Source organism: Vibrio ichthyoenteri ATCC 700023 (genome assembly GCF_000222605.1).
GTDB classification, from domain to species: domain Bacteria; phylum Pseudomonadota; class Gammaproteobacteria; order Enterobacterales; family Vibrionaceae; genus Vibrio; species Vibrio ichthyoenteri.
Genome location: NZ_AFWF01000178.1, coordinates 1 through 50,085, shown reverse-complemented (window position 1 = coordinate 50,085; position 50,085 = coordinate 1). Strand labels below are relative to the sequence as shown.

General features: G+C 44.4%; 45 protein-coding genes, 2 tRNA genes and 1 pseudogene. 26 read left to right on the top strand and 22 right to left on the bottom strand.

All coding sequences use genetic code 11. The features are described 5' to 3' along the window. Positions 1-35: 35 nt before the first annotated feature. From RH85_RS12885 to uvrY, 5 genes are all read right to left on the bottom strand, one after another. Positions 36-111, bottom strand: a tRNA-Gly gene (locus RH85_RS12885). A 35-nt stretch (positions 112-146) separates the two neighbouring features. Next, positions 147-220, bottom strand: a tRNA-Cys gene (locus RH85_RS12880). A 242-nt stretch (positions 221-462) separates the two neighbouring features. Then, positions 463-1,020, bottom strand: a complete 558-nt coding sequence (gene pgsA / locus RH85_RS12875; protein ID WP_006712842.1) for a CDP-diacylglycerol--glycerol-3-phosphate 3-phosphatidyltransferase — start codon at positions 1,018-1,020, stop codon at positions 463-465. A 75-nt stretch (positions 1,021-1,095) separates the two neighbouring features. After that, entirely contained in the window at positions 1,096-2,928 is a 1,833-nt protein-coding gene (gene uvrC / locus RH85_RS12870) for an excinuclease ABC subunit UvrC (protein ID WP_039949015.1), read from the bottom strand. After that, positions 2,928-3,572 (bottom strand): UvrY/SirA/GacA family response regulator transcription factor, encoded by a 645-nt coding sequence (gene uvrY / locus RH85_RS12865; protein ID WP_006712838.1) that lies wholly within the window; start codon positions 3,570-3,572, stop codon positions 2,928-2,930. The genes uvrC and uvrY overlap by 1 nt, the downstream gene beginning before the upstream one ends. 365 nt (positions 3,573-3,937) lie before the next feature. Here uvrY and RH85_RS12860 point away from each other — a divergent pair, with 365 nt between their 5' ends. From RH85_RS12860 to RH85_RS12850, 3 genes are all read left to right on the top strand, one after another. Next, complete coding sequence (locus tag RH85_RS12860; RefSeq protein WP_005599670.1) at positions 3,938-4,423, top strand: DUF3015 domain-containing protein; 486 nt, start codon at positions 3,938-3,940, stop codon at positions 4,421-4,423. A gap of 145 nt (positions 4,424-4,568) precedes the next feature. Further along, complete coding sequence (locus tag RH85_RS12855; protein ID WP_006712836.1) at positions 4,569-6,422, top strand: Lnb N-terminal periplasmic domain-containing protein; 1,854 nt, start codon at positions 4,569-4,571, stop codon at positions 6,420-6,422. A 188-nt stretch (positions 6,423-6,610) separates the two neighbouring features. Continuing rightward, entirely contained in the window at positions 6,611-8,974 is a 2,364-nt protein-coding gene (locus RH85_RS12850) for a DNA polymerase II (RefSeq protein WP_006712833.1), read from the top strand. Here RH85_RS12850 and RH85_RS12845 read toward each other — a convergent pair. Further along, entirely contained in the window at positions 8,960-11,035 is a 2,076-nt protein-coding gene (locus tag RH85_RS12845; RefSeq protein WP_241210396.1) for an EAL domain-containing protein, read from the bottom strand. The two genes, RH85_RS12850 and RH85_RS12845, sit on opposite strands and share 15 nt — an antisense overlap. Before the next feature lie 179 nt (positions 11,036-11,214). Beyond that, on the bottom strand, positions 11,215-11,982 hold the full coding sequence (locus RH85_RS12840; protein WP_006712830.1) for a nucleotidyltransferase domain-containing protein: 768 nt from the start codon (positions 11,980-11,982) through the stop codon (positions 11,215-11,217). Positions 11,983-12,160: 178 nt separating this feature from the next. Here RH85_RS12840 and yeiP point away from each other — a divergent pair, with 178 nt between their 5' ends. Both yeiP and RH85_RS12830 read left to right on the top strand, forming a co-directional pair. Continuing rightward, positions 12,161-12,727, top strand: a complete 567-nt coding sequence (gene yeiP / locus RH85_RS12835; RefSeq protein ID WP_006712828.1) for an elongation factor P-like protein YeiP — start codon at positions 12,161-12,163, stop codon at positions 12,725-12,727. A 2-nt stretch (positions 12,728-12,729) separates the two neighbouring features. Further along, positions 12,730-13,050 (top strand): HI1450 family dsDNA-mimic protein, encoded by a 321-nt coding sequence (locus tag RH85_RS12830; protein ID WP_006712823.1) that lies wholly within the window; start codon positions 12,730-12,732, stop codon positions 13,048-13,050. A 137-nt stretch (positions 13,051-13,187) separates the two neighbouring features. Here the strand turns inward: RH85_RS12830 and ihfA are convergent, their stop codons facing one another. Further along, entirely contained in the window at positions 13,188-13,484 is a 297-nt protein-coding gene (gene ihfA, locus RH85_RS12825) for an integration host factor subunit alpha (protein WP_005599656.1), read from the bottom strand. Between the two features lie 670 nt (positions 13,485-14,154). Between ihfA and RH85_RS12820 the strand changes: the two genes are divergently transcribed. From RH85_RS12820 to RH85_RS12790, 7 genes are all read left to right on the top strand, one after another. Continuing rightward, positions 14,155-16,653 carry an ATP-binding response regulator gene (locus tag RH85_RS12820; RefSeq protein ID WP_006712819.1) on the top strand — a complete coding sequence of 833 codons (2,499 nt, stop codon included), beginning with the start codon at positions 14,155-14,157 and terminating at the stop codon, positions 16,651-16,653. Positions 16,654-16,826: 173 nt separating this feature from the next. Continuing rightward, on the top strand, positions 16,827-17,054 hold the full coding sequence (locus tag RH85_RS12815) for a hypothetical protein (RefSeq protein ID WP_006712817.1): 228 nt from the start codon (positions 16,827-16,829) through the stop codon (positions 17,052-17,054). 117 nt (positions 17,055-17,171) lie between these two features. Beyond that, on the top strand, positions 17,172-17,717 hold the full coding sequence (locus tag RH85_RS12810; protein ID WP_006712815.1) for a septation protein A: 546 nt from the start codon (positions 17,172-17,174) through the stop codon (positions 17,715-17,717). Between the two features lie 157 nt (positions 17,718-17,874). After that, positions 17,875-18,270 carry an acyl-CoA thioester hydrolase YciA gene (gene yciA, locus RH85_RS12805; RefSeq protein ID WP_006712813.1) on the top strand — a complete coding sequence of 132 codons (396 nt, stop codon included), beginning with the start codon at positions 17,875-17,877 and terminating at the stop codon, positions 18,268-18,270. 126 nt (positions 18,271-18,396) lie between these two features. After that, positions 18,397-18,693: a YciI family protein gene (locus tag RH85_RS12800; protein ID WP_006712811.1), complete on the top strand. Its 297-nt coding sequence runs from the start codon at positions 18,397-18,399 to the stop codon at positions 18,691-18,693. A 2-nt stretch (positions 18,694-18,695) separates the two neighbouring features. Next, positions 18,696-19,088, top strand: a complete 393-nt coding sequence (locus RH85_RS12795; protein ID WP_006712809.1) for a GspS/AspS pilotin family protein — start codon at positions 18,696-18,698, stop codon at positions 19,086-19,088. A 454-nt stretch (positions 19,089-19,542) separates the two neighbouring features. Next, positions 19,543-19,764, top strand: a complete 222-nt coding sequence (locus RH85_RS12790) for a hypothetical protein (protein WP_006712805.1) — start codon at positions 19,543-19,545, stop codon at positions 19,762-19,764. Positions 19,765-19,799: 35 nt separating this feature from the next. On the opposite strand, the gene RH85_RS12785 is transcribed toward RH85_RS12790, so the two are convergent. Next, a complete protein-coding gene (locus tag RH85_RS12785; RefSeq protein ID WP_006712802.1) occupies positions 19,800-20,072 on the bottom strand; it encodes a DUF1289 domain-containing protein in 273 nt (90 codons plus the stop codon). A gap of 151 nt (positions 20,073-20,223) precedes the next feature. On the opposite strand from RH85_RS12785, the gene RH85_RS12780 reads away from it, so the two are divergent. The 5 genes from RH85_RS12780 (at position 20,224) to RH85_RS12760 (ending at position 25,104) form a co-directional block, all read left to right on the top strand. Then, complete coding sequence (locus RH85_RS12780; RefSeq protein ID WP_006712800.1) at positions 20,224-20,667, top strand: META domain-containing protein; 444 nt, start codon at positions 20,224-20,226, stop codon at positions 20,665-20,667. A 314-nt stretch (positions 20,668-20,981) separates the two neighbouring features. Further along, positions 20,982-22,124 (top strand): ABC transporter substrate-binding protein, encoded by a 1,143-nt coding sequence (locus tag RH85_RS12775; RefSeq protein WP_006712798.1) that lies wholly within the window; start codon positions 20,982-20,984, stop codon positions 22,122-22,124. A gap of 40 nt (positions 22,125-22,164) precedes the next feature. Next, entirely contained in the window at positions 22,165-23,862 is a 1,698-nt protein-coding gene (locus RH85_RS12770) for an ABC transporter permease (protein ID WP_006712796.1), read from the top strand. After that, positions 23,828-24,490 (top strand): ATP-binding cassette domain-containing protein, encoded by a 663-nt coding sequence (locus tag RH85_RS12765; RefSeq protein WP_006712795.1) that lies wholly within the window; start codon positions 23,828-23,830, stop codon positions 24,488-24,490. Before RH85_RS12770 ends, RH85_RS12765 begins: the two co-directional genes overlap by 35 nt. 8 nt (positions 24,491-24,498) lie before the next feature. Further along, entirely contained in the window at positions 24,499-25,104 is a 606-nt protein-coding gene (locus tag RH85_RS12760) for a CDP-alcohol phosphatidyltransferase family protein (RefSeq protein ID WP_006712792.1), read from the top strand. A 91-nt stretch (positions 25,105-25,195) separates the two neighbouring features. Here the strand turns inward: RH85_RS12760 and RH85_RS12755 are convergent, their stop codons facing one another. The 4 genes from RH85_RS12755 to RH85_RS12740 form a co-directional block, all read right to left on the bottom strand. Then, positions 25,196-26,131, bottom strand: coding sequence for a class I SAM-dependent methyltransferase (locus RH85_RS12755; protein ID WP_006712790.1), 936 nt, complete (start codon positions 26,129-26,131; stop codon positions 25,196-25,198). Between the two features lie 8 nt (positions 26,132-26,139). Then, entirely contained in the window at positions 26,140-26,835 is a 696-nt protein-coding gene (locus tag RH85_RS12750; protein ID WP_006712788.1) for a TIGR01621 family pseudouridine synthase, read from the bottom strand. A gap of 111 nt (positions 26,836-26,946) precedes the next feature. Continuing rightward, on the bottom strand, positions 26,947-28,563 hold the full coding sequence (locus RH85_RS12745; protein ID WP_006712786.1) for a methyl-accepting chemotaxis protein: 1,617 nt from the start codon (positions 28,561-28,563) through the stop codon (positions 26,947-26,949). Between the two features lie 166 nt (positions 28,564-28,729). Further along, the gene (locus tag RH85_RS12740) at positions 28,730-30,073 is read right to left on the bottom strand and encodes a sodium-dependent transporter (RefSeq protein ID WP_006712784.1); all 1,344 of its coding nucleotides are present in this window, start codon (positions 30,071-30,073) and stop codon (positions 28,730-28,732) included. A gap of 374 nt (positions 30,074-30,447) precedes the next feature. Between RH85_RS12740 and cls the strand changes: the two genes are divergently transcribed. Together cls and RH85_RS12730 are read left to right on the top strand one after the other, a co-directional pair. After that, positions 30,448-31,902, top strand: a complete 1,455-nt coding sequence (gene cls / locus RH85_RS12735) for a cardiolipin synthase (protein WP_006712783.1) — start codon at positions 30,448-30,450, stop codon at positions 31,900-31,902. Between the two features lie 133 nt (positions 31,903-32,035). After that, entirely contained in the window at positions 32,036-33,241 is a 1,206-nt protein-coding gene (locus RH85_RS12730) for a cystathionine beta-lyase (protein ID WP_006712781.1), read from the top strand. Between the two features lie 92 nt (positions 33,242-33,333). On the opposite strand, the gene RH85_RS12725 is transcribed toward RH85_RS12730, so the two are convergent. The 7 genes from RH85_RS12725 to pspA all read right to left on the bottom strand — a co-directional run bounded on the left by RH85_RS12725 (position 33,334) and on the right by pspA (position 40,668). Beyond that, positions 33,334-33,909, bottom strand: a complete 576-nt coding sequence (locus RH85_RS12725; protein ID WP_006712778.1) for a DNA-3-methyladenine glycosylase I — start codon at positions 33,907-33,909, stop codon at positions 33,334-33,336. Positions 33,910-33,942: 33 nt separating this feature from the next. Next, on the bottom strand, positions 33,943-37,041 hold the full coding sequence (locus RH85_RS12720; RefSeq protein WP_006712776.1) for an efflux RND transporter permease subunit: 3,099 nt from the start codon (positions 37,039-37,041) through the stop codon (positions 33,943-33,945). Beyond that, positions 37,034-38,119, bottom strand: coding sequence for an efflux RND transporter periplasmic adaptor subunit (locus tag RH85_RS12715; protein WP_006712774.1), 1,086 nt, complete (start codon positions 38,117-38,119; stop codon positions 37,034-37,036). Before RH85_RS12715 ends, RH85_RS12720 begins: the two co-directional genes overlap by 8 nt. Position 38,120: 1 nt before the next feature. Then, positions 38,121-39,152: an efflux RND transporter periplasmic adaptor subunit gene (locus RH85_RS12710; protein ID WP_006712772.1), complete on the bottom strand. Its 1,032-nt coding sequence runs from the start codon at positions 39,150-39,152 to the stop codon at positions 38,121-38,123. A 170-nt stretch (positions 39,153-39,322) separates the two neighbouring features. Next, positions 39,323-39,739, bottom strand: a complete 417-nt coding sequence (gene pspC, locus RH85_RS12705) for an envelope stress response membrane protein PspC (protein ID WP_174269579.1) — start codon at positions 39,737-39,739, stop codon at positions 39,323-39,325. Further along, positions 39,702-39,935, bottom strand: a complete 234-nt coding sequence (gene pspB / locus RH85_RS12700; RefSeq protein WP_006712768.1) for an envelope stress response membrane protein PspB — start codon at positions 39,933-39,935, stop codon at positions 39,702-39,704. Before pspB ends, pspC begins: the two co-directional genes overlap by 38 nt. 64 nt (positions 39,936-39,999) lie before the next feature. After that, entirely contained in the window at positions 40,000-40,668 is a 669-nt protein-coding gene (gene pspA / locus RH85_RS12695) for a phage shock protein PspA (RefSeq protein ID WP_006712767.1), read from the bottom strand. A 220-nt stretch (positions 40,669-40,888) separates the two neighbouring features. Between pspA and pspF the strand changes: the two genes are divergently transcribed. The 6 genes from pspF (at position 40,889) to RH85_RS12665 (ending at position 47,289) form a co-directional block, all read left to right on the top strand. Next, a complete protein-coding gene (pspF, locus tag RH85_RS12690; protein ID WP_006712765.1) occupies positions 40,889-41,878 on the top strand; it encodes a phage shock protein operon transcriptional activator in 990 nt (329 codons plus the stop codon). A 177-nt stretch (positions 41,879-42,055) separates the two neighbouring features. Beyond that, a complete protein-coding gene (locus tag RH85_RS12685) occupies positions 42,056-43,675 on the top strand; it encodes an ABC transporter substrate-binding protein (RefSeq protein WP_006712764.1) in 1,620 nt (539 codons plus the stop codon). Next, positions 43,676-44,638: an ABC transporter permease gene (locus RH85_RS12680; protein ID WP_006712763.1), complete on the top strand. Its 963-nt coding sequence runs from the start codon at positions 43,676-43,678 to the stop codon at positions 44,636-44,638. Then, positions 44,625-45,512 carry a putrescine export ABC transporter permease SapC gene (gene sapC, locus RH85_RS12675; protein ID WP_006712762.1) on the top strand — a complete coding sequence of 296 codons (888 nt, stop codon included), beginning with the start codon at positions 44,625-44,627 and terminating at the stop codon, positions 45,510-45,512. The genes RH85_RS12680 and sapC overlap by 14 nt, the downstream gene beginning before the upstream one ends. After that, positions 45,512-46,507 carry a peptide ABC transporter ATP-binding protein gene (locus tag RH85_RS12670; RefSeq protein ID WP_006712761.1) on the top strand — a complete coding sequence of 332 codons (996 nt, stop codon included), beginning with the start codon at positions 45,512-45,514 and terminating at the stop codon, positions 46,505-46,507. The genes sapC and RH85_RS12670 overlap by 1 nt, the downstream gene beginning before the upstream one ends. Next, positions 46,504-47,289 carry a peptide ABC transporter ATP-binding protein gene (locus RH85_RS12665; protein ID WP_006712760.1) on the top strand — a complete coding sequence of 262 codons (786 nt, stop codon included), beginning with the start codon at positions 46,504-46,506 and terminating at the stop codon, positions 47,287-47,289. The genes RH85_RS12670 and RH85_RS12665 overlap by 4 nt, the downstream gene beginning before the upstream one ends. A gap of 165 nt (positions 47,290-47,454) precedes the next feature. Here the strand turns inward: RH85_RS12665 and RH85_RS12660 are convergent, their stop codons facing one another. Further along, complete coding sequence (locus tag RH85_RS12660; protein ID WP_006712759.1) at positions 47,455-48,360, bottom strand: manganese-dependent inorganic pyrophosphatase; 906 nt, start codon at positions 48,358-48,360, stop codon at positions 47,455-47,457. 234 nt (positions 48,361-48,594) lie between these two features. On the opposite strand from RH85_RS12660, the gene RH85_RS12655 reads away from it, so the two are divergent. Beyond that, a complete protein-coding gene (locus RH85_RS12655; RefSeq protein WP_006712758.1) occupies positions 48,595-49,800 on the top strand; it encodes a putative manganese transporter in 1,206 nt (401 codons plus the stop codon). 55 nt (positions 49,801-49,855) lie between these two features. On the opposite strand, the pseudogene RH85_RS23015 reads toward RH85_RS12655, so the two are convergent. Beyond that, positions 49,856-50,085: pseudogene (locus RH85_RS23015) on the bottom strand (methyl-accepting chemotaxis protein); the annotation flags it as partial.

The following is a 50,085-nucleotide window of genomic DNA, read 5'->3' as shown; positions in this document are numbered from 1 at the left end:
GATATCGATTGTTGGTTAATCGCTATCTAATAATTTGGAGCGACACATCGGGTTCGAACCGATGACCTCAACCTTGGCAAGGTTGCGCTCTACCAACTGAGCTAGTGTCGCATATTCTCTTTTCTTAGAAACAATCTAAGAGAGAATGGAGGCGCCTCCCGGAGTCGAACCGAGGTCCACGGATTTGCAATCCGCTGCATAGCCACTCTGCCAAGGCGCCTTCGTTGTCCCTTCAAGCTCCGCATTACTGCGTTCCTCTTGGGTACGGGATGCATTCTACGGATTCGCACTGATGAGTCAACACTATTTTTTTATTTTTGAATCGTTTGGCTAAATTACCGCCAAACAAGGCTAAAGTGGCTATTTTATTAGCCATTTTAAAGGATAATTTAATGACTTTATTACTAAAAACACTTTCTAGGATTCAAAAAAAACGGACCGAAGTCCGCTTTTTTAAATTCACTATTGATGCTCTTCACTGAGCAGATCATCTTTCGCTGCCATCAGGTATTGCGCCATAGACCAGTACGTCAGGAATGTTGCGATGTACAGCGCGCCATAGCCCAACCAAATCATCCAATCATCGTAGCGCCAAATCAGCACCCACAAGGCAAACATCTGTGCTACCGTCTTAAATTTACCAACCCAAGACACAGCAACGTTTGCTCGTTTACCAATTTCTGCCATCCACTCACGTAGTGCCGAAATGATAATTTCACGGCCAATCATTGTCACCGCTGGTATGGTAATCCAGATATTGTGGTAATGCTCAGTAATCAGTATAAGCGCAGTCGCCACCAATACTTTGTCCGCAACCGGGTCGATAAATGCACCAAAACGAGACGTTTGGCCTAATTTACGTGCCAACATACCATCTAGCCAATCGGTAAAACCAGCAACCCAAAAAACCATAGCTGCAGCAAAAGGCGCCCAACTATAAGGAAGATAAAACACCACGACAAAAACTGGAATTAAGAATAGTCGTAGTAAAGAAAGAATGTTAGGAATGTTGAAACGCATATTTATTGGCTCTTATCGTTTGCGTATAGCGCTGTTTACTGCCTAAAAACAGGCTCATATGGTGCTGGATTTTTGTTATTGTTTCAATGCTTGATAAATGTTTTCTGCTAAAGAATGACTTATGCCGGGTACTTTGGCTATTTCTTCAGCACTGGCTCGTTTCAACTCCTGTAATCCACCCATATATTTGAGTAATGCTTGACGGCGCTTAGGACCAATCCCCTCAATACCTTCTAAGGCACTGGTGCGTCTTGTTTTTCCACGTTTGGCTCGGTGGCCAGCAATGGCGTGATTATGACTTTCGTCGCGAATATGCTGCATCAAGTGAAGCGCTGGGGCATCACTCGGTAAATGTGATTCTTCTCCATCGGTGGTGATCAATGTCTCTAAACCAGGTTTGCGCGTCACGCCTTTCGCAATACCAATCAACCTTGGCCTTTTCGGCCAATCTTGCCAATGCTGACTAATGATTTCATACGCACGATTCAGTTGCCCCTTGCCACCATCAATAAACACAACATCTGGAATTTTTTCAATATCGAGTTGTTTTGAATAGCGTCGCTCTAGCGCCTGCCCCATCGCTGCGTAATCATCGCCACCCGTAATACCAGTGATGTTGTAACGACGATATTCCTGCTTAACAGGGCCTTCTTGATTAAACACAACACAAGATGCAATCGTACTCTCGCCCATGGTGTGCGAGATATCAAAACATTCCATACGTTGAATCGATTCTAGCCCTAGTAAATCTCGTAACTCTTTAAAGCGCTGAGAGATAGTCATCTTATGATTGATTTTACTGGTGAGCGCTGTCAGGGCATTGGTATTCGACAGCTTCAAATAACGCGCGCGAATCCCAGTCGGATTGGCATGAAATTGCACTTTACGTCCTGCGATGTTCGATAACGCTTCTTGTAAGGGAGTGACGTCATCAAGCAAGCCTTGATTGAGAATAATTCGTGTGGGTACAGTTCGAGCTTCATTGTGGCTGAGGTAATACTGGCTAAGGAAGCTGTAAAACACCTCTTGCTGACTGGTGTTGCTCGGAATTTTAGGGAAATGACTGCGACTCCCCAATACCTTGCCTTGGCGAATCATCAAAATATGGATACAAGCGATCCCGCTCTCTTGAGCAAACCCTAGCACATCCATATCATCCATCGAATCATCAGAGACAAACTGCTGTTCTTGTACTCGACGAATGGCTTGGATTTGGTCGCGAAATTTTGCCGCTTGTTCAAATTTAAGCGCTTGGCTGGCCTGCTCCATTTTCCCAATTAATGTTTCCATTACTTGCTTGTCTTTGCCTTGCAAAAACAAACGCACATAGTCCACCAGCTCGGCGTAATCTTCATCAGAAATAATGGTGCTAACACAAGGGCCTGCGCAGCGACCAATTTGATACATTAAACACGGTCTGGTGCGGTTGCTGTAAACCGTATCTTCACACTGACGGACTGGAAATATTTTTTGGATAAGATGTAAGGTTTCTCGCACCGCACCTGAGTCTGGATACGGACCGAAATACTCCCCTTTTTTCTTCTTAGCGCCACGATGCATTGATAAACGAGGGTGCTTATGACCACTAATGAAAATATAAGGATAAGATTTGTCATCACGCAGCAGTACATTGTACTTAGGTAAATACTGCTTGATGTAATTGTGTTCGAGGATCAGCGCTTCCGTCTCGGTATGGGTAACCGTAACATCAATTTTAAAAATATGGCTGACGAGCGCACGGGTTTTCTCACTGTCGATCGTTTTACGAAAGTAGCTTGATAGGCGCTTTTTGAGATCTTTAGCTTTACCGACATAAATAACAACCAACTCGGCGTTATACATTCGATAAACGCCGGGTTGGTTAGTCACTGTCTTTAGAAAAGAGACCGAGTCGAAGGTTGAACTCACTACAATGTCTCGGTATCTAGCATTCCATGGCGAATAGCAAGGTGAGTTAATTCAACATCACCGCTAATATTAAGTTTGGCAAACAATCGATAGCGATAACTATTGACCGTTTTCGGACTCAAGCTTAACTGTTCAGAAATGTCAGTTACTTTTTGCCCTTTGGTAATCATCATCATGATTTGTAATTCGCGCTCAGACAAATCGGCAAACGGGTTTTCCGACGCTGGAGAAAATTGACTTAACGCCATCTGTTGAGCGATTTCTGGTGAAATATAGCGTTGACCGCTATTCACCACTCGAATTGCATTGACCATTTCGTCAGGGCCAGCACCTTTGGTTAAATAACCAGCAGCACCAGCTTGCATCACTTTAGTTGGAAACGGATTTTCCGTATGAACAGTCAAAACGATAATTTTTACATCTGGATTAAAACGCAAGATTTTCTTGGTTGCCTCTAAGCCCCCAATACCTGGCATATTCATATCCATCAATACGACATCAGAATGGTTATTACGACACCATTTTACTGCCTCTTCACCGCTTTCAGCTTCCCCTGCTACGTTCATTCCACGGACGTCTTCAATAATACGTCGTATCCCTGTGCGAACCAGCTCGTGATCATCTACAAGGAAAACACTTATCACACTTGTATCTCCACACTATGTTAATTGGCCTGCACCCACCGAGGACAGTGGATAACAACTTAGTTGCCTATTTTAACTTAAAAAATGAAACTTTTACCACTCCGAAGAATATGTGCTGAAATGTAAGGTTTAGCAAGTACTAATTTTTAGTTCTGACGCCGTAGTAGCAAATATCCTGTTTATCAATGGATTAGCTTCAAGTATTGAGATAGCTAGCATTTTGAGGTTTTAATCGCTTTTATTTTGTAACATTCATTGAAAATGAAACCAATTTCATTTAATTTGCTGCCGTTGATAATTTCGTATTGTCACACACAAAAAGCTAACGAGTAACGTTGGCACGCGATAACGATTAAGGATATTTTATGAAAAAGCTACTAGCAGTGGCGGCTCTAGCTGCAACACTACCTCTTTCTAATGTTGCAATGGCTGATGCTGACATCGGTTGTGGTCTAGGTACTATGGTTTTTGACGGCAAGTCAGGCAAAGTATTTAAAATTCTAGGTGCGACAACTAACGGTACATCTGGTAACCAAACTTTTGGTATCACTTTTGGTACTCTAGGTTGTGACGGTAACGGCACTATCTCTTCTTCTGAGAAGCTAGCTCTTTTCATCGACGGTAACATGGACAACCTTGCTCGTGATATCGCTAAAGGTGAAGGCGAAACTCTAGCAACACTTTCTGAAGTATGGGGCGTTCAAGCTTCTGACAAAGCTGCTTTCAACGAGCTAGCTCAAGAAAACTTCGCAGAAGTATTCAAATCAGAGAACGTAACTTCTCAAGAAGTATTTGCTAACCTAAACACGCTAGTTGCAGCTGACGCAACTCTAGCGGGTTACGCAATCTAATTTCAAACTTCGATAAAAATTGAAGTTTGTAATAGAAGTGTCCTTTTTAGGGCACTTTTTTATGCCCGTCCAAACTTGTCTATATCGCTAAGTGCTTTCAACAGAGCCTTTAGCCATCTACACAATGACCTTTCTACGGATTTGAATGAACTATTCAGTATTATCTAAAGCACTACTCATGGGATGTGGGTTATGTGTGCCTTCATTTGCGTTTTCAGCTGAGACGCTAAACGTTGAACAACTTGCCCAAGATCCGTACTGGTTGAAACTAGGCCATTATTTACCTGCAACTCTCTCTGATCATAAAAGCACTGTCGATAATGACCAATTTTATTTGGCGCAAGATGGTAAACGCTCACCACAAAGTGAGCTGCAAGCGACGATAGACGCACTTTACAACGCAGATACTGCCTTAGCAGAGCAGAGCCGTTGTCAATTCCCTGCGCGATACACATGGCTACAAACTAAGCAGGGCTTACCCGCAGAACTCAATTGCCCTGAGTTGGAGACTTGGCGCGAGGTGCTCGATCCTGAAGGTCTAACGTTGGTTTTTCCGACCGCTTTTATGAATAATCCTTCATCAATGTTTGGTCATACGCTACTTAGAATTGATGCAAAAGATCAGACCCGTCATAAAGAGTTGGTGGCTTTTGCTATTAACTTTGCGGCTGAACCTGAGACCGATGACAATGCGGCACTATATGCCCTGAAAGGTCTAGTAGGCAGTTACCCTGGCCGCTTTACCGTGATGCCCTACTACCGTAAAGTTCGCGAATATAATGACATTGAATCTCGCGATATTTGGGAATATCAACTCAAATTAAGCGAAGCAGAAGTAGAACGTGTTTTACTGCACCTTTGGGAAATGCAGCGCGCTGAGTTTGATTACTATTTTGCCGATGAAAATTGCTCTTATCAATTACTGGCGCTGCTTGAACTCGCGCGGGAAGATTTATTCTTAGTTGAGCAGTTCCCAATGCATGCGATTCCATCTGATACGGTGGAAGCATTGAATCAAGCTGGGTTATTAGACAAACCAAACTACCGTGAGTCTTTCGGCACACGTTTGTTGCATCAAGCCAATGAAATTGACCCTCAACTCTTTGATGCTGCAGTTGCCGCCAAGCAAGGAGATTTTCCTTCGGCTGATGATTACACCGACGCCGAACGTGCGGCCATTTTAGAGTTTTCGTATGAGTGGCTTAACTTTGAATTGTACGACTTAGGCTTAGAGCGCGATCCCACAGCAAAACGTCTGACTGAGCTGCTTTACCAGCGTAGCCGAATTAAAGTCGATTCTCCTTTTACCCAAGCGCCAACGCCAGAAATATCCCCTGAAAAAGGTCACGCCTCTGCCCGTACCGGTTTAAGCTATCAATACCGTGATCATTACGGCCAACAAGCCAAGCTAGAATGGCGCGTGGCGTACCATGATTTATTAGACTCACAACAAGGATTCATTCCTGGAGCGAAAATCAGCTTCTTGGATACTCAAGTCAGTATTGATGAACAAGGTACATCTCGTTTCGACCGCTTCTATTTTATCGATGCCATGGCACTAGCCCCGAGCAATCGTATTTTTGATAGCTTAGCTTGGAACGCCCGCATAGGTTATGACCGTATGCCTAACGACGGCAAACTTGAAGGTCGTTGGTTCGGCCAAGGTGGTTATGGTAAAGCATGGGGAGATGCCAAGCACTTGCACTTCTATAGCTTACTCTCAGCGGAAGTGAGCGGCGGAGAGCTCACCGATTACGACGCCACGTTTGGTGCTGGTATTGAAACAGGTTTGATCTACCAAATGGGTGAGAATCATCGTATTGGCCTGAGTGGACAGTACTTAGCTCTCATTGATAGTGATGCAGACCAAAACGCAAAAGCAACCGCCAGCTGGCATTGGCAGCTTAGCCGCAACACCGCGTTACGTAGCCAAGTCAATTATCTTAATTGGGGTGAAGAAGAGTTAAGTGGAAAACTGACCGCTTATCTCTACTTCTAACCCGCAAGGTGGCCAAGACCGATCTTGGCGATAAACCAGATGCCGCAAGCGCACTGATTTAAACAAAACTATCCCAAGGGGCGTCTACACGCCCCTTAATTTTTGCTTCACATCACATTGTCGTAATACAATCTCCTATTACTCTGCAGATTGCCCAGCACTGAGCAGCCATTGATAGGAATACATCGTTGACGATTCAACAAGGATTTTTACTTACACGCCAAGCTCGCGATCTCAACCACACGACACAAATTGAATTGTGGCTGTCGACCGAGCATGGGCCATATCAATTATTGATTGATGGTGAACGTCCGGTATTCTTTACTGAACTTGTAAACCAGCAGAATGCAGTGCAGATTGCGCACGATCAAAACCTTGTTTGTGATATTAAGCCGCTACCACTTAAGCATTTCAACCAAGCCTCTCTTTGCGCTTGTTATTGTAAAACCATCAAAGACAGCCGCCAGTTTGTTGAAGCGCTAAAGCAACACGATATTGTCGTCTATGAAGATGATATTCGGCTGGCGGACCGTTACCTCATGGAACGATTTATTCAAGGTGGCATTGAATTTACAGGTGTCGCGACCAAACTCTCTCACTACACTAAAGTTACGCAAGCAAAGTGCCGTAAATCCACCTATTCGCCAAACTTAAAAGTCGTTTCTCTCGATATCGAATGTTCTGAAAAAGGCATCTTATATTCCATTGGTTTGGATAGCCCAATGGACAGCAGAGTGATTATGGTTGGTGAGGCGCAGCCATGTGATACGACCGTGCAGTGGGTGAGTAATGAAAAGGCACTTTTGGAAGCGCTCATTGACTGGTTTTACAACTTCGACCCTGATGTCATTATTGGCTGGAACGTCATAGATTTTGACTTTCGCTTACTGCACAAGCGAGCTGAATGGCACAAAATAAGACTGACACTTGGCCGAGCACGTCAAGCCAGTTTCTTTAGAAGCTCAAGTACCACCCAGCAAGGTTTTATTGCCATTCCAGGCCGAGTGGTCATGGATGGTATCGACACGCTAAAAACCGCCACCTATCACTTCCGTCGTTGGTCATTAGAATCGGTAGCGCAAGAGTTGTTGGGCGAAGGTAAGCAAATCCACAACGTGCATGATCGCATGGCTGAAATCAATCATATGTATCGTCATGACAAACCCTCTCTGGCGCGTTACAACCTGCAAGATTGTGTCTTAGTAAACAAGATTTTCTTGCACACCCATTTGCTAGAATTTGCTATTGAGCGCAGTAAATTGACCGGCGTTGAGTTGGATCGGATTGGCGGCTCAGTCGCCGCCTTTACTAACCTCTATTTACCACAACTTCACCGCGCAGGTTACGTCGCACCCAACTTGCAGCCAGAAAACTGGTTGGCGAGCCCTGGCGGTTACGTGATGGACTCACTCCCCAATTTGTATGACTCAGTGCTGGTGTTGGATTTTAAAAGCCTCTACCCCTCTATTATTCGCTCATTTTTGATTGATCCACTTGGACTGATTGAGGGGTTAAAACAGGAAATTGGCCTACTCGACACTCAGGCCGTACCGGGATTTCGCGGCGGTCAATTTCATCGTCGCGACCATTTTTTACCCAAGATGATCGAAAATCTTTGGGCCGCTCGTGATCAAGCAAAACGCAATAATGAGAAAGCCTTTTCGCAAGCGATAAAAATCATTATGAACTCCTTCTACGGCGTATTAGGCTCATCCGGTTGCCGTTTCTTTGATACCCGTCTGGCATCAAGCATTACCATGCGCGGGCACGAAATTATGAAGCAGACTAAATTGCTGATCGAGGCTCAAGGTTATCAAGTCATTTACGGTGATACCGACTCAACATTTGTGTCACTGAATGGACAAGTGACTCAAGCGCAAGCCGATAGCATTGGACACGCATTGGTGGAGCACATCAATCAATGGTGGACTGAGCATCTCCAACAAAAGTACAACCTCGTCTCTATTTTAGAAATAGAGTATGAAACTCACTATAAGAAATTTTTGATGCCGACCATACGTGGCCAAGAAACCGGATCGAAAAAACGCTATGCGGGGTTAATTGGTGAAGGTGAACAAGAGAAAATCATCTTTAAGGGTTTAGAAAGCGCGAGAACCGATTGGACACCGCTTGCGCAATCTTTCCAGCAACGATTGTATGATATGGTTTTCCACGGTGAAGATCCGTCGGCATACGTACGTCAATTTGTTGAGGATACCTTAGCGGGACATTACGACGACAGGTTGGTTTACCAGAAGCGCCTGCGCCGTAAACTCAGCGAGTACCAAAAAAATGTACCGCCACAAGTCAGAGCCGCTCGCATGGCTGATCGCATCAATGAGAAGTTAGGCCGCGCGTTGCAATATCAAAATCGCGGCCAGATTGAATATCTGATCACCATCAATGGCCCAGAGCCTAAAGATTATCTGAGCAGTGCTATTGATTATCAGCACTATATTGATAAGCAGTTAAAACCCGTCGCGGAAGCGATTCTTCCCTTTATTGGCATTGATTTCAAAACGCTCAGCGAACCGCAGTTAGGTCTCTTCTAGTTCATTGATAAGTCGATTCCGCTCTGTGACATAATATCGCAATTCTGTCAGCGCAATCGACTTGCTGTAATACCAGCCTTGAATTGAGAGGTGATTGCGCAATGGAATGCGCTCCAGTTGGTTCTCAGTCTCAACCCCTTCAACCACGACGGCGAGATCAAGATCTTGCGCCACACTAATCAAACCATTAAATACTTTTTGGCCTTTGGTATTTTCAATGGTCTGAACAAAGCTGCGGTCAATCTTAATCGCATCAACATCAAACATAGTGAGATAACTCAAGGATGAAAAACCAGAACCAAAATCATCAATGTAGATTTTAGCCCCGACACTGTGCAATGAATGCAACGAAGCGGACACCAACTCCTGATCAAGTAGCAATGACTGTTCTGTAATTTCCACATGTACGTACTCGCCAACGCGGCTAATGTAAGCGGTCAATTGCGCCATAAGATCAGGGTCAAGAATTGTTTCTGGCGTTAAATTAACGCTGGTCGGCACTGCCCAGCCTTCGGCAATGGCAATTTTTAGATCATGCACTACCTGAATAACCGCCCACCGGTCAATGTCTTTCATTAGACCCGCCTGTTCAAAAGCGGGTAAAAACGCGCCCGGGTACTCTATATTTCCGCGTTTATCGGTCGCCCGAATCAAAGCCTCACACCCTACAACTTGTCCGGTCACCCGACAAATTTGCGGTTGATACTCCATGCAAAATTCTTTTTCTGTAAATGCATGCAGCTGACGCTCCAAATCTTGCTGGCGTTTATGTGCAGTCACTAATTGACTGACGCGATCATCACTCAAGGTATGCGCCTCTTCGGCACGTCGCGAATACGTCGTATCCAATGAAGAGAACTGAATAGTTTTATCACCCATGGTTTTATTGAGCATCAATACGAAAGGCGCATAAATAAGCCCAGACACAAAGATATTAACCAGCTGCAATACACTGGCATTGATATCACCTTGCGTCACGATCCATGCATTAAAAAACACCGGACTGCTAAATGGCATGCCGGTCACGGGAACGCTAACTAAACCAAAACTGACTGCAAAGTATGCCACTATCGTATTGGCCACCGGCGCAATTAAAAAAGGAATAAATAATCTAGGATTAAAAATTATCGGCAAGCCAAACAATAACACTTCATTTATGTTCAAAAGTCCGAGAGGCAAACTGGCCAATGCAATCAAGCGATAAGCTCGATTGGTACTCAGTAGCAGCAGTGCACACGTTAAACCCAGCGTCGCCCCTGCTCCGCCCACAAAGGTAAATACCGCCAAAAATGAATGATTAACAAAATGGTTCGTTACGCCATAGGTGAGCATATCACTCTGTGCAACATCAACCGCTCCTTGAAGCACATCAACCCAAGGTAGCAAACCGTAATAACCATGCACGCCTAGGAACCACAAAAACGAATTCACCATGGCAAAGATCGCGCCGAATTCTAGCGGCGAGTCATCATAGCGAATATCAAATATCGACAGCACACTGCTGGCTTCAATCGCAAAAATAATCGCAGCGTTAATCGCTAATACGCAAATACCGGCCAATATGCAGGGCAAGATGAGGTTAAGTGACTCTTTAACTATTCGTCCAAGGTGATTATTACTGACAAACTTCATCCAACGCAGTTTATAAAGATAGGAAATTAAAGGTACTGCGTATAAAGGCGTGAGCATTGAAATAATAAGCTCAAAAACAACCGTACTACCGGTAAAACTAAAGAGTTGATTAAAAAGAGATAAGTAAACGATCAGCACCAAAGCAATTGGTGGCCTTGGCAAACGCCAACGCATCGCGAGGATGTAAGCCAGCGCAGCCGTCAGTAAAATCGGGAAAAGGTCGTTAACAAAGCTATGGAGTTGAAAGAGCGTAATGACCCACGGTACATCTTTACCAAATAGAAATTCACCAAGCGAGGCGGCAAATAGGATCAGCGAAATAATCATCAGGCAAGGTAATATCCACAGTAACCCTTCGCGTACCGCTTGCAACTGGTCAGTTATTACCTTTTTGACTTTTAACACATTATTGGTAACGACATTCGACAATACAATAGCCCTAATTTAACGTTTTATTATCTTCAATATAATAAAACAAACAATTGCGAAGGGCTGTGAGTCTCATCACCTAACATAGCGCTCATAAAATGACTTAGCTGATATATACCTCAGTTGTGTAAGAATTTGTGACGCATTTCAATACGCCTTATCCCCTACAAAAACCAAGTCTAACCAATTCTAAATTCCGTTTTTTTGTATTGTTTCACTAACCATTCGCCATACGAGTCCAAGACGCCAATCACTGACCGTTTGGCGACGACTCGATTGGAAAGCAGTATTACCAAACGTTCGATTTCAACTTGAAAATCAGGGTAGTAGCGCAAGAAGTGTTTTCCACACTCAATCGGGTCATCATGCCAACCTTTAGCGCGAGGGATGACTAAAGAGTAACTCGCTCTGAGTAGTTTTTTAGCGATGATTTTTTGCGCTTTAAGGTGCTCTGCGTCATCTTTTGCTCGTACAATTCGGTTGCGATAAACAGAGAGCCAATCTTCCACGTCCATGTTCCAGTGCTTAGCAATTTCCCAGCTTGGTTCGTAATCGCCAAAGCACTCAGATAAATCTTCGCCATGCACACACACAGCACAATGACGCAGTAAAAAGCCCCACGAAAAAATGCTGTCTAGCGAGGCAATATCGCTAATCAGAGCCGTTTTGAACGCAATATCGGTAATATGAGGGTGAGTTTTTTGGAAGTGCCATCGTACGGTATTGAAGACCGTGCTGCGCTTCTCTGCAAAACTCTGTTTTGTCACGACGATAACATCAAGGTTTGAACGGTGTGGCACCGCACTCTTACGCGCGACACTGCCAAAAACATAAATGCTATGCAAGTTATCGCCTAGGCCTGAACGTAAGAAACGCACCAAATCTTGTATCGCTTGACTATACTCAGCTTGAAACGGCAAAGCTGGATTAATTGTGGCTAAAATCATCAAAGAATCGTGGAATATGACAGATTATGGAACATGTTCTCTTAGTGTCGCTTTTCGATCAAGATAATCAAGCTGAGAATCGCTGAAAACTAGCAATATCAGTGCGAGTTCAAATAGCATCTTCCAATTAGTTGGGTATATAATGCCGCCCTTACAACTCATATGAAGGAAATTGTTCATGCCTAAGGCGAGTGAGCTAAAGAAAGGTTTTGCTATCGAATCAAACGGTAAAATCCTACTTATTAAAGACATCGAAGTGACGACTCCTGGCGGTCGTGGCGGCGCAAAGATTTACAAACTGCGTTGTGTTGATCTAAACACTGGTGCACGTGCTGACGAGCGTTTTAAGTCTGACGACGTGGTAGAAACGGTTGACATGTTTAAACGTCAAGTTGCTTTCTCTTACGTTGACGGCGATGAGTACATTTTCATGGACAATGAAGATTACACTCAATTTACTTTTAAGAAAGAAGAGATCGAAGAAGAGCTTCTTTTCATCACTGAAGAAATTAAAGGCCTTCAAGTTGTTCTTGTTAACGGTGCAGCAGTTGCGTTGGAGCTTCCAGCAACAGTTGAACTTGTTATCGAAGAAACTGACCCTTCAATCAAAGGTGCTTCTGCAGCTTCTCGTACTAAACCTGCACGTTTTGCAACTGGCCTAACAGTACAAGTACCAGAGTACATTGCAAATGGTGATCGCCTGATCATCAACACTGCAGAACGCAAGTACATGAGCCGCGCATAATTATGGCTGAACTCATTTCTTACGACGATGCAATCGACACCGCTTACGATATCTTCCTCGAGATGGCTCCAGATAATCTCGAAGCTGCTGATGTGATCCTATTCACTGCTCAGTTTGAAGATCGTGGCGCCGCAGAATTGGTTGAGACCGGTGATGATTGGGCTCAGCATGTCGGCTTTGATGTTGATAAAGAAACCTACGCTGAAGTTCGCGTGGGTTTGGTCAACGAAGAAAATGACGTGTTAGACGATGTTTTTGCTCGCTTACTGGTAAGCCGAGATCCTGAACATAAGTTCTGCCATATTCTATGGAAACGTGACTAATTAACCTTTAGTTAATCAGCACTATCCATATAAATAAAAACACCCAAGCATAAGCTTGGGTGTTTTTTTATTACCACTGGCTAGAGAACTCTCTTTTTCAGTGGTAATAACAACGACTTCAATCCATCGATAACGTGTTAGCTGTCGCCCTTGATCGTCTCAACTCGAGCTTTCAATTTTTGACCTGGGCGGAAGGTGACAACACGGCGCGCGCTAATTGGAATATCTTCACCCGTTTTCGGGTTACGTCCTGGACGTTCATTCTTTTCACGTAGGTCAAAGTTACCAAATCCTGAAAGTTTCACTTGCTCGCCATTTTCGAGTGCTTTGCGAACCTCTTCAAAAAATGCCTCAACCGTTTCCTTGGCATCTCGTTTACTGTATCCAAGCTTTTCAAACAGGTTCTCTGCCAAATCGGCTTTAGTGAGCGCCATAGAATTTTCCTCAAAAGCTGTGTTAAACATCACTGTCGATAGACAGCGCCAAAGCATTTCGCCTCGTCAATCAATAACATAGAGACATTACTTGGAAAGTGTATGCCAAGCTTCTGATTTTCGCCAACATTTTTATAGTCAGTTAACACTTTTCTCATAATTATCAGCGAGATAAACCTCACAAACCAAGCAAAAAACTAGAGTTTAAATTCACAAATCTTCAAATTTAAAGCATTAACCACCAACAAATAACAAACTCACAGAATATAGGCTTATTGATGCCATGAGGATTTTTTTTGCACAATACGACTAAACTCATAAAAATCAGTTGCTTATAACCTAGCGACAAACAGAAAAATCATACATATGTAGCAATCATGCTCAGAGACAGATTAATTAACCAAATTCTAACAATGTAAATCGCTTATGATTTGAGCTTAAAGCAACCTGATGCACATCAAATTATAATATTTCGGAAAATTTGTGACCAACAGCGCGTGTGATAAATCCAACGTCTATTTACAAGCGAAGAGTATCTGTGGATTAATGAGAGAGACTACGACAAATAAAATAATGTTGGCTTAGATGAACAGTAACAAACCCTCCAGCGAATGGATGGGCATCAGTTTACCCCTATGGACAGTAAAGCTAGCGTCTAACGGATACTCTTATGTTTGAGTCTTTCGTGCACCCAGTTCTGCTGTTACTGCTCGCCGTTGCTTCATTGGTGTTGGGTTGGACGGCCTATTTCGTCCATTCACTCAGAATGTCGCGTGGCCTATTTGAAACCAAGATCAGTATTCCCTATCTCTTTTATTCAATGTCAGTCTTTGCTTGGATTTTGAGCAATGCGTTTTTTTATTCTCCGTTACTTCTTCGAGTCGACAATAATGTCGTCGTATCAATGGCGCTATTGGCGAACCTCGCTTCCGCATCAGCGTTTACCTTTGCTTATCTTGTAACACGCAAACTGGTTAACACCATTGATTCTGCACTCTCAAAAAACATACAGAACGTCGTATTTGTTATACTAATCTCTGCAGCTATTTATTGGAATCATAATGTAGGGCATACCGTAGATGGGGTGTCTGTTTATGCGATTGGCCGCTTCCATATTGATCTTGGTGAACAGGCTGCTTTATTCTTTCTATCAGCCATAACACTGATCGTTCTATCATTTCGCAATATTTTGCTCTATTCACGGCGCACTAGACCATTACAGCATATAAAATCACTCTATATGCTCTTTGGCATCAGTGTCTTTATGGTTTCGACCATTGTTATCCACGCCCTAATCCCTCTGTTTTGGGCCGATTTTACTATGTCATGGTTGCCACCCGCTTTAGCGATGACCGAAGTCCTGCTGATGGGATACGCGCTCATTACTTCACGCTTTTATAGCAATCGACACATTTTATTTTCACTATTATCTGTTCTGCTATCCTGTGTCGCGATAACGGTTCCGTTAGTATTAGTGCTCAATTCAATCTCTGTGTATGACTTTACCTTTGTCATCGCCTCCTCTTGCCTAGTAACCGGGCTTTTATGGTCAACGGGATATAAATCAGCGCGACGTTTATCAAGTCTACTTGTTTATGGCCAAGCTCTATCGCCAAATCAAAAAATTAACTCGCTAAGTCGTGAATTTCAAAAATCGACCAATTCAGCCATCGAACAGATTGCTCAAACACTTGATATTGACCAGCACGATCTGCAACTTGTTTATAATTTGCAAGATGAGAAGGCCTATACCTCACAGTTATACAATCAAAATAGCGTGCTAATTTTTGAAGAAATTGAAGAGCAAGTTCTGATCCACTCAAGCGTTAGCTCGGTTTTGCAGCAGCTCTATCTTAAAATGAAGCGGGAGAACGTCGCTCTAGTTCTGCCAATTTTTGATCATGACAATCAAATGAGTCATTTACTTATTGCGCGTAAAAAACGCAGTGGTCATCTTTATTTCTGTGAAGAAATTCACGCGCTGCAATACGTACTAAAGAAAGCACAGGGTTACATCAATGCAGACCGAAAAGTACACCAAGCCCAAGCATTAGCAAATTCAATTGCCCATGAAATGCGTAACCCTCTTGCACAAGTGCAACTCCAATTTGAACAGCTGAACGTCAAATTACAACAAAACGCGCCGAGAATTGAGTTAGAAAAAGAACTGCTCAAAGGCAAAGTGGCCATCGACCGAGGCCGCCAACTGATCGACATTATCCTGCGCGAGGTGAACGACGCATCCCTTGAGCAAGAGCCTGCGGTACAAACTTCGATAAAACAAGCCGTTGAACAAGCGGTTGAGCGTTACGCATTCGATTCTGAAGAGATGCGTCAACGTTTAAGCGTCAACATTACACACGATTTTTATGCCAAAATTAACGACACACTGTTTAACTTCGTCATCTTTAATCTCTTACGTAACGCCACTTACTATTTTGATTCCTATCCGAAAAGCAGTATAGATATAAGCACCATTACCGGAAAATATGAGAATTTCGTGGTGATCCGAGATTCCGGGCCCGGTATTCCTAAAAGTCTACAGACTCGCATCTTCGATGATTTTTATTCCCATAATAAAAGCGGTGGTAGTGGCCTTGGGCTTGGATACTGTCGACGAGTTATGAAGGCCTTTGGCGGCTCAATTCAATGCTATTCCAAAGTTGGTTCTTTTACTGAGTTTCATCTATCATTCCCTGTGGATTCTCTGCTGAGAACGGCACAAACTCTCCCAGAGATTGATAACACGAATGACCAAAATCCAAACAAAGAAAGTGGGCAAACTCTGCGCCCTCAGAGCTACACAATATTGGTGGTTGATGATAAAGAAGTGCAACGTCAATTAGTCAAATTGTTGCTCAACCAACTGGGTTACGATGCAATATTGGCCAATAATGGACAAGTTGCATTGGAGATAATTCAAAACAATTCGGTCGATCTGGTCTTTATGGATATTCAAATGCCAGTCATGAATGGTTTTGAAGCCGCAACGATCATAAAGCAAACCTATCCCCATATTCCTGTCTATGCCCTCTCTGGCGAGTCAGGGCAACGAGAGCTGGATAAAATCAGTCAAATTATGGATGGTCATTTAACTAAGCCCACTTCTAAAGAGGCGCTACTTGCGACGATTCAAAAACGCAGACAACGCGAAACAATCGAAGTTTAATCCTTTACGCTTCTCATTTTGCATCCTGTAATGACGGTCAGTTTACGAAAAATCGACCGTTTTTAAGCAAATCATTCCGATAAATCCATCTCTATGTTGGCATCCAATATGCTTATTAAGGTATTAAGCGTATCCGTGGCTAGCGTTGGCCACACCATATATGGAGAGACGTTATGGAAATGAAGCGCCACACCTATTATCACCTGATTCATCATGGTATCAAGTGCCTACTCGTGGATAGAATTGGCCACTTTACTGAACCTGAATATCATCAATACTTAAATGTTATGACGGGTAAATCGAGTTGTTTTTCGATGAGTAATGAAGAATTAATTGGCACTGTCGATGCTTTAAGAGATGAAGGTTATCTTGAAGATTTAAAAACCAGCATTCCTCACTAAATGGCTGCGTTGGACAATAAAGTTAATCTGGTAACAACACATCTAATTTGTGTTCCGGGACGAATTGAGTAGACTGAGCTCTTCTCATACTGATTCCAACACCCATAGATACTCGCGATGAAACAACTGATTGACTTTATTCCACTCATCATCTTTTTTGTCTTATACAAGATGTTTGATATTTACGTTGCCACTGGCGCTCTTATCGTCGCAAGTGCTATCCAAATTGTTGTGACTTTCGCCCTATATAAGAAAGTCGAAAAAATGCAGCTCATCACCTTTCTGATGGTGGCCATTTTTGGTGGTATGACAATTTTTCTACACGATGACAACTTCATAAAATGGAAAGTGACTATCGTCTATGCTCTGTTCGCCATTGGCTTAGCGATCAGCCACCTGATTGGCAAATCAGCCATAAAAGGCATGCTTGGCAAAGAAATTACCTTACCTGAACAGGTATGGACAAAAATCACTTGGGCCTGGGTGGTTTTCTTCCTTGTCTGTTCCGCACTCAATATCTACGTGGCTTTTGAGCTGCCTCTCGATGTGTGGGTCAATTTCAAAGTGTTCGGCCTACTTGTGGCTACCTTTGCTTTCACACTCCTTTCTGGTGTTTATATCTATAAGCACCTACCAAAAGAAGACAAAGAGCAAGGTGAGTAACACCATAAGAGCACTTTGGTTTATCTAATGACCTTAGTAAACCAAAGCAGTATAATCGTCAAAAAGCGGCCCCAGTCTAGGTCGCTTTTTTATAGATAAAACCCATTAATTTCAGTTCAATTATTCGAACTGACATCATTATGTTGTGGATGTCAAAATGAGTCAGGAAAACAGTTCACCGAGGGGGCAACTCCTTCTTCGCACCTTAGCAATGCCTGCCGATACCAATGCCAACGGTGATATTTTTGGTGGTTGGATTATGTCTCAGCTCGATTTGGCGGGCGGTATTCTGGCGAAGGAAATCTCCGGTGGGCGTATTGTCACCGTATCCGTTTCTAGCATTACCTTTAAAAAACCAGTAAAAGTTGGTGACGTTGTGTGCTGTTATGGTGAATGTACCAAAATCGGTCGTACATCCATGAGTATTGATTTAGAAGTATGGGTTAAACCCGTCAAAGAGCATGGTATCGAAGACCGCTTTATGGTGTGTGATGCCACGTTCAACTATGTCGCCATCGACTCAACAGGCAAGCCACGCGCTATTGTTGTCTAGCCTATGGGTGTGTAGCAAAGACGCTACACACAACGAATAAACTCACATTTTCTCTACATGCTGGTTTGAATTTTTTCTCCTTCACGTAGAGTGACACTCTATCCAATTAGCTGACAAGGACACCATATGTGGTATGTAATTTTCTCTCAAGATGTTGATAATTCACTTGAAAAAAGAATGAGCGTTCGCCCTGCCCACCTCGAACGTTTGCAACAACTTCAAGATGAAGGTCGCCTTTTGACGGCAGGACCAATGCCAGCCATTGATTCGGATAACCCTGGAGAAGCTGGATTCACAGGTTCAACCGTGATTGCACAATTTAATTCTCTACAAGATGCGCAAGATTGGGCAGACAATGACCCATACATTGACGCGGGTGTTTACCAATCGGTTGTCGTTAAGCCATTTAAGAAAGTATTTTAGCCATGAAAACGCATTTGACTATTGCTCTCTTGCTTGCCAGCGGATTAATGGGTTGTGCCTCTGATGGTAACCAACAACGCCAGTTAGAACTGCTTGCCTCTAATCGAGCAAGTCTTCTTGCAGCAGAATTACCCTTGGAAGCGGGACCACTGTCAATCATGCGAGCATCGGCAAAAGGGAGCACTATTGAAATAATGATGGTATACAACCAAGAGCAACAAGGAGCGAAGCCTTTGCGACAAGTGCTCAATACCAGTATTACTCGTTATTGCACCAACAAAGAAACCAAAGCAAACCTCGAGGCTGGGTTGAGCTATCGGATTAAAATGCGCAATAGTCGCGGCCAACTTATGGCCGACGAATTTGTTTCACAGCAAACTTGTAGCAACGAATAAACTGCGCTGTTAATAAATTATTCGATTTTAGGGCCCGTCATCACCGCAACGTGAACGGGCCTTATATATTGGCCCTGAATATCCATCAGCCAAAGATCAGTACCATCACAAGCAAACCAACAAACATTGTGGCCATAACTTTCAGTAGCCCACCCAACTGGCGACTTCCACCATTAGGCGCTTTATTACAACAAGACATCCTTCGTTCCTCGCATCAATCGGAAGATCCACAATAACCCTTGCCCCCACGGCAAGGTCAATATGAATCTTTTATTTCAATTTCATGTCACCTTTTCGCAGTTAAATATATGGTTAGCTTGCGCTTTTACTGCTCAATAACACCAAAAATTCGACAAAAAAATCCTCACAAATAGAAAAATTATCTAAAAGTGCATTGACGCTCTTGGTTAGGAGTTCTAACTTTTTTATAGGCCGAACAACAGAGGAATCCGCTATGAAACGTGCTAGTAATTGTTACCGTCTTCAACTCATCAAAGAAGTTGCGACAAGACAGCATCGACTGAAAAGCGGTGACCCAATGGTAGCTCATGTACAACACCTCATCGATGATCAACCGGAGGGTGAGACAAACTTCGAAGCAAATCATCGTTTTTCAGGCTGTCATTTCGATGACCATGCGGGTGGTTGGGTAAGTGACAAGTGGGGAATGAAATAATTACCATTGCAGATTGAAAGCGTCTGAATAGATTATCACTTATCGAATAAATCGCTTTGTGGGTTATTAACTTCAACGCTTTCAGTGTTTTTTGTCGCCTTGCATTCCATCATACTTTCTTGCTGTTTTTTACGGCGATAGCGCTGACGACACAGCTTAATCACATGTAATTTTTGCGCAGCATCCATTGATAGCCAATTGAAGCGCTCTTCACGCTTGCGCATACAACCGTGACAATATCCTTTTTCGTCAACAGAACACACGCCCACACATGGACTAGGGATAGAAAAAAACTCTAACTGCTCCATAATCTCTCCATAAGTGCGTGAAATGCAAAATAAAACATTAAACTATGACCAAAAGCTAACACAAATATTCATCCATCACTTATAATTGTCAGCAATACGGTTTTACTTGGTATATAGACGTATACCTTATTGTTTTTTGGAGTTTATATCTATGAAGCTTAGTTCAAAAAAGCTACTTGCAGCACTTTCTCTACCTATCCTAATGACAGCATGCGCAAGCAACGGTGATGATGTGAAGCAAATCACAACAACTGACCTACAACACCACAACTGGTCACTTGTAAGCGTTGATGGCAAAGCAGTTACCGCTGAAGAAGGTCAGGCACTGCCAAACCTAGAAGTGGGTGAAAAAATGACGGCAAACGGCAACGCTGGCTGCAACAATTTCTTCGGCCAAGCAGAGCTTAAAAACAACCAATTCCGCATTGAAAAAATGGCTCTTACCATGAAAATGTGTATGGGCGAATCAATGGCCGTTGAGCAAGCATTCTCTAAAACGCTTTCAGAGTGGAGCGATATGACACTAACGAACGACAGCCTAGTGTTAAAGAACGATGCACATACATTGACATTCAAACTAAGTGACTGGAAATAATTCCTAAATTTACTGTTATTTGAATGATTAGAAAGCAGCCTTAGGCTGCTTTTTCTTTTTGAGCAAACTCAAATAATGTCACAAATATTATCCGAAACAGCTAGAAGCGCTCTCCATCTCTTATTAATGAATCATATTTCGTTCAAAAATTCATAAAGCGCACACTTTACATACAAACAACTAACAATCTGGCCAAATACCTAAAAAAAAACATCTTTTTTACGTCATAATGAATGCAATTCGTGTTTACTCCGGTCTAGCAGAACAGACTCATTTACTCATGAAGTATTTCACCCATGAAGATAGGAACTATTATGACAAGGCTGTTAACGTTCATTTTTACTCTGTTTATTAGCTTTTCCTCGTTGGCGGCCGATAAATGGCAACAAACAACCGAACAAGCACGAGGCCAAACGGTCTATTTTCATGCTTGGGGTGGAAGCCAAGAGATCAATAATTACCTCCGCTGGGCAGCTCAGCAAGTACAACAACAGTACGGCGTGACACTCAAGCACGTTAAGGTAACGGATATTGCAGAGACAACCTCACGCTTACTCGCGGAGAAAGCCGCAGGTAAAAATAGCGGCGGCAGTGTCGATATGGTTTGGATCAACGGTGAGAATTTCAAATCAATGAAGAATCACAATCTACTATTTGGCCCATTTGTTGATGCATTACCAAGTTGGCAATTAGTGGATAAATCGCTTCCTGTAGACAGTGATTTTTCTGAACCAACTCTTGGGCTTGAGGCGCCTTGGGGCGTTGGGCAATTAGTCTTTATTCATGACAGTGAACGTCTTAATAACCCACCACGTTCTTTTGCTGAATTGCTCAGCTACGCGCAAGCCTTCCCAAATAGGATCAGTTACCCTCGTCCACCTGAATTTCACGGTACCAGCTTTTTAAAAGCCTTATTGATTGAGCTAACCGCAAACGACGCGGCATTAAATCAACCCGTTTCTCAAGTCGATTTTGACCACCTCACTCAGCCACTATGGCAATACTTAGATCGTTTACATAGTGTCGCTTGGCGACAAGGAAAGCAGTTTCCAACTAGCTCTTCGGAAATGACTCAATTATTGGATGATGGGCAAATCGACCTTGCGATTACATTCAATCCCAATGCGGTCTTTTCAGCGCAAGCTACCGGTAAACTTGCTGACACAACAAAAGCTTATGCAATGGAAGCGGGGGCGCTATCAAACATCCACTTTTTAGCTATTCCTTGGAATGCAAACTCCCCTCAAGGAGCTCAAGTGGTGATCAACTTCCTTCTTAGTCCTGAAGCACAGTCACGAAAAGGCGATTTAAATATATGGGGCGATCCCTCTGTACTACAAAATCAGCACTTACAAGGTTCAGCAAAACAGACCAAGTTATTCCCTTCTGTGGCAGAACCGCACCCTAGTTGGCAAATCGCTCTGGAAAAAGAGTGGCAAAAACGCTACGGCAACTAATTTTAGCCAGTAGTTTTGAGTAAAGAATGACGAGAGCCCGATGTTTAGACTATCGTACCTAGTAGTGATTTTGGTTGGGATTCTACCGCTGATTCCCGGCTTAAGTGGCGTATTGCTCTCGTCATTCAATTACATTCCATCTTTGGGTTTTTCCACCCCTTCAGGGCTTGGCTATCAGCAATTATTCGCATGGAGTGGTTGGCAACAATCGCTACTCTTAAGCCTATTTAGCGCTTTAATCAGTACCTACTTAGCCGCGTTGTTTTGTTTTGCCATTTTGCAGCAACTCTGGGGCAGAAAATACTGGCAGAAAGTAGAAACGTTACTCTCTCCTCTTCTAGCGATGCCACACGTTGCTTTTGCCATTGGGTTTGCCTTTTTGTTTGCACCAACCGGTATGCTGGCCAGAATAGCAAACCAGTGGTTTGGCATTGCCGTTAACACTAGCGAGACCGCTTTACTGGTCAATGATCCCTATGCCCTTGGTTTAACCTTGGCGCTAGCATTAAAAGAAATTCCTTTTCTATTGTTAATGAGTATTGCGGTGCTACAACAACTTGATCTTGAGCGTAGCCAACAAGTCGCTCAATCTCTAGGCTACTCAGTACAACAAACATGGCTCAAAGTGATCTTGCCACAGTGGCTAAGCAAAATGCGTTTTCCATTATTTGCTGTCGTGGCTTATGGTGTCGCAGTGGTAGATCTCGCGCTCATTCTTGGCCCAACCAACCCGCCTACCTTCGCAGTATTAGTGTGGCAATGGTTTAACGATCCTGATCTCACTATTATGCCACGCGCGTCAGCTGGTGCGATGATACTGTTTTTACTCGCCAGCGGCTTAATGCTGGTGGTGATATTGATTGAAAGAGGAGTGACGCAATGGTGGAAAACATGGCAGTTTTCCGGTCGATTCGGGTGGCGATTACCGGGCGCAACGATCTTTTCAGTTTCAGCTTTGCTGGCCGCGCTGATCTTTCCACTATTGCTAGTGTGGAGCTTTGCTCATCGCTGGCGCTTTCCAGATATACTGCCCACTCGCTTCAGCGAGCGTTTCTGGCAACTTGAGTGGGCCAATATGGCTCCAACTTTAGTGAGCAGCCTGACATTGGCTATGATTACCGCCAGCGTATCCCTTCTCCTGGGGCTTGTAGCACAGGAATATAAAGTGAGTCATAAGCGACATATCCCTGATTATGTCATCGCTTTACCGATGTTGATTCCACAGCTCTCTTTATTATTTGGTTTACAAATTGCGAGCTTATATCTCTCCAGCGAACTCTACTTTTTCTGGGTAGTATGGTCGCATATTTTCTTTGCCTTTCCGTTTGTGTATTTGGCTTTAGATGGGAGTTGGAAAAGTTATAACCTTAGCTTTTCCAAAACCGCACTAAGTCTTGGCAAGTCACCATTGCAGGTCTTTGTCCAAGTAAAACTGCGGATGCTATTGCCCGCCCTGCTTTACGCTTGGGCAGTGGGCGCCAGTGTCAGCCTTGCACAATATCTACCAACATTGATGCTAGGAGGTGGGCGAATTGTCACCATCACAACAGAAGCTGTTGCACTTTCTAGTGGCTTCGATCGCCGAGTGACCGCAATCTACGCTTTATTGCAGGCACTACTGCCATTTATCTTTTTCTCCATCGCAATTTTTTTTGGTCGGCTAACCCAGCGACGCACAATTTTATCTAAGGGTAATTTGACTCATGACTCTTTCGCTCAAAAACCTCATCATTTATAAGCAAGATGGCCAAGCACTATGCTCGTCCATCGACCTTACTATTGCCAAAGGCGAAGTCACCGCGTTGATGGGCCCTAGTGGATGCGGAAAATCAACCTTGTTTAATCTAATTTCAGGTCACTTATCCGATGAATTTCACTATCAAGGTGAAGTCATGCTCGATAACGATGACATAGCAAAGCGTCCTGCTCATCAAAGAGGGGTTGGCATTCTTTTTCAAGACGATTTACTGTTTCCCCACCTCACTATTTGGCAAAACCTTGCCTTTGCTTTACCAAATTCAGTCCCAAAACCGGCACGCAAAGCACAAGCATTAAGCTGTTTAGAGTCAGTAGACCTGCAGAGCTTAGCCGATTCTTACCCAGATCAAATTTCTGGGGGTCAGCGTGCACGCATTAGTTTGTTGCGCATGATCCTAGCCAAGCCTCAGGTGGCTTTATTGGACGAACCCTTTAGTAAGCTAGATAAGACGCTGCGCCACCAATTTAGAGATTGGGTTGTCGCACAACTTGCTGAAGCAAATATTCCGACCCTACTCGTAACCCATGACATCAATGATGTTCCCAGTCAGGCCACCGTTATTCAATGGCCACAAGCCTCTAGCGACTGTAATAGCACCAAAATTTAAGGTAGACCATGTTAGATAGATTCAGTATTCAATTGATCCGCCAACCGTTGCATTGCGCTGCAAGTAAGCTCGATAATGCCAATATCAAGGCCAATCAAGTGACTTTATTTGGCTTTGCTGTTGGCTGCTTAGCACTACCCGCATTAGTTGAACAACACTACGTGTTGGCCTTGCTATTTATCGTATGCAACCGTATTTGCGATGGTTTAGACGGAGCATTAGCTCGTATTCAGGGTATTACTGATGCGGGTGGATTTCTCGACATCAGCTTAGACTTTTTATTCTACTCTCTTATTCCGTTTGGCTTTGTACTCGCCAATCCGGAGCAGAATGCTGTCGCGGGTGCATTCATTATCTTTGCTTTTATCGGCACCGGTTCGAGCTTTCTCGCTTTTGCTGTCATGGCGGGTAAACGAGGGATTGAGAATCCGGTTTATAAACATAAGTCACTGTACTATATGAGCGGCCTGACGGAAGGCACCGAAACCATTGCGTGCTTCATCCTATTCTGCTTATTACCACAGCACTTTGCTTTGATTGCCTATGTTTATGGTGCGGCATGCTGGTTTACGACTGCAACGCGTATTTATGCTGGCTATAGAACACTTAGCTAACGACGCTCATCGCCTAAAATAAAAAGCCCCTGATGAATGGCATCAAGGGCTTTATCTCTCATTCAATACCGTTGCAACAATATCGATATCATTACTTCTTGAACACCAAGCACTTTAACGATGCTTGTTCATTGATGTCGGCAAATTCTGGCGGGTTTTCCAAGCGCTCAATAAATTTAAGCTCTGGCGCCTCTTGCTGCATACCATCAATAAGAAAGCTGCAATCTACTGCTGGTGAATTCACACACGCCAATACTTCTCCATTATCCGTCAACAGATCTGGCAATCGACGTAAGATTTTTTGATAATCTTTAGTCAAAGCAAAACTGCCTTTTTGGAAAGATGGCGGATCGATAATAATCATGTCGTAAGGGCCTGCTTTCTTAATTTTGCCCCACGATTTGAAGATATCATGGCCAAGAAAGCGCACCTGATTAATATTGTGGTCGTTTAATTTATGGTTATCGCGACCTTTATTTAGCGAAGCGCGCGCCATGTCAACGTTAACCACTTGATCTGCCCCACCAGCAATCGCCGCCAATGAAAAACCACAAGTATAAGCAAAAAGATTAAGTACATTGGCATGCTTCGCATGCTCTCTAACCCAATCACGGCCTAAACGCATGTCTAAGAACAAACCGAAGTTTTGGTTACGACCGATATCAAGCTGATACTTCAAACCAGATTCAACCACCACGGGACGCGGATCAAATTCACCCAACAACACCTCCGACGGAGCACCATCACTATAGCGGTGTTGTAGTAATATTGTACGTCCTTGTTTTTGCTGCCAAACGTCCGATTGGCTCAGAGCTGTCAAACCTTGTTTTAACTGCTGCAAAAATGCGTCATCAACCGGTTTAAACAAGTTAACAATAAGTTGCCCCTGCAGCCAATCACAGGTCAACTGCTCAAGCCCTTGCCAACATTGACCTCGACCATGGAATAGACGGCGAACTTCATCCGGCACGACGATAAGTTGTGCTTCAACATGTTCAAAAAACGTCGCTAATTGATTAATTTGCATAATAATTCTTATTTCTTAATGACTGGCCAGTTAAGTTGCCAAGGAGTTAACCACTGTTCGATACCAGCTTGTACCGTTGCATGTAACCACTTTGTCCCTAATTGAGGGTAGTCACGTGGGTCACAGATAAAATCGTATTGCTCGCCCAGATATTCAAAGCGTAACGCAAACGCATGGAGATAACCGCGATCAGATTGACTGGCAACATTATAAATTGGGTCACCAACAATAGAAGATCCGACCGATTTCAATGCCACGCGGATTTGATGAGTTTTTCCAGTATGGGGCTTACATAAGAAAAGTCGCTCTCCCTCTTCTGCGGCAAGGGAGAAAAACTGAGTCACAGCTGGATTTTCCTGGCTATTGAGCAGCATCCATGCAGAACGACGAGATCTCGCCATATCGCCTCGTACCAAACCCTGTTTCTTTTTAGGTTTTTTACTGCCAATCGCAAGATAGAACTTGCCGACCTGGCGTTGAGCAAACAACGAGGACAAAACACTGGCCGCCTGACTATGCTTAGCTAAAATCAACAAGCCTGAGGTCATTTTATCTAGCCGGTGAACGAGAAAAAGCGACTTATCACCAGAAGACTTAGCGACTTCTTGCAACAACATAGTATCACCATCATCTTTGTGAACGGATACATCAGGATGTTTATTGATGATTAGAAAATCAGGATGGTCAAAGACGATATCAAACATGAAAAAAAGGGCTCCATTTGGGAGCCCAGAGTATATACACTCCTCTTCACCATATAAAGGCTTGAGGAGTGTTGAGTCGCGTTTAAGTGCAACGATTAAGAAGCAATGTTGCTAGGCAATTCGAAACTTACCCACCAGCTCCTCCAGTTGCGACACCTTCTGATTCAATCCAACCACATTGGTTGAACTGCTGTTGGCCAGTTCCAGTGAATGAGCCGAAATATCACTAATAGAGGTAATGTCCGCGGCAATTTCACGCGTTACCGCCGTTTGCTCTTCCGCCGCTGTCGCGATGGAATTGATCATGCTTTGTACATGGCTTGCGCCTGCCACAATCTCTTCCAAGGCATTGACGGCACCTTCGCTCTGACTCACGCCAATTTCAACTAAACGACAGTTATCTTCAGTAAAGGTCACCGCTTCTTGGGTGCCAGATTGAATCGACTGGATAATACCCGCCACTTCTTTAGTTGCATTCGTTGTACGCTCCGCCAATGCTCGCACTTCATCTGCAACCACCGCAAACCCTCGACCAAATTCACCGGCACGCGCCGCTTCAATCGCGGCGTTCAAAGCCAACAAGTTGGTTTGTTCTGCTATATCTTCAATCACTTTGATCACAGAACCGATTTTTTCACCATGACTGCCCAGCTGATTCATCTGAGTCGACATATCACCCATTTGTTGGCTGACCTGTTGAATACTCGCCACCATTTCACGAATCACATCACGACCACCTTCCGCCGTTGATTCTGAGCGCTTCGATTCTTCAAACGTCGCGCTACCTTGCTGAGCCACCTCGGCAATCGTTAAGCTTAATTCTTCAGCTGCCGTAGCAATCAAGCCAGCTTTATCAGCCTGTGCAGATGCACCACTGACTACGTCTTGACTAATCGACTCAAGATCTTTGGTCACAACTTTAACTTCACTTGAAACTGAAGAAATCGAGCCAATCAAAGTAACCAGCGATCCTTGCATTCTGTTAATTGACACCGCCAAATTCGCGAGTTCATCACCCGATTTATCCACAATGGCATCAGCCGTTAGATCGCCTTCAGCAACCGCTTGAGCAACTTCTTCCAGTTTACTGAGCCGTGTGGTAATTGAGTTAGATAGCACGTACGCAATTCCGCACGTAAGAATTAGCGCAATCAAAGAAAGAACCGCAATCGTGTATTCAATTTTTGTAAATGATTCACTCAAGCCCAATAAAGCAACATCGGTATCCGCGATCTCAGTCGTCGCGACTTCATTTAGTATTGTCTCAATTGGGATTAAAAATTCATTGTAATAACGCCCCAATAACGGCATTACGGCTGCAAAGGTATAGTTACCTTCCAACATCGGCGCAATGTTAGTTTCAAAGCTGCCAGTAAACTGAGCCATCAAGTGCTCGATCTCTTCTACACGGCGTAAGTCGCTAGGACTGCTTTGCTCCAATAACTTAATTTTAGCGACGACGTCAGCAAACTCCTGTTTATTGGTATAATAATCGTCGATAGCCCCTTTGAACCCCGTGACAGCCCCGGTTGCATCGCGATAAACATCGCCTGCCTCATCGATCATAATTAGATAGTTGACCACTTCAGGTACATCATCGAGACGAATCTCATCCGCGACCGCATGTGACGACAATACTTCTTTCCAAATTAAGCTCACCATCAAAATCAAGATCGCTAAAATAGCGCCAAAACCCAAATACAGTTTTTTTCTCACTGACAATTTCAAAATACACCTTCCTGATTGTAATAACGTGCTATCGGTTTGCCGTGCCTAGCATCATTTACCGATTATCATATTGTTATCGTCTAATGGTCAGACATCTTTATTGACCTTTGGCTCAATGTAAAAAAAGCTCCTATATTAGGAGCTTTTATGAGACGCATATCACCATTTACAAAATTGAGAATAGAAATACGGCTAAAATTGCTACTGGGCACACAATACGCACATACCAAGGCCAAATTTTCCAAAATAGTCCTTGCGCGATCTCTGGGTTACCTTCTTTAAGTTCGTTGAGCAATTTATTGCGATTCCAAATCCAACCAACCACAATCGCCCAAACCACACCAAGTAGAGGTTGCATATATACTGTCGAAATATCCGCGACTAACCCAAACAGTGACCCAAAATTAAGCGCAATGACAATACTCAATACGAGAATGGCACCGCCAATAGCCCAAGTTGCTTTCCCACGGGTCATATTCAACTCGTCTTGGGCACAAGACACTGGCACTTCCAGAAGTGAAATTGAAGAGGTAAGCGCTGCAATCACCATTAAGACGAAAAACCCGGTACCAACGATAAAGCCCATGCTCCCCATGGTGTCAAACATTGCAGGTAGTACCGCAAATACTAGATCGCCAGAACTGATGAGCTCGCCCGCTTTATCAAATATTTCTACACCGTTGTTTTTGGCAACAAACATCGCCGGCAGAATCAGCAACCCAGCGCTAAATGCGACAGCGGTATCAATCGCAGCAACTTGCGCGGCTGTTTTAGGGATATTTACGTCTTTCTTAAGGTATGAACCGTACACCATCATCGAACCCACACCCAATGACAATGAAAAGAACGCCTGCCCCATTGAGTCTACGAGTAAACTCGGAGTGACATGAGAAATATCGGGGATCAAGTACATCTTCAACCCATCAATTGCTCCGTCTTGGGTAAGGATATAAATAATCATCACACCAAACAGTACAAACAGCATCGGCATTAAACGGGTCGACCACTTTTCGATACCATCGGCCACGCCTTTTTGTACGACGTAAATCGTCAACAGAGAGAAAAGCACTGCAAGAATTACGTTGCGAGCATCACCAAAATTGACCAACCAATCGGCTGCACTTTGTAAACCCACAACCTCTAAAACAGGTGCGGCAGCAAAGCCCATTAACCAGCCGGCGAGAATCGAATAAAAACTCAAAATCATCGAAGCGGCGATCATCGCAATAACACCAAAGACACTGGCTGCGGTACGATTTCTAGTCCAAATAGAACGCAAAGATGCGATTGGATTAGACTGGCCATGGCGACCAATGGTGAGTTCTGCAACCAGCATCGGGAACGCTAAGAGAAATACCATCGCCAAATAGATGACTAAAAACGCAGCGCCGCCATTGCTTGCCGCCTTCGTTGGGAAGCCCCATACGTTACCAAGACCTACAGCGGAACCCGCCGCAGCCATAATGAAACCTAATTTCGTCGAGAAATGGCCTCTTGAATTACTTGCCATAATTGTTTACCGCTTTGTTGTGTGTGCATTGTGAGCGTCAAAACAGGGTGGTGTAAATCAATGTTTACACTTCATTTAAAATTTAGTGACGCACGATGTATGGCAAGTAAAACAGTTTGAGAATAAAATTGGAACCCTATCAGTTGCATTTACCACTCAGCACACACTATTCGTGCTCATTCGCTGCTTTTTTAAACAAACTGAAGATTTTATAACAGTTTCTTAACCTCATTAAACACACATCCCCTATTTCAAATACGTTTTGTGCTCTATTCTGACTTCCTGTTATTAATTGCCTCATTTCGTTCAGCTTTTATTGTTATACCTCACAAAATCGGCCACTATGAAGTTATGATCCTTGTCTAGGAATTTAGATGGAAAAGTTCTATCACTTCGTCACTCTCGCCAGCATCGTACTGTATTGGATATTAGTCGCAGGTGTTACCTTACGTGTCGTACTCAAGCGCCGAGCGGTCAGCGTTTCGCTCGCTTGGTTGATGGTGATCTACATCATTCCGATTGTTGGCGTACTGTGCTATTTCCTATTTGGTGAACTTAATTTAGGCCGCAAGCGTGCCGACCGAGCAAAAGAAATGCTCTCCCCCTTTGTCGACTGGTTTTCGAAACTCAGTGACTGCCAAGCACACTCAACCGAAAATTTTGGTCGCCATATTTCCCGTATTGATGAACTATGTAACAACCGATTAGGTCTGCCAGCGTTAAGTGGCAATGAACTCTCTTTACAAAGTTCACCGCAGGACATCATGCATTCGGTGATTGACGATATCAATCAAGCTAAAACTAGCATTCGAATGGTTTTTTATATTTGGCATCCGGGCGGTATGGCCGATGAGGTGGCCAATGCACTAATTGCTGCTGCAAAGCGCGGAGTCGAGATTAAACTACTGCTTGATTCCGCTGGCAGCCCTCGCTTTTTCCGTAGCGAGTGGCTTAAAAAAATGCAGTTAGCGGGAATTAGTGTTGTGCAAGCACTAGAGGTAAGCCCTTGGCGTATATTCCTGCGCCGCCTTGATCTTCGCCAGCATCGAAAAATCATCGTTGTTGATGAAAAAGTCGCGTACACCGGTTCCATGAACATGGTTGACCCGGCCTTTTTCAAGCAGGATTCTGGGGTCGGCCAATGGATAGATATTATGGTGCGAGTCACAGGGCCAACGGTCAATGTTCTCTCCGCGATCCACAGTTGGGACTGGGAAGTAGAGACCGGCGAGCGTAGCTTCCCCCTTATTCCTGAATGCGAACTTGAGAAAAAGAGCTCTGAGCATCCAATTCAAGTTGTTCCATCAGGACCAGGAATGCCGGAATATCTGATTTATCAGGTATTAACACTGGCTATTAACCAAGCAAATGATTCGGTTAGAATCACAACGCCTTATTTTGTTCCGAGCTCCGATTTACTCGAAACCTTAAAAATGACCGCACAGCGAGGCGTTAAAGTGGAGTTGATCATTCCACATAAAAACGATTCCATGATGGTGCAATGGGCATCAAGAGCGTTTTACAGTGAGTTAATGCAAGCGGGTGTAAAAATTTACGAATTTTACGGTGGTCTGCTGCACACTAAATCGGTGGTAATTGATGAGCAATTTTGCTTAGTTGGTACCGTAAATATGGATATGCGCAGTTTGTGGCTCAATTTTGAAGTGACTTTGGCCATTGATGATCAAGAGTTCACTAAAAAAATGCACCAACTTCAGTCTGGCTATATTGAACAGTCACACACAGTGTCGCTGGAAGATTGGCAACAACGCTCAATCTACTTCCGCTTTTTAGAGCGAGCCTTCTACCTATTCAATCCTCTGTTATAACGCCAAGACCGAGCTGAGCTCGGTCTTTTTTTTCGCCATTTCAAGGTAATCATGCCCACTAGCCTTGCTTTGTCATAATGAGCGTGGTTTAAATATACTCAAATACGTTCACGATTTAAGACAAGGACTTCTTATGTCAGAAGGAAAACAAACCAAGTTCATCACAGCGGGTCGCGATAAAAAGTGGACCAATGGCGTGGTGAACCCTCCCGTTCAACGAGCATCCACTGTCGTTTTTGACACCGTCGCCGAAAAGAATAACGCCATTATCAATCGCGCCAATAAAACCTTGTTTTATGGTCGTCGCGGCACTCAGACACACTTTGCGCTACAAGACGCGATGGTGGAAGTGGAAGGCGGCGCTGGTTGTGCTCTTTATCCCTGCGGTACGGCTGCGATTTCCAATGCGATTCTTTCAGTGGTTGAAAGCGGTGACCATATTTTAATGGTGGATACCTGCTATGAGCCAACTCGTGATTTCTGCGACAAAATCATGAAGAAAATGGGGATTGAAACCACCTACTACGACCCGACAATTGGTGCTGAAATCCGAGATCTGATCCAACCAAATACCAAAGTGCTATTTTTGGAATCTCCCGGGTCCATCACGATGGAAGTCCAAGATGTCCCAACATTGGCTCGCATCGCTCATGAACAAGATATCGTTGTCATGCTCGACAACACTTGGGCTGCTGGCGTTAACTTCTCACCGTTTGATTTCGGCGTTGATATCTCCATTCAAGCCGCAACCAAATACATCGTTGGTCACTCCGATGTTATGCTTGGTACCGCGGTCGCCAATGAAAAATACTGGGACCTACTACGTGAACAAAGCTATCTAATGGGTCAGTGTGTTTCGGCTGACGACGCTTACCTTGGCCTACGAGGCATTCGCACCTTGGATGTGCGCCTGCGTCAACACGCAGAGAATAGCCTGAAGGTTGCTCAATGGCTGCAAAATCGCCCTGAAGTGGATCATGTTCGCCACCCTGCACTGGAAACGTGCCCTGGGCATGAATTTTTCCAACGTGATTTTACTGGCGGTAATGGCCTATTTTCAGTGGTTTTAAAAAGCAGCTACCCAAAAGCAACCACCGTACTGCTGGATGGCATGAAGCATTTTAGTATGGGCTATTCATGGGGCGGCTACGAGAGTCTGATTCTCGCTAATGAACCAAAAAGCTTCAATAGCCTACGCACGGTCGCGCATCCACACTTTGAAGGCACACTTATACGCTTACATATTGGATTGGAAGATGTCAACGACTTGCTGGCCGACCTAGAGCAAGGCTTTGCTCGCTACAACGCATCAATACTAGAAACCGAAGCGTCTTACTAAAGTAAAAGGTGCACTGATGTCTTAGCTGCGACACCAAATAACAAACCAAGCCCGCGATAAACGCGGGCTTGTAATGACAACTCAATGAAGCGTTACGACGCGCTCTTTTTAGGACAAGTTTGCAAATGGTCGTCCACCATGCCTATCGCCTGCATAAACGCATAACAGATCGTTTCTCCAACAAACTTAAAACCGCGCTTTTTGAGAAATTTACTCATCGCTTTTGATTCATCGCTTGAAGCAGGAACCTGTGACAGGTCCTGCCAATGATTGATAATTGGCTTACCATCAACAAATTGCCACAACGCTTTTTCAAGACTGCCATATTCTTCAATCAGAGCCAAAGCCGCTTGAGCATTACTGAACACTGACAAGATCTTGCCTCGATGCTTCACCACATCAAATTGACTGATGATAGCTTCCACTCGCTCATCCCCACGCTCTCCGACATAAGCACTCAATTTCGTCAGATCATAACCTTCAAACGCTTGTCGGTAACCTTCACGTTTTTTTAGTATCGTAATCCAACTCAACCCAGCTTGAGCCCCTTCTAAGGTAATGAACTCAAACAGAGTTTGGTCGTCATAGACGGGCACGCCCCATTCGGCATCGTGATACTCCCGCTCTAATGGATGCTTAAGCGCCCACGCACAAGTTTGATGTTCCATAATCCACTCTTAATTTAGCTGTGTCCCATTAGATTAACTCGGAACCGCAACACGGTGGAAGAGTCGATATAAAACCGGAACCACTATCAGTGTGAGCACGGTGGCAAAACCTAAACCAAACATGATGGTCACCGCCATCGGTTTAAAGAAAATATCCGGCAGCAACGGCACCATACCTAGAATAGTGGTAATCGCCGCCATACACACTGGACGCACTCTACTCAACGCAGCATCGACAACCGCAATGTAAGCATCTTTACCTGATTGGATCTCGATATTGATTTGATCCAATAATACAATGCCGTTTTTCAATACCATTCCCGATAAACTCAAGAACCCAAGTAGAGCCATAAAACCAAATGGGGTATTGAGGGCCAGTAACCCCGTTGTCACCCCTATAATCGCCAGTGGCACCGTACACCAAACAATCAAAGGTTCCTTAACGGTGTTAAACAAAAATACCGTTATCAAGAACATAAATAGATAGCCCATCGGCATCGTCGTAAAGAGCGAAGCTTGCGCATCACCTGATGATTCATATTCTCCCCCCCACTCTAAGCTGTAGCCAGAAGGAAGTTCGATCGCTTCTATTAATGGTTGAATGCGTTTTTGTAACGTCGCCGCGGTCTCTTCTCCTAAGAGATCAGGATCGGCCATTATAGTCAGCATACGTTTACGGTTTTTACGCACAATAATTGGGTCTTCCCAACGTAGGTCATAACCTAATGTCACTTGTTGCAAAGGAATATATTCGCTCAGTGCCGGGCTCCAAATTTTCATCCCTTCAATATTGCGAATATCCACTCGCTCTTCTTCAGGCAAACGAGCCACAATTGGCATCAGGGTGGTACCATCGCGATAAACCCCTACCGATTTACCTGAAAATGACATGGCTAAGTAATCATCAACATCTGATTTTGTGATGCCGTAACGTCGTGCTTGGCTTTCGTTAAACAGCGGTTCCAAAATTTTGGTTCGCTCTCGCCAGTCATGACGAATGTTCGTCGCTCCGGCATCAGCTTGCATGATCGCTTCGATTTGCGCACCAATAGTACGTAACACCGTAGGATCAGAACCAATGACACGCGCTTCTATTTTCGCCCCTCCACCCGGGCCAAGTTCAATTTGTTTGAGCTTGTAGTTTACCTCTGGGAATCCTTGTTCGAGATGCAGTCTAAATTGGCTCATCAAATCGGCCAGCACTTCGTAATTTTTTACTCGGATCGTGATTTCACCGTACGCCGCATAGCTCTTCTCGGGTGCGTAGGTCAACATAAAACGCTGTAAACCTTTACCTGCCGTTGTCGTCACGTGGCTAACACCATCTTGGCTAACCAGCCACTGCTCCATCGCTTTCAGCTTAGTGTTGGTCGCTCGAATATCGGTACCTTCCGGCAACCAAATATCAGCTTGAAATATCGGCGTGGTTGAAGAGGGAAAGAAAGACTGCTTAACATGAGTAAAGCCATAGATACTGGCGACTAAGCCGAGCAACAATACCACAATCGTCAGCCAAGCCCGTTTCATACAAAACTCTAAGAAGTTTTTATAAACCACGAAAATCACCCCGTTATACGGGTCGCTGTTTTCATCACCTTGAGGCGTTTTCATACCACGGAAAAACAGATCTGCAAAAAACGGTGTCAATGAGATAGCGGTAAACCAACTCAACATTAAAGAGATAAGTAGTACCGTAAATAAAGTGCCACAATATTCACCGGTAGAATCCTCAGATAAACCGATGGGAGCAAAAGCGGTGACAGCGATGACCGTCGCACCCAGCAATGGCCATTTCGTTTGCGTGACAATATCGGTTGCGGCCTGTAGCCGAGTCCTCCCTCGTTGTGTACCAATTAATATCCCTTCCACCACCACAATGGCATTATCCACCAGCATCCCGAGCGCGATAACTAAAGCACCAAGGGAGATTCGTTGTAAATCAATCTGAAAGTACTTCATGAAAATGAAGGTACCGAACACGGTCAACAGCAGGATCAGACCAATCAACAAACCTGAACGCAGCCCCATGAAAAACAGTAGAACAATAATCACTATTGCCACCGCTTGTCCCAAACTCACCACAAAACCCTGTACCGATTTATCGACTTCTTTAGGCTGACTGTAAATTTCCGAAATACCGACCCCAACCGGTTGTTGGTACTTCAATTCCGCGAGCCGTCGGTCAAACCGCTCACCGACTTCGACCACGTTTACCCCTTGGGCAAACGAGACCCCTACGTTGAGCGCTAGCCGGCCATTAAAGGTAATTATGTTGCTCGGCACCTCGACATAACCACGGGTAATATCCGCTACATCACGCAGATAAATTAACCCCTGAGCACCGCTTTCTGTGATGATCAAATCACCCAGTTGGTCAACATTTTGAAACTCACCGGTAGGATGAATGCGGATATATTCATCACTAATGCGCACGGCGCCTGCTGAGGAGACCACGTTTTGCGTGGAGAGCAAATCGAACACAGTGTTAGGGGCTAAGCCTAAACTACTCAAACGTTTCATCGATATTTCAATGAATACTTGTTCTTGCTGCTCACCCGTCACTGAAACTTTACTCACCCCATCAATGAGTTCAAGTTCACGCCTGAGGTAATCAACATAATCAAGCAGCTCTTTGTAGCTATAGCCTTCTCCTGTCACGGCCAATAAGATACCGAACACATCACCAAAATCATCAATCACTTGCGGATCATTCACCCCGGGAGGTAGTGTGCCTTGGAGATCATTGACTTTACGACGCAATTCATCCCAAATCTGCGGCAAATCATCTGGGCCATAATTGTTCTTCATCGTCACGGTAATTTGCGACAACCCACGGCTGGAAATCGAATTTATCTCATCGACATAAGTTAATTGCTGAATGGCTTTTTCGAGCGGATAAGTGACTTCTTCTTCCACTTGTTGTGGCGTGGCTCCAGGGTAGGAGGTGACGACCATGGCATCTTTGATGGTAAAAGCCGGATCTTCTAAGCGACCTAAACCGAAAAAGGAAGCGATGCCACCAATCAAAAATATCAGCGCAATCATCCAGCTAATAACGCGATTGCGAATAAAATAGGCAGCTACACCAGTGATTTCACTGTCATCTTGCGCCGTATTCTGAGCGTTATTCATTATCAGCCTCCTTGCCAATCACTTCGACTTTCACCCCATCGGTCAATTTAGCGACACCAGCCACCACGACCTGTTGTTGGGGTTCAAGGCCATCTAACACTTGAATGGTGTTCTGGCTGGCTTTGCCAACCTTAATTTTTTGCTTAGTGACGGTATTATCGGCATTCAACAACCAAACAAATTTGTTACTGGCATCCAGATCATCCCCATCCGCATTGAATATCGCCTCAATTGGGATTTGCACACCACGCTTTAAATCCAATCCCACTTGTTCGCTTCTAGAGGTCACCTCCACCGCCATTCCATCGAGAATGTACTCCTCCTCTGGCATAGGTAATGATAGGGTGACATTAAACGTGCCCGTTTTAGGATCAGGCTCAGTAGTAAATTCTTTGATTGCAGCGTGATATTCATTGCCACTTTGCACTTTTACAATGGCATCAATCCGCGCCAATTTGTCTTGTTGAGGCTGGTTTACATAGATGCGGTCGGGCAGCTGGATTAGGATTTCAACATTATCAATACTGTGGATATTCACCACTTGCTGGCCCACTTGAATATTCTCAAACTGATCGACGGACACCCGAGATATAATGCCATCAACCGGCGCTTTTAATTGAGTAAACGACAAACGCAATTGCGCCAATTGCAGTTCTGCCCACGCGATTTGTCGTTGAGCGGCGATTTCATCAAATTGCGATTTGGCCAACAGTCCTTTATCCACCAAAGGCTTAGAGCGACGATGTTGACTGTTGATCACCGAATAGCGTGCCGAGGCATTATCCACATCCAACTGGTAATCGGTGGGCTCTAATTGAGCAATCATGGCGCCTTTCTTAACTTTGTCGCCTTCTTTCACATAAATTTTATTTATTTCACCCGAGACACGAAAACTCAAATGTGATCGCTCTGCAGCATTAGCAACTGCAGGAAAATAAAGGCTATCGCCTTTGGATTGGCTATCTATGGTCACGACGGACACTTTAGGTAAACCAAAATCAACATATTCAGCTTTATCACCACAGCCCATCAAAGTCAGCATTAAGGTGAAGCAGGCTAAAACCATTATATTTTTCATCCTACAATCCTCGCTCCTTGACCCACTCGCGCACTTTAATGCCCGCTTCTATTCCGCTTACCCCTGAGATCACAATTTTGTCGCCGTTATTTAATCCTGATAGCACCTGCCGGCGATCATTGAGCTCCACCGACACTTTCTCAACAATCCCTTGATCATTGACGCGCCATACACAGGTTTTGCCACTTTCATTAAATAACGCGGAAGCCGGTATTCTTGTCGCGGTTGAGGAAGCCGCGACAATACGCACTGCCCCTGACATGCCGGGTAAAATACCAACATTTGAAGGGCGCTCCATAACCATGGTTACTTTATAAGAACCGGTTTTAGGATCGGCTTCCGTATCGATTTCTTGGAAGGTCAATGAATACTGACTATCCGGAAAAGCATCAAAAACCATACTTGCCTCTGGATCGGCGCCAGTAGAGAAGCGATTGAGTAGATGATCCGGCAGCTGGAAAAATACCTTCATTAATTGATTGGTTTGAATATTCATTACCCCTTGCTTAGCGGCAATATACTCATGATTTTCACCGGGAATGAGCGAAATCGTTCCCTGATAAGGCGCAACTAATTTGGTGTATCTTAAGTTGGCATTCGCTTGGTCTAAACTGGCACGGGCTGAGTTTCGATTTGCCTTCGCTTGATCGAAATCTTGCTCTGAAACCACTTTATCCTGACGCAATTTTTTGTAGCGCTGATACTGAACATCCGCTAAACGAAACTGCGCTTGAGCTTGCTGAGCGAGGAGATCATATTCATCAGGATTTAGCGTGGCGAGAACCGTCCCTTTTTCTACGGATTGACCCGCAACAACATCGATAGTTTGTAATTGCCCAGGAACGCGAAAAGCCAATACCGCGCGATCTCCCGCTTCAGAAGTTGCAGGGAAACTGCGCGTGAAAGCCGAGTTACCAACAGTAACTGAAAACAATTTCGCGGGACGAGAGTCAGGTTCGGGGATGGGGGGGAGATCTTTGCCGCAGCCATAAAGCAAGGTGGCGACAATAAGTAGCAAACAAGTCTTGTGCATAATCAATCATCCCTAATGCTGGCAGATAAAGCCCTAAAGCAAAGATAGATGACCCTTGTACACTCTGCCACTTTGCGTGGCGGTTTTCCTTGTCAGGATTCGCTAATAAAATGAATAGCTTGAGAGGTGAAAACACCCCTCAACACTGGTTACCACTCATATGGTGGTATTTACAACTTACTAAATTCTCGATTTACTTTGAATGTATCTGAAGTTACATACGCTTCCATACCACGTACTTTTCCTTCCAACTGTTCAAAGTCCTTCTCCAGAGTATTTAATAGCTGCTCAGGTGATTGACCCGCTTGCCAAGGCTTATTCTTGAGTTTATGTTCTTGTTGATTTTTCAAACTCTGAACATAATTATCTGGTTGTTTTTCCAACATGAAACTTAACGCAATATACGCCAGCAACACCAGAAATGAACCGCCAAGTAGCGCAGCAGAAATAAATAAGATCCTAACCAACCAGACTTCTGCACCGATATAGTGAGCAAGACCTGCGCACACACCGCTTAATTTGCCATTGCGAGTATCACGGTAAAGTTCTTTACTCATAACGACGCCTCCATGTTGGCGACTCCGCATCCAAAATACGCTCAAGGGTTTCAACGCGCTTTTGCATCGACTCAGCACGCTCAGACAATTTCTCTAAACGCTGAAAGTCTTCTTGCGATAAACCACTGCTGGTTTTGCGCTTACTGCGATAATGGAGAATCAGCCATATTGGAGCCACAAAGATCAAAAACACGACCAGTGGTAATGCAATCCAAAACGAAGACATAAGTCACTCCTAAATTAGTCATATAGGCAGGCTTTTCGCCTGCCCTAGTGGCACGATACGCCGATTATTTTTTTTCTTCCATTTGCTGTTTTAATTTCGCAAGCTCTTGTTCAATCTCATCTTGCGCTTGTAACTCAGCAAATTCTTGATCAAGGGATTTACCTTGACCGGTTTTTGCGTAAATATCCGCTTCCGCTTCTAGCTCATCAATTTTACGCGAGTATTGGTCGAACTTTGCCATCGCTTCATTCGTGCGGGCGGTATGTAAATGACGCTGAACATCGCGGCGATTTGAAGCCGTTTGACTGCGGATCGCCAGTGCTTGCTGCTTTGCTCGCGTTTCCGTGATCTTCGTTTCAAGCTTACCAATTTCACCGGTGAGCTTATCAATCGTTTCTTCTACCAAGGTTTGTTCAGTGTGCAGGCCTTTCAGCACATCTTGCAACTTTTGTTTTTCAATCAAAGCGGCGCGAGCAAGGTCATCACGTTGTTTGGTCAACGCCAAAGTCGCTTTTTGCTGCCACTCTTGCACTTGGTCATCAATCGCTTCCACTTTACGCGCTAGCTCTTTTTTATCCGCAATGGCTTTAGCAGAATTAGTACGAACCTCGACTAAAGTGTCTTCCATCTCTTGGATAATGAGACGAATCATTTTTTCCGGATCTTCGGCTTTATCTAAAAGCGCACTGATATTTGAATTTACGATGTCGGCAAAACGAGAAAAAATACCCATGAATGACTCCTTATCAATTTTCATATCTGCATTTAAACACATTGTTATTGGTTACTATCAAATCGCATGCCAACTTTTAAATTTGAATAAAAACAATTACTTAATAAAAAACGATAAATACACTCTTGTATGAATGATAAATTTAACCAACTATAGTTAAATTTACCAATCATGGCTTGCTCACCTTTTTATCAGCAAGCCACTTAAATCTAGGTGAACGATGAATCAGAATCTTATCGGTGAATCCCCGGCTTTTCTGGCGGTGCTCGACAAAGTCTCTAAGCTGGCCGCGATTGAGCGCCCGATCCTTATTATTGGCGAACGAGGAACCGGTAAGGAATTGATCGCACAGCGCCTACATTATCTTTCGAAGCGTTGGGATCAACCCTTGATCTCATTAAACTGCTCGACCTTAAGTGAAGGCTTGATTGATTCAGAGCTCTTTGGTCACGAATCAGGATCATTTACCGGCTCTAAAGGGCGTCATAAAGGACGTTTTGAACGTGCAGAGAATGGCACGCTATTTTTGGATGAATTAGCGACCGCGCCACTGCTGGTGCAAGAAAAGCTGTTACGGGTAATTGAATATGGCCAATATGAGCGTGTCGGGGGGCATGAATTACTCAATGCGAATGTTCGCCTGGTGTGCGCGACCAACGCCGATTTGCCAGCGATGGCTGATATCGGTACGTTTCGTCCCGATCTGCTTGATCGCCTTGCCTTTGATGTCATCCACCTGCCGCCTTTACGTGAACGTCAAGAAGACATTTTGTTACTCGCGCAGTACTACGCCATAAAAATGTGCCGTGAATTAGGGTTTGAATATTTCGTCGGTTTCAGTGAAATCGCCCAACAGAGCTTATTGAATTACCCTTGGCCCGGTAATGTGCGCGAACTAAAAAATGTGGTTGAGCGTGCCATTTATCAACACGGACAAGCTGAATTTATGATTGAGGAATTAGTCTTTGACCCGTTCCATCGTCCAAGTAAAATCTTGCCAGAAGCAGACAGCACAGCTGAGCCTAGTGCTGCACAGTTTGAATTTCCACTCGATTATAAAGCGTGGCAAGAACAACAAGATCAGCAGCTACTGACTGCGGCACTGGAACAAAGTAAATTTAACCAGCGTAAAGCAGCTGATTTATTGGGCTTGAGCTACCACCAATTACGGGGCATGGTAAGAAAATACGACCTAACACGCGAAGATTAGCGTCCAATCAAAGATTACACAGGTGTTCAGGCTACGGGGCTTCTATATTGATTATATCGGTATAAAATAATCACACCTTTACCGCTTATAAAATCGCCTTAGAAAACAATTAGTAGTCAATGGAGTCTTGAATCGGGCATAATGGGGAGTTCCGTTGTGCTTTAAAAGCCAAATAATATGAAAGCATTCATACAACTGACCCTGAGCTTTGTCGCCGCTGGCCTTCTAGCTGGATGTGGGGAAGAAATCAGTCACGAAAAAATTCGCCAAAACGGTTTTGTTTTTTGTGGGCAAGCTGGCCCTTCAACATTCAACCCCCAACTGGTGGATAGTGGCATTACGTCAGAAACATTAAGCTCTCAGCTTTTCGATACCCTACTGACACTTGATGCAAAAACTTATCAACCTATACCAAGTTTGGCTGAAAGTTGGCAAGTCAACGACGACGGTACCGAGTACATTTTTACTCTTAAACCTAATGTGTCGTTCCAAACTACCGCTTGGTTCACGCCATCACGTACCTTAACGGCTGATGACGTCGTATTTAGCTTTGAGCGTATTATCGATACTAACCACCCTTTCCATTATGTTGGTGGTGGGCTTTATCCGTGGTTCACTGGCATTGATTTCCAAAATTTGCTGGTCGATGTTGAAGCGCTAGATGAGCAGACCGTTAAGTTTACCCTCGCTCGCCCTAACAACACCTTTCTATCCAACATTGCCACCAGCCATGCGGTGATTCACTCACAAGAGTACGCAACCCAATTACAATTGAGCGATGAACTCTCACTGATTGATAGCCATCCTGTCGGCACCGGCCCATTTTACTTGGATGACCATCAAATCAATGATTTAGTGCGTTTAAAACGTCATCCTCAATATTGGGCTGGAAAGCCTAAAATGAAGCAAGTCGTGTTTGACATTTCACATCGAGGCACCGGTACTCTGGCGAAATTGCTGCGCAACGAATGTGATATACTCACCGCGCCTCGTTCAAGCCAAATTCCGACCATAGAAAATCACGATGCCATCACGCTCACGGCTGAGCCAGCAATGAACATCTCGTTTGTGGCAGTCAATACGGCCCATGAAGCACTCAGTGATGCGCGAGTGCGTAAAGCGCTCAACTATGCGATCAATCGTCAAAACATCCTAGATTCGGTCTATTATGGGACGGGCAGTCAAGCCTATTCCGTACTTCCACCGACGTCTTGGGCCTACAATGGTGACAGCATCCAAGTCCGTTACGATCGTAATTATGCCATCGCCTTATTGCATGACGCAGGTTATGCCAAAGGACTGACTTTAAATATGTCAGTGCCACTGGAACCTCGTTCATACAACCCAAGCCCACGTAAAACGGCAGAATTGATCCAGGCAAATTTCGCCGAAATTGGTATCACCCTAAATCTATTCATGGATGATCGCCTTGATCGTTCTGAAATAAAAAATATCAATGACATGGATTTGCATCTAACCGGTTGGATAGCCAATACCGGCGATCCTGATAACTTCCTTCGTCCTTTGCTTTCATGTGATTCAAAGCGAGCGGGACTCAATGTCGCCAGGTGGTGTAACCCAGATTTTGACTTCCTGCTTGATTTGGCGCTCGAAGTCGATAAACCGCGCTATCGCCTCAATTTATACAAGCAAGCGCAAAACATTTTGAATGAAGAGTTTCCAGTGATTCCATTAAACCATGGCATGCAATTCCAAGCGCATGACAACTCGTTGACAGGATTTAAGGTGAGCCCATTCCACGCTCAACCGTTTGACAGTATTGAGAGGATAAAATAGATGCTGATCTATACCATCCGACGACTAAATCTGTTTTTCATTACCTTACTGATCTTAACCATTATTGGTTATAGCTTGCTGCGCCTTGACCCAAGTTCACCTTGGGCGCTGCAAGAGTACTGGAGTGGCTGGACAACCTACCTTGGAGAGCTGTCTCATTTAAACTTTGGCGTCAATAAAGCTGGCGTACCTATCATCGATGAGCTCCGCACGGTTTTCCCCGCGACACTAGAACTCTGTCTGATTGCCTTTGTTATCTCACTATTAGTTGGGATTCCAATTGGCACCATCGCAGGTATGAAGCAAGGAAAATGGATTGACACTTTTATTTCGTTTACCTCAATGTCTGGTTACTCTGCGCCTCTTTTTTGGGTCGCGCTAATGATGATCATGGTGTTCTCACTGCACTATCAGATCTTCCCTGTCGCAGGGCGTTATGATCTGCTCTATCAAATTGATCACGTGACTGGCTTTGCGTTAATTGATGCTTTCCTAACGGAAGGACCTTACCGTGCTCATGCACTACAAAGTGTGATTGACCATCTTATCTTACCTTGCTTGGTCTTGGCGCTCGCTCCAACAACACAAGTTATTGGTTTAATGCGCACGTCCGTTGCGGAGGTAATGAGTAAGAACTACATTCGTGTGGCCAGAATCAAAGGTTTAGCCAACCATGAAATTGTTACCCAGCATGTGCTGCGCAATGCAATTCCGCCTATTATTCCTAAAATCGGCGTGCAATTGGCCAGCATGCTAACGCTAACGATTGTGACTGAGTCAATATTTAACTGGCCTGGCATTGGGCGTTGGTTACTTGATGCCCTATCAAACCAAGATTATGTGGCGATTCAAGCTGGGGTAATTGTTGTGGCGACCTTAGTGTTAACGGCAAACATTTTGTCTGATTTGATCGGCGCAATGATCAATCCGCTGATTAGGAAGGAATGGTATGCTAACCGATAATATCTACCAAGAAGAGCGCATTCCGACTCAATTTGAGCGTTTTTGGCGCAGCTATAAAGCCAACAGTCTAGCGATGTTCGGTTTATGGTGTTTAGCTCTGATCATTTTAATCACACTGGTTTCACCGTGGCTGCCTCCGCATGATCCACAAGCGCAAACCAGTGAATTACTGCTGCCACCATCTTGGAGCCCTGCAGGTACGGTAGAATACTTCCTCGGCACGGATGATTTAGGCCGGGATATTCTTTCGCGCTTAATCGCGGGGACACAATTAACCTTTGGCGCGGCAGTGCTGATTACCGCTATCGCAGCGGCGCTAGGCTGTTCTATTGGAATTTTAGCCGGTATGACCAAAGGATTACTTTCCAGTACCTTAAACCACTTGCTTGATACCGTGATGTCTATTCCTTCACTGTTGCTAGCGATTATTTTTGTTGCCTTCTTAGGCTTTGGCGAATTCAACATCTTGTTAGCGATCTGCCTAGCTTTGATCCCCCGTTTCATTCGTTCCGTTTATATTGCGGTACACAATGAAGTGGAAAAAGACTACGTGATGGCCGCTCGTCTTGATGGTGCCAATGACTTCTATTTATTGTGGAACTCCATTTTGCCAAACGTGCTGGTTGTAATTGCCAGTGAAGCAACGCTTGCGTTATCGATTGCCATTTTGGATATCACAGCACTTGGCTTCCTCGGACTCGGTGCACAAGCTCCGAGCGTTGAGTGGGGCGCAATGCTCGGTGATTCTGTTGAGCTTATCTATCTAGCTCCTTGGACCGTGACCCTACCCGGATTAGCCATCATGTTTACAGTGGTGATGGTCAACTTAGTGGGTGAAGGTGTACGCCAAGCTCTGAATGCGGGAATCGAATAATGCCGTTATTAGATATTCGACACTTAACGATCGAAATTGAAACACCACAAGGATTGGTGAAAGCTGTTGATCGCATGAGTTTAACCATGAACGAAGGTGAAATTCGTGGTTTAGTAGGTGAATCAGGCTCAGGCAAGAGCTTGGTCGCCAAGGCCATTGTTGGTGTTTGTAAGGACAACTGGATAGTCACCGCTGACCGCATGCGTCTGGGTAATATTGACCTATTACAATTGACACCGCGCGAAAGACGACGGGTGATCGCGCGCGATATTGCGATGATTTTCCAAGAGCCATCAACCTGTTTGGACCCTTCAGAGGAAGTGGGCAAACAATTATTGGAGTCTATCCCTCACCGTTCATTTGACGGCAAGTGGTGGCAAAGACTGACTTGGCGTAAAAAACAAGCGGTAGCGCTGCTGCATAAAGTCGGTATCAAAGATCATAAACAGATCATGAGCAGCTACCCTTATGAATTGACCGATGGTGAGTGCCAAAAAGTCATGATCGCGATGGCGATTGCAGCTAAACCTAAATTGCTCATTGCCGATGAGCCAACCAACGATTTAGACCCGATTACTCAGTCGCAAATTTTGCGTCTACTCAGTCGCATGAATCAGGTACACAACACCAGTATTATGCTGATTGGCCACGACTTGACCACCATCACTCAATGGGCGACCCGCATCACTGTGATGTATTGTGGTCAATCGGTTGAATCCGCCGATACTGATAAGATTCTTGCCCAACCAAAGCATCCATATACTGTGGCCCTGCTCAAAGCGATGCCCGATTTCTCGGAGTGGATACCACATAAAGAAAAATTGCAATCTTTACCAGGCAGTATTCCCCCACTACAACATCTGCCTATTGGTTGTCGCTTGGGTCCTCGCTGCCCTTACGCACAACGTCAATGTGTTGAGATCCCAATGGCTCAACGTGTTAAAAACCATAAATACGCGTGTCACTTCCCGCTCAATATGGAGAAGAAATCATGAGTGCTCTGTTAGAAGTGACAGGCTTGTCGAAAACCTTTAAAACTCGTTCAGGTCTATTTAGCCGCAAAGAACAAGTCGCGGTTAAACCGGTCAGTTTCACCTTAGAAGCAGGGCAAACTATCGGCTTTATCGGTCAAAATGGTTCCGGTAAATCGACCCTTGCCCGTATGCTCGCTGGCATGGTTGAACCAACCGCTGGTGAGATTCGCGTCAATGGTGATTTGTTAGAACATAAAGATTATTCAACGCGCTGTAAGCTTATCCGTATGATCTTTCAAGACCCTAACACCTCTTTGAATCCTCGCATTCAAATTGGGCGCATTCTTGAAGGGCCACTAAAACGTAACACCAGCATGCCACCAGAAGCGCGTGTCAAACGAGTGAAAGATACTCTGTTAAGAGTCGGCTTACTGCCTGAGCATGCCTATTTTTATCCACAGATGCTGGCTACGGGGCAAAAGCAGCGTGTCTGTCTTGCTCGTGCACTCATCTTACAGCCATCGATTATTGTCGCTGATGAAGCACTTAACGGCTTGGATATGGCAATGCGTTCGCAAATCATCAACCTATTTCTTGAACTGCAAGAAGAGATGGGCGTATCGTTTATCTATGTGTCTCAGCATATCGGGATTGTGAAACACATAACTGATAAAGTGATGGTGATGCATCAAGGCGATGTGGTGGAAGCTGGCGATACCCAGCAAATACTAAGTTGTCCTGAGCATCCGATCACGCAGCGGCTGATTGAAAGTCACTTCAACAAAGCGCCGTGTTTCAAATAAGACGCGGATTGTAATTATCTGAAGCAAACTTATACCGCGAAACGTCAGCCAGCGTAAGTAAGCTAACGTGAATAAAAATCGCAGAAATGACTGACGAAAAAAAACCATCCTCGCGGATGGTTTTTTCATATCTGGACACTCACATGATGAGTATTCGCTAATGGCTTAAACCAACTCAGCTTGTAGCCAAGGCCAGCCTTGTTTCTTACGGCTTAGTGTATTTTCCATCATTAGCATGCCATCAACTTCGTGCTTCACAAGTTTCTCAGCCCACTCACCTTTGTACAGTAGACGAGTTTGCGCTGTAGTGATGTCTGTTAGCATTACCGCTGCAAATGCTAGAGACTCTTCGTTACAACGACGCTCAAGATCAGCTTCTAGTGCTTCAATCATGCCATCAACTTGCTCAAGAGTTGCAAGTTCAACCTGACCAACAACCACATCACGGCCGTTGAAAGGGTAACCTTTCAGATCTTTCTCTACGAGTTCAGCAGCTGATAGACCTTCGATGTTCGTTTTAGCGATCAGTAGATCTTTGATAAACGCGTCAACATCTTGCACGTCAGCGATTTGAGCAAGTTCTGCAACTGCATCTTTATCTTTTTGCGTACAAGTTGGTGATGCGAAACCTACGGTGTCAGATAGGATAGCTGACATCATTAGTTTAGCGATTTGAGGCTTGATTTCATGGCCTTCAATCTTAAACATGTTGAACAGTACTGTGTTAGTACAGCCTACAGGCCAGATCCAAGCTTCCATTGGATTTACTGTCATCACATCACCTAGACGGTGGTGGTCAACAATACCAAGAATTTCAGCGTCAGCCACGTCATCTGGTGCTTGTGCAAGATCTGAGTAATCTACTAGCCAAATTTGTTCGCCCGCTACGCTTGTACGTAGTTGTGGAGAAACGGCACCCGCCACATCTAAAATGTGTTGAGTTTCGCGGTTGATTTCGCCTTGGCGAATTGGCATCGCTTCAACGCCACGTGCTGTTAGTAGCTCAGTTGCTACGATTGCACTACAGATACTATCACTATCAGGGTTCTTGTGACCTACAACTAAAATCATTGCTCTTCCTATTAAGTCTTATTTCGTACCTCCACGTTTTACATCGTGGTTTTCACGCTTTTAGTGTGATTTAGGCACTTTACTTACGAAAGTCGATACTTTACCTGATTTTTGCAATTTGTCATCGGTTTCAGCAAGAGGTGATCAAAAAGAGGCTTCAATGCAATTACTTGTTGCAAATAATTCTCATTTGCATATATTTAGAATGAGAATCATTTTTATTGAGCCTATTGTATGAATCCTTCTTCTATTTCGCATCTGCCTCAGTGGTTATCACTTGGCCAATTTAAACTGGCATACAAACGTCTACTATTGCCAGTTGTTCTAATCGCACTGGTTACCACCGATCTAACCCGTGAAGTCGCGGTTAATACCCTTTCTGATGCGTTTTGGGCGGTATCTAGCTATGTCGCGTTTACCTTGGCAATTTATCATTACGCGTCATTATTTATGAATAAAGAGAGTAAGCTGGTCTCGCTGTATAACCGCTCTCGCAATCATCAAGTCGCGTTCGCTGCAATATTAGGCGCTCTGCCGGGATGTGGCGGCGCGATCATTGTCACCACACAATTTGTCAGTGGTCGCGTCGGTTTTGGCGCTGTGGTAGCGGTGCTTACGGCGACCATGGGTGATGCGGCTTTTCTGTTACTTGCCAGTAAACCCGATGTTGGTCTTGCGGTCGTTGCTCTAGGTGTTGTTGTTGGCTGCTTATCAGGCTGGGCGGTCAATGCGATTCATAAAGATGACTTTTTGAGACCCGATCTAAAAGAAGCATTTCAAACTGGCCGTTGTCAAAACAACGCCAAACAAACACAACTAGAAGAGAAAGCGATCAACCTCCAAGGTACATTTTGGAAATGGTTGTTGCTACCGGCAACAATCATTGCAGGTTTAGGCTCATTTCAAGTCGATATTAATGCGCTATTCCATTTGCCTGAAATGAGTATCGAGTGGATGGGAACTGTGCTTATCACTGTGAGTATGTTGCTGTGGGCGATGACCAAAGAGATTAAAGATTACGAGTCAACCGTGTCTGAAGATACAAAATGCGTCTCTTCGCATCCTTTGCAAAAAGCGGCACAAGACACCAACTTTGTGACTGCTTGGGTGATCGTCGCTTTTATGGCATTTGAATTGATTACTTTCTTTGGCCATATTGATTTACCCACGGTTTTTTCGGGTTGGGGGCCTTATATGCCGTTAATCGGATTAGCTGTTGGCTTGCTGCCCGGTTGCGGACCGCAGATTTTGGTCACCAGTTTATATATCTCCGGTGCAGCCCCTCTCTCGGCGCAATTGGCTAATTCAATATCCAATGATGGCGATGCGCTCTTCCCTGCCATTGCACTGGCGCCCAAAGCGGCTCTAGTTGCCACGTTTTACTCAGCAATTCCCGCCTTAATCGTCGGCTATGGTTTCTATTTTCTGTTTGAGATGTAATAAAAAACCCCAGTTGCTTGCTCAAACAACTGGGGTTAATTACTCATTAACGCGGCTATGATTTAACTTTGAATTGACTCATCTGATCCAATATCGCTTTCGCCAACTGCTTCACTTCCTCACTCGCTTGAGTGGTTTGATTGCATGCATCAACGGTGGTCATCACCACGTTGTTAATATTCACCACATTACGATTAATCTCTTCCGAGACAGACACCTGCTCATTCGCCGCACTTGCGATCTGAATATTCATGCCATTAATCGTATCGACCGTGCTATTAATCT

Excerpts from the sequence above, each read along its gene's own strand:
- pgsA (WP_006712842.1), bottom strand. The coding sequence starts at position 1,020 with ATGCGTTTCAACATTCCTAACATTCTTTCTTTACTACGACTATTCTTA.
- RH85_RS12860 (WP_005599670.1), top strand. The coding sequence starts at position 3,938 with ATGAAAAAGCTACTAGCAGTGGCGGCTCTAGCTGCAACACTACCTCTT.
- RH85_RS12855 (WP_006712836.1), top strand. The coding sequence starts at position 4,569 with ATGAACTATTCAGTATTATCTAAAGCACTACTCATGGGATGTGGGTTA.
- RH85_RS12840 (WP_006712830.1), bottom strand. The coding sequence starts at position 11,982 with ATGATTTTAGCCACAATTAATCCAGCTTTGCCGTTTCAAGCTGAGTAT.
- yeiP (WP_006712828.1), top strand. The coding sequence starts at position 12,161 with ATGCCTAAGGCGAGTGAGCTAAAGAAAGGTTTTGCTATCGAATCAAAC.
- RH85_RS12830 (WP_006712823.1), top strand. The coding sequence starts at position 12,730 with ATGGCTGAACTCATTTCTTACGACGATGCAATCGACACCGCTTACGAT.
- ihfA (WP_005599656.1), bottom strand. The coding sequence starts at position 13,484 with ATGGCGCTCACTAAAGCCGATTTGGCAGAGAACCTGTTTGAAAAGCTT.
- RH85_RS12820 (WP_006712819.1), top strand. The coding sequence starts at position 14,155 with ATGTTTGAGTCTTTCGTGCACCCAGTTCTGCTGTTACTGCTCGCCGTT.
- RH85_RS12815 (WP_006712817.1), top strand. The coding sequence starts at position 16,827 with ATGGAAATGAAGCGCCACACCTATTATCACCTGATTCATCATGGTATC.
- RH85_RS12810 (WP_006712815.1), top strand. The coding sequence starts at position 17,172 with ATGAAACAACTGATTGACTTTATTCCACTCATCATCTTTTTTGTCTTA.
- yciA (WP_006712813.1), top strand. The coding sequence starts at position 17,875 with ATGAGTCAGGAAAACAGTTCACCGAGGGGGCAACTCCTTCTTCGCACC.
- RH85_RS12800 (WP_006712811.1), top strand. The coding sequence starts at position 18,397 with ATGTGGTATGTAATTTTCTCTCAAGATGTTGATAATTCACTTGAAAAA.
- RH85_RS12795 (WP_006712809.1), top strand. The coding sequence starts at position 18,696 with ATGAAAACGCATTTGACTATTGCTCTCTTGCTTGCCAGCGGATTAATG.
- RH85_RS12790 (WP_006712805.1), top strand. The coding sequence starts at position 19,543 with ATGAAACGTGCTAGTAATTGTTACCGTCTTCAACTCATCAAAGAAGTT.
- RH85_RS12785 (WP_006712802.1), bottom strand. The coding sequence starts at position 20,072 with ATGGAGCAGTTAGAGTTTTTTTCTATCCCTAGTCCATGTGTGGGCGTG.
- RH85_RS12780 (WP_006712800.1), top strand. The coding sequence starts at position 20,224 with ATGAAGCTTAGTTCAAAAAAGCTACTTGCAGCACTTTCTCTACCTATC.
- RH85_RS12775 (WP_006712798.1), top strand. The coding sequence starts at position 20,982 with ATGACAAGGCTGTTAACGTTCATTTTTACTCTGTTTATTAGCTTTTCC.
- RH85_RS12770 (WP_006712796.1), top strand. The coding sequence starts at position 22,165 with ATGTTTAGACTATCGTACCTAGTAGTGATTTTGGTTGGGATTCTACCG.
- RH85_RS12765 (WP_006712795.1), top strand. The coding sequence starts at position 23,828 with ATGACTCTTTCGCTCAAAAACCTCATCATTTATAAGCAAGATGGCCAA.
- RH85_RS12760 (WP_006712792.1), top strand. The coding sequence starts at position 24,499 with ATGTTAGATAGATTCAGTATTCAATTGATCCGCCAACCGTTGCATTGC.
- RH85_RS12755 (WP_006712790.1), bottom strand. The coding sequence starts at position 26,131 with ATGCAAATTAATCAATTAGCGACGTTTTTTGAACATGTTGAAGCACAA.
- RH85_RS12750 (WP_006712788.1), bottom strand. The coding sequence starts at position 26,835 with ATGTTTGATATCGTCTTTGACCATCCTGATTTTCTAATCATCAATAAA.
- RH85_RS12740 (WP_006712784.1), bottom strand. The coding sequence starts at position 30,073 with ATGGCAAGTAATTCAAGAGGCCATTTCTCGACGAAATTAGGTTTCATT.
- cls (WP_006712783.1), top strand. The coding sequence starts at position 30,448 with ATGGAAAAGTTCTATCACTTCGTCACTCTCGCCAGCATCGTACTGTAT.
- RH85_RS12730 (WP_006712781.1), top strand. The coding sequence starts at position 32,036 with ATGTCAGAAGGAAAACAAACCAAGTTCATCACAGCGGGTCGCGATAAA.
- RH85_RS12725 (WP_006712778.1), bottom strand. The coding sequence starts at position 33,909 with ATGGAACATCAAACTTGTGCGTGGGCGCTTAAGCATCCATTAGAGCGG.
- RH85_RS12720 (WP_006712776.1), bottom strand. The coding sequence starts at position 37,041 with ATGAATAACGCTCAGAATACGGCGCAAGATGACAGTGAAATCACTGGT.
- RH85_RS12715 (WP_006712774.1), bottom strand. The coding sequence starts at position 38,119 with ATGAAAAATATAATGGTTTTAGCCTGCTTCACCTTAATGCTGACTTTG.
- RH85_RS12710 (WP_006712772.1), bottom strand. The coding sequence starts at position 39,152 with ATGCACAAGACTTGTTTGCTACTTATTGTCGCCACCTTGCTTTATGGC.
- pspC (WP_174269579.1), bottom strand. The coding sequence starts at position 39,739 with ATGCGGAGTCGCCAACATGGAGGCGTCGTTATGAGTAAAGAACTTTAC.
- pspB (WP_006712768.1), bottom strand. The coding sequence starts at position 39,935 with ATGTCTTCGTTTTGGATTGCATTACCACTGGTCGTGTTTTTGATCTTT.
- pspA (WP_006712767.1), bottom strand. The coding sequence starts at position 40,668 with ATGGGTATTTTTTCTCGTTTTGCCGACATCGTAAATTCAAATATCAGT.
- pspF (WP_006712765.1), top strand. The coding sequence starts at position 40,889 with ATGAATCAGAATCTTATCGGTGAATCCCCGGCTTTTCTGGCGGTGCTC.
- RH85_RS12685 (WP_006712764.1), top strand. The coding sequence starts at position 42,056 with ATGAAAGCATTCATACAACTGACCCTGAGCTTTGTCGCCGCTGGCCTT.
- RH85_RS12680 (WP_006712763.1), top strand. The coding sequence starts at position 43,676 with ATGCTGATCTATACCATCCGACGACTAAATCTGTTTTTCATTACCTTA.
- sapC (WP_006712762.1), top strand. The coding sequence starts at position 44,625 with ATGCTAACCGATAATATCTACCAAGAAGAGCGCATTCCGACTCAATTT.
- RH85_RS12670 (WP_006712761.1), top strand. The coding sequence starts at position 45,512 with ATGCCGTTATTAGATATTCGACACTTAACGATCGAAATTGAAACACCA.
- RH85_RS12665 (WP_006712760.1), top strand. The coding sequence starts at position 46,504 with ATGAGTGCTCTGTTAGAAGTGACAGGCTTGTCGAAAACCTTTAAAACT.
- RH85_RS12660 (WP_006712759.1), bottom strand. The coding sequence starts at position 48,360 with ATGATTTTAGTTGTAGGTCACAAGAACCCTGATAGTGATAGTATCTGT.
- RH85_RS12655 (WP_006712758.1), top strand. The coding sequence starts at position 48,595 with ATGAATCCTTCTTCTATTTCGCATCTGCCTCAGTGGTTATCACTTGGC.